Origin of the sequence: Kitasatospora sp. NPDC057595, assembly GCF_042800875.1 — a bacterium.
Taxonomy (GTDB): domain Bacteria; phylum Actinomycetota; class Actinomycetes; order Streptomycetales; family Streptomycetaceae; genus Kitasatospora.
The window spans coordinates 57,413-115,083 of record NZ_JBHVGL010000018.1 but is presented as its reverse complement, the minus strand read 5'-3'; the positions used below and the strand labels follow the sequence as shown (position 1 = coordinate 115,083).

Sequence of the window (57,671 nt, the reverse complement as noted above, 5' to 3'; positions counted from 1 at the left end):
AACCCGCTCCGGCACCGCGCCGCAGCCGCTCCCGCACCGACCGGGTGTCCGGTGGACCGGGCACCCGGTCGGCGTACGATCGAAGTGCGGCGACCTCCCGCGCGCCCCTCGTCCAGGGGGCGCGGACGCGGTGGTCGGCGCCCCCGGACGCTTCCCGGCCGCCTGCGGCGGCACCCGGCGCCGCACCCGGTCGAAGGCCGGCGGAGTACCCGACACAGGGAAGAGCGGACCATGTCACTCTCCACCACTCCGACGACCGGCCCGGACCGGGCCGGCCCCCAGACCTTCGAGACGATTCCCGTGGGCACGGGCCCGCACAGCGTGGCCGCGAGCCGCGACGGCCGGCGGGTCTACGTCACCAACTTCCTCGACGGGACGGTCACCGCCGTCGACACCCCGGCGAACACCGTCGCCCTGACCTTCCCGGCCGCCGTCGGCCCGTACGGGGTGGCCGTGGACCCGGCCGGCGATCACGTGTACGTCGCCGAGAACTCCTCCACCTTCGTCAAGGTGTTCGACGCCGCCACCGGCAAGGGGACCATCGACACCGGCATGGGTGCCCGGCCGTACGGTCTGGCCGTCACCGTCCACCCCGAGCAGTTACTGATCGCCAACGCCATCGACAACCAGGTGATGATCTCCGACCTGCTCACCAAGAGCCACGGCAGCCTGACCGGCATCGACTTCCCGGTCGCCCTGGCGGCGAGCGCGGACGGCAACCGCTTCTACGCCAGCAACTACTTCGCCGCCACGGTGTCGGTGTACGACGCGACCGAGGTCATCGAGGTCGACGGGCCCAAGCCGGCCGAGCCGCTCGCGGTGATCACGGTGGACCGCGGGCCGTACGGGCTCGCCGGCGACGTGCACGACGAACGGCTGTACGTGGCCCACTTCCCCTTCGACACGGTCTCGGTGATCGACCTCGGCAGCAACACCGTCACCCGCACCATCGCCGTGTCCGGCGGCCCGCGGGGCGTCGCCGTCAGCCCGGACGGCAGCCGCCTCTACGTCAGCAACTTCTTCGGGCGGACGCTGACGGTCGTCCCCCTCTGACCCCCTCCGGCCCATACATTCGCATGCGTGTTCGATTCTCGGCGTAGGCTGGACCCATGAGCACCACCGCCGCCGTCCACCTCCAGCCGTCGCTGTTCGACGACCCCGGCCCGGCCGGTCCCGTCCTGGGGCCGCTGACCGGCGTGCGCCGGGAGGTGCTGGGCTCGGGCGCCTGGGTGGACCTGCTGCCCGGCTGGCTGCACGGCGCCGACCGGCTGTTCGAACAGCTGGCCGCCGAGGTGCCCTGGCGGGCCGAACGGCGCGAGATGTACGAGCGCACCGTGGACGTCCCCCGGCTGCTCGCCGCCTACGGCGAAGGGGACGCGCCGCCGCACCCGGTGCTCGGCGAGGCCCGCGCGGCGCTCGGCGCGCACTACGCGCGGGAGCTGGGCGAGCCGTTCCGCACCCTCGGCCTCTGCTACTACCGGGACGGCCGGGACAGCGTGGCCTGGCACGGCGACCGGATCGGGCGCGGCGCGCGCCAGGACACCATGGTGGCGATCCTGTCCGTCGGCGAGCCCCGGCCGCTGCTGCTGCGCCCCCGGGGCGGCGGCGGACCGGTGCTGCGGCACCGGCTCGGGCACGGGGACCTGCTGGTGATGGGCGGCTCCTGCCAGCGCACCTGGGAGCACGCGGTGCCCAAGACGGCCCGCCCGGCGGGCCCCCGGATCAGTATCCAGTTCCGGCCGCGCGGCGTCTCCTGAGACCGTCGGCGCACCGACCCGGGAGGCCGCGGCATGCCGAAGGCGGGCAGGTACCACGAGGGCGTCCCCTGCTGGGTCGAGCTGGGCGCGGTGGACCTCGGACGGGCCCGGCGCTTCTACGGCGGGCTGTTCGGCTGGGAGTTCGTCGAGCTGCCCGGCTGGAGCGTCGCCACCCTGCGCGGCGCCCAGGTCGCCGGACTCACCGCCCGGCCGCCCGGCGCCGCGCAGTCCTGGACGACGTACCTGGCGGTGGCCGACGCCGCCCGGACGGCCGAGGCGGTGCCGGCGGCGGGCGGCCGCGTGCTGCGGGAGCCGTACGAGGTACCGCCCGAACAGGGCTGGGCCGCGCTCGCGGCCGACCCGGGCGGAGCGGTGTTCGGCCTGCGGCAGGGACTGCTCTGGCAGGGCGCGGGCCTGGTCGACGAGCCCGCCGCGTTCAGCTGGAGCGAGCTGCACTCCCCCGACCCGGACCGCGCCCGGGCCTTCTACCGGCGGGTCTTCGGCTACGACTACGGCCGTGAGAGCGACGGCGCCACCCTGTTCCGGGTCGACGGCCTGCCGGCCGGCGCGATCGCCCTGGGCCCCGACAGCGGCTGGTCGGTCCACTTCGGCACCGCCGACACCGACCTCGCGGTCGCCCGGGTCCGCGACCTGGGCGGAACCGTCCTGACCGCCCCCGAACCCACCCCCTACGGCCGCCGCGCCGTGGTCCGCGACGACGCCGGCGCGCCCTTCACGCTGATCGGCCTCCCGTCGGCGGAGCGGTCCCTGGCCGCCTGAACCCCGGCTGTCCGGACCCGGCTGTCCGGACCCGGGCTACCCGAGCCCCGGCTGCCCGAGCCCCCGGCGCAGCCGGGCGACGTCCTCGGCGTCCTTCGCCCGGCGCGGACGGCGCGGGTCCCAGACCGGCATCATCCGCTTGATCTCGATCTGCGCCGCCGGTGCGACGATCGGACAGACCAGAGCGCCGAGCCGCCCCGGCGGTCCGTCCAGCAGCCCGGCCGGCCAGGCCGTCCCCGCCCAGGGGCCACCGGCCACCAGCACCCGGCCGTCCGGCGCGAGGTCGACCAGCGCGAAGCCGGACTCCAGGCCGTCCCTGACGACGTCGAACTGCTGCTCCGGCGGGCTGCCCGCCAGCGGGCGGTAGCCGAGGGCGTCCAGCGCGGCGGCGAGCGCGGCGGCGTCGGCGGCCGGGACGAACCAGTCGACGTCCTCGTGGTCGCGGGTCTGCTCGCCGAGGAAGAAGTCCATCGCCCAGCCGCCCCGCAGCCACACACGTGTGCCGAGACGGCGGGCGAGGCCCACCGTCTCGGCGATCTGCGCGAGTTGCCCGTCGGCTCGCTCCCGGTCCATGGACCCCACCTCCACGGCACCGGACGCTATACCCGTCGCAGCTTCTCGTCGCGGGGTTTTCGTCAGGGCCCGGGTCTCAGTCCTTGACGGCGCCCGCCAGCCCGGAGACCAGCTTGCGCTGCACCGCGATGAAGAAGATCAGGACCGGCACGGTCATCAGCGTGGAGGCCGCCATGATGCCGCCCCAGTCGTTCTCGTCCGGCTTGAAGAACACCAGCAGGGCCGAGGGGAGGGTCTGGTTCTCGGTCGCGCTGATGATGAAGGTCTTGGCGAAGACGAAGTCGTTCCACGCCGCGATGAAGGAGAACACGCTGGTCGCGGCCAGCCCGGGGGCGACCAGCGGCAGCAGGATCGTCCACAGGATGCGGGTCCGGCTCGCGCCGTCGATCTGCGCGGCCTCCTCGATCGACACCGGCACGGCGGCGACGAAGCCCCGCATCATCCAGATCCCGAACGGCAGCGAGAACGCCAGCTGCACCAGGATCAGCGAGGCCAGGGTGTTGAGCCCGATGCCCGGCGCGTACTGGCCCGCGTCGCGGAACATGAAGAACAGCGGGATGGTCAGCGCCTCGACCGGGATCATCTGGGCGATCAGGAACATCACCATGATGGTGGTGCGGAAGCGGAACTTGAACCTGGTCACCGCGACCGCCGCGAGGAAGACCACCACCGCGGAGAGCGCCACCACCGACAGCGCGATCACCAGGCTGTTGACGAAGTACCGGCCGAAGCCGGACACGCTGAGCACCTGGCGGAAGCTCTCCAGCGTCGGGTGCGCCGTCCACGGACGGGGGTTCAGCGACTGCACCTCGCCCTTCGGCTTGAAGGCCGAGAGCACCATCCAGAAGATCGGGAAGGCGGTGACGACGGCCACCAGGAGGGCGGTGGTGTTGGCGCCCAGGCGCCAGCGGCTACGGGCGTTCACAGTTCGTTCCCCGTCCTGCGCAGCGAGCGGATGTAGAGGACGGTGGGGATCACCAGGATCAGCAGCATGATCACGCCGATGGCCGCGCCGAGCCCGTACTGGGAGGAGGCGAAGGCCTTCTGGTAGGCGTAGACGTTGAGCACCAGGTTCTGGCCGGCGATGCCGCCGCCCTCGGTCATCACGTAGATCTGGGTGAAGACCTTGAAGTCCCAGATGACCGACTGGATCACCACGATGGTCAGGATCGGCCGGAGCATCGGGGCGGTGATCCGGCGGAAGGTGGTCCAGGTGCTGGCACCGTCCAGCGCCGCCGCCTCCAGGACCTCGGTCGGGATCGCCTTGATGCCCGCGTACAGCGTCACCATGACGAACGGGAACGAGTGCCAGACCACGACGGCACCGACGATCAGGAACGCCGACCACTTGTCGTAGAACCAGTTGTACTCGTGGAAGCCGTTCAGGCCGATGCTCACCAGGGTCTTGTTGACCAGGCCGAGGTTGGTGTCGAACAGGAAGCTCCACACCGTCGAGCCGGTCATCGCCGGCGCCGCCCAGGCCGCCATCGCGGCGGTGGTCAGCACCAGACGGGGCACCCGGCCCACCTTGGTCAGCAGCACCGCGAGGGTGGCGCCGACGGCCAGGGTGGCGACCACGCAGAACGCGGCGAAGCCGATCGTCTGGCTCAGCACCGACCAGAACTGTCCGTCGCTCAGGATCTTCTGGTAGTTGCCGAAGCCGACGAAGCTGGTCGGCACCCCGCCGGAGGCCTGTGCCTGCCCGAAGTCCAGCACGGACAGCAGGCCGAGCTGGTAGATCGGGTAGGCCACCAGCGGGATCATGACGACCGCGGCCGGCAGCAGGAGCAGCAGCGGGGTTCGGCGTCGGCCGCGCGGGGGCGCGGCCGACGCCCTGCCCCGGCGCCACCCGCTCGGGGAAGGCGGCGCCGCCGGGGCGGTCGTGGTGGATGCGGACACGTACGGGACCTGCTCTCTGGATGCCCGGTGGGCCCGGGTCCGGCGGCGGGGAGCCACCGCCGGACCCGGGTTCAGCCGGCCTGGGCTGTCGACCTGGACCTGCTGGGCCTTCGCTCAGTGGGCGGCGAAGGCCGAGGTGATCTGGGTGGCGGCGTCGCCCGAGGCCTTCGCGACGTCCGCCTTGCCCGTGACGACCTGCTGGAGCATCGTCGGGATGACGGCCTGCGCGTCGATCTGCGCCCAGGCCTGGTCCAGCGGCACGAACTTGGTGCCGGCCGCGATGGTGTCGGTGAAGGGCTTGAGGAAGGCGTCCTTGGCGGCGACCTTGGTGTTGACCGACTTCAGCGTCGGCAGGTTGCCCATGGCGTCGTACATCTGCTCCTGGTACGCCGGGCTCGCCAGCAGCTCGGCGAACTCCACGGCCAGGGTGCGGTGCTTCGCCGCCTTCATCACACCGAGGTTGTTGCCGCCGGCGAACGCCGGGGCGATCGAGCCGGCCTTCTCGCCGGGCAGCGGGACGACCGCGTACTTGTCCTTGGCCGCGCCCGCGTCCACCTTGCTGCGGCTGGAGTTCGGCAGGATCGCCATCGCCGCCTTGCCGGCCGCGAAGAGGTCGACGGTCTTGCCGCCGGTGAGGTCGGCGCACTGCTGGACCGGGCAGCCGTTCTCGTTGAACAGGTCCGTGTAGCGCTTGAGGCCGGCCTGCGAGGCGGGCGAGCTGATCGCCGCCTTGAACTTGTCGCCCTCCTTGACGGCGATGTCGCCGCCCGCGTCCCAGACGAAGGGCAGCGCGCCGAAGGTGTACTTGCCGCCGACCGCGATGCCGAAGGTGTCCGGGTGCGCGGAGTGGATCTTCTCGGTGGCGGCGACCAGGTCGGCGTAGGAGGTCGGCGCGGCCAGGCCCGCCTCGGTGAACATGTCGGTGCGGTAGTACAGCGCGCGCACACCGACCCACCACGGCAGGCCGTAGGTCTTGCCGTCGAGCACGGCGGTCTTGGCGATCGCCGGGTCGAGGTCGCCCTTGTCCTTCCACTTGTCGAGGTCGGCGCCGATCTCGGCGAGACCGCCGGCCGCGACGTAGCCGGGCAGGTCGGTGTTGCCGAACTCGACCAGGTCCGGGGCGCTGTTCGGGTCGTTGAACGCGCCCTTCATCTTGGCGGCACGGGCCGAGGCGTCGGTGTCGATGTAGCTGACGTTCACGGTGACGCCCTGGTGGGAGGCCTGGAACTCGGTGACCGCCTTGCTGATCACCGCCTCCTTCGCGGCGTTGCCGGCCTCGTTGTACAGCCAGACCTGCAGCGTGCCGGTCTTGTCGTCGGCGGCCTTGTCGCCGGCCGGCACGGCGGTGCCGGGCGAGCAGGCGGCGGCAGCGAGGCAGGTGGCGGCGAGAACGGCGGCCGCGGTGGTCCGTCTGACGATGCGCATGGGTGTGGAGCCTCCCCTCCCGACAGCTGCCGCCGAGACGCGCGCCGCTGGGGACGGGCACGTCGAAGCAGGCCCTGACCGGGGCCGGTGATGGGTGCGTACGTGAACGCGTGGATGTGGGGGTGGTGCAACGCGGGTACGGCAGAGCGACCGCTCGGGTGGGCTGCGTCGCCTGCTCGATGCCAGGGACGTTAGGCGCGGGCGCTCGCGCCCAACAAGACCCGGTTCGCGAAGTTTTGCACTGCACAACGCTGTATCGAAAAAGCGGCGGCCACCCCCGAACGGGGTACGGTTCGACAACCGCTGCCGTCCGGCGGCGGAACGAGAGGGGAACGGGACCGATGACGGAACAGGAGGCCAGCTCGGCCACCTCCACCACCGCGAAACCGAAGAAGGCGGCGGGCGAGCGCAACCAGTCCTCCTCGCTGCGCCGGGCGCTGTCCGTCCTCGGCTACGTCCGCGACCACGGCGACGGGCGCGGCGTCCCGCTCGCCCAGCTCGCCGAGGCGCTCGACCTCAACAAGTCGACCGTGCTGCGGCTGACCGGCCCGCTTCTGGACGAGCACCTGCTCGACCGCGACCGGGAGACCGGCTGGTTCCGGCTCGGCCACGGCTCGCTGCGCCTCGGCCAGGCCTATCTCACCACCCTCGACCTGCGCAGCGTCGCCGCCGAGCACCTGCGCCGCCTCCAGCGCGAGGCCGGCGAGACCGTCCACCTCACCGTCTGGCAGGCACCGGGCATCGTCTACCTGGACAAGGTCGAGGACGAGACCAATGTCCGGATGGCCTCCCGGGTCGGCAGCCGGGCCCCCGCCTACTGCACCGCGACGGGGAAGGCGATCCTCGCCTGGCTCCCCGAGGAGGCCGTCACCGAGGTCGTCGCCGCCGGCCTGCGCCCGGTCACCGCCTGGACCATCTCCGACGAGACCCACCTGCGCGCCGACCTCGCCCGCATCCGCGCCCGCGGCTACTCGATCGACGACCGCGAGAACGAGCCCGAGGTCCGCTGCGTCGCCGCCCCGATCTTCGACCACACCGGCGAGGTGACCGCCGCACTCTCGGTGTCCGGCCTCACCTCCCGGATGACCGCCGCCCGCGTCCGCGCCCTCGGCCCGATCGTCGCCCAGGTCGGCCTGCGCATCTCCCGCGAACTCGGCTCCGACCGCCCGGTCCCGTGACACGCGGAAGGGCCCGGCACCTGAACGAACAGGTACCGGGCCCTTCCGACCTCGGAGCGCCAGGCCCGGATTGCACGGACTCTCCCCACTGAAAGTGGGACGTGCTCTGGTAGCACCACTGACGCCTGACGAGGAATCATCTCCCTCGCGACAGGAAGAACACTACCAGCTCGGAACACCTGCCCGAACCACGGGAAAACCCCGGGTGACATGCGAACGGGCCCGGCACCCGTGAACTCGGGTACCGGGCCCGTTCGGCCTCGGAGCGCCAGGCCCGGGTTGCACGGACTCTCCCCACTGAAAGTGGGACGTGCTCTGGTAGCACCACTGACGCCTGACGAGAGATCGTCTCTCTCGCAACAGGAGGAACACTACCAGGCCGGAGCGGATGCGCCGGACCACGAACGGTCGCCGCCGCCGAACCCCGCCGCCGTCACAGCTTCATAACGTCGTGTCAGTTGAATGGCTGTGACATTGCACATATCACATCATGCTTCCCATGAGAAAAATCATCACCTTACTGTCCACCGCCACCGCCATCGCCGTCCTCGGCGGCGCCGTCGCCGTCGGGGCCGAGCCCGGGAGCGGAGGGATCGACGCCGAGAGCGTGCTGGCCGACACCGGACAGGGAACGCTGGCATGGAGCTCCTGCGGGGACCCGGCCACGCCCGCGCTCCAGTGCGCGATGCTCGACGTACCGGTGGACTACTCCGACCCGCGCGGACGCAAGATCAAGATCAAGCTGAACCGCCTCCCGGCCACCGCGCCGAAGGAGAAGCGCCAGGGGCCGATCCTGCTCAACCCCGGCGGCCCCGGGGGCTCCGGACTCTGGATGCCCGTCTCCATCGCCGGGCAGGTCCCGGCCGACGTCGCCTCGACCTACGACTGGATCGGCTTCGACCCGCGCGGGACCAACGGCAGCGAGCCCCATGTCGTCTGCGACGCCCACTACTTCGAGGCCGAGCGCCCCGACTACCAGGTGAGCCAGGGCTCCGCGAAGGCCTGGCTGAAGAAGGCCGCCGGCTACGCCTCCGACTGCGCCGCGGAGTGGTCCTGGCTGCTCCCGCACATGACCACCGTCGACAACGCGCGCGACATGGACAGCATCCGGCGGGCGCTCGGCGAGCCGAAGATCAACTTCTACGGCGCCTCCTGGGGCACCACGCTCGGCTCGACCTACGGGCAGCTGTTCCCCTCACGGGTGCGCCGGATGGTGTACGACAGCATCGTCGGGCCCACCATCTCCTGGTACGAGCACAACAAGCTCCAGGACAAGGAGCACCAGCGCCGCTTCGACGCCTTCGCGGCCTGGACCGCCAAGGCCGACTCCGTCTACCACCTCGGCACCGACCCGGCCGACGTGAAGCGGGCCTACGACCAGGTCGAGGCCGCCCTGCGGACCGACCCGCTGGACGCCGCCCCGGCCCCCGGGAAGATCGGGCCGGCCGAGTTCGAGGACACCTTCTACGGCGGCGGCTACAACTTCCTGCGCTGGCCCCGGATGGCCACGGTGATCTCCGCGTACGTGACCCGGCACGACACCCGGCCGCTCGCCATCGCCTACAACCGCTACGCGGCGCCCAGCGGGAACGACGGCTCCTTCCCCGCGTACAACGCGGTCCAGTGCAACGAGAACGCCTGGCCCCGCGACTGGGAGTACTGGAAGAAGGACCAGGCCGAGGTCAACGCCGTCGCGCCGTTCTACACCTACAACAACATGTGGTACAACGCCGCCTGCATGTTCTGGCCGCACGAGGGCAACCGGGCCGGCCGACTGAAGATCACCGGGAAGGGCCTGCCGCCCGCCCTGCTCTTCCAGTCCACCGAGGACGGCGCCACCCCGTACGAGGGCGGGCTCGCCATGCGCGACGCACTGCCCAACGCCAAGCTCGTCGTCCAGGACGGCGGCAGCTTCCACGGGATCCTGTTCCGCGGCAACGCCTGTCTGGACGACACCTTCACCGCCTACCTCCGCGACGGCAGCCTGCCGAGCGGCAAGGGCCGGATCGCCAAGACCTGCGCCGCCGGCGCCGAACCCGACCCGGTCTACGTGACCCCGCCGCCGACCGCCAAGGCCGCCATCGGGGCCACCGGCTCACCCGACGCCGCCCCGCTGTCGCCCACCGACCCGGAGGCCGTTCTCGGCGGGCTCCGCTGACGGAGGAACGAAAAGCGGAGGGGCCCGGCACCTGAACGAACAGGTGCCGAGCCCCTCCGACTTGGAGCGCCAGGCCCGGGTCGCACGGACTCTCCCCACTGAAAGTGGGACGTGCTCTGGTAGCACCACTGACGCCTGACGAGGAATCATCTCCCTCGCGACAGGAAGAACACTACCAGGTCAGAGCACCTGCTCCGACCGCGCGGGCTCGTCGGGACGGCGGCCCTCCCGCGCACCGTCGGGCCTCGTGTACCGGACCCCGGTGGCGAGGGTGAAACCGAGCGCCTCCAGTCGCGCGGCGACGACGGCCGGGCTCGTCTTCCCCCCGCTGGCCTGCAGGACGTGCGCCAGCCCGACGGGCACCCGGGGGTCCAGCCACCGGGCGCTGGATTGCGGGTCCGGTCGAATCATCTCGACGTCCTCGGCCGTGACCGTCTCGGGAAGCGCCCCGTCCACCTCCAGCTCCAGGCCGAAACCGAGCTCCTTCAGCCGCGCCTGCACCACCGCCGGCGAACACTTCGCCCGGTGTGCCGCACGGAGCACCTGCCCGTGCGACACGACCCCACCGGACGTCGGCCGGCCCACCCGCTGGCCGATCTCCTCGTCGAGGACGGACAGGCTGAGCGGATCGGCCGAAGCCGGCACCGTGACGCCGGCGGGCAGTCGATGCCCGAGGTCGGCAAGTCGGGCCGCCACGCTCCGGGGTTCCCTGCGCAGTCGCAGGGCGGCGTCCATGACGTGCTTCAGCTGAAGCGGTTCCAGGGGGTCCAGCCAGGGCCCGGCGAAGTTGAGTCCACTGCTCAGGAGGATCAGGTCCTCGGGCTCGACGCAATCCGGAACGACCGCGCCGTCCGGCAGGGTGAGCCCGAGCTCCGTCAGACGCGCCGCGACCGCCGGCGGCGACCAGCCCAACCGCTCGGCCGCCGCCAGGACATGGCCGATGGACACCGCCACCGAGTAGCTCAGCCACGGCCCGAGCCCGTCGAGGTCCCGGCTCACGAGCACCAGGTCGTCGGCCTGTACGGCCTCGGGAACCACCGCACCGTCCGGCAGCGTCAACCCGAACCCGGCCAACCGCTCCACCACCGCCGCCGGCGCCCACCCCAACCAGCCGGCGACCATCAGCGCGTGCCCCAACCACAGCTGGCCGCCGAGGTCCGGCGCGCGCCAACTTCCGTCCTCGGTCCAGATGATCAGGTCCTCGGGCTCCACGGCCTCCGGGAGGACCACGCCTTCGGAGAGGGGGAATCCCAGCTCCGACAGGCGCGTCACCACCGCCGTCGGCGACCGTCCGAGGAGTTCCGCGGCCTTGAGGACATGGCCGGGGGTGACCCCCGTGGCGGCCGTCAGCCACGGAGCCACCGCGTCGAGGTCCCGGCTCACCAGCACCAGGTCCGCGGTCTCGACGGTCTCCGGAACCACCACACCGTCCCCCAGCGTGAACCCGAATCCGGCCAACCGCTCCACCACCGCCGCCGGCGCCCACCCCAACCGGCCGGCACACCGCAGCACGTGCTGCACGGACACCGGCCCCGAGTGCTTCAACCACGGCCAGGTGCGATCGAGCCGCTCGCTGAGGATCAGCAGGTCGTCGGGGTCCGCCTCCTCCGGCAGGGCGGCCCCGGCGGCTCCCCGCAGGCCGAACTCCGCGAGCCTCGCCAGCACGGCCGAGGTCGGACGCCCCAGCCAGGCGGCCACGTCGAGCACATGCCCGGCCGGGACGGGGACGTCACGCTCCAACCAGCGGTCCCGGGGATCGGTGTCGTCCCCGGGAGTCACGCGGCCACGAGGCGCACGGGCTGCCTGGTTGAGCAGGTAGTGGTCGGACGGACGGGCGAGGACGGCGGGCCCGTCCCCGGTCACCGCGACATCGGCGAACGTTCCGGCCGCGGCCCAGGCCAGCGCCCGCCATTCGACGACGTAGGCGGGTATGGTCCGAGGGGTTCGGAAGGCGGGCAGACCCGACGCGTCCGTCCGGACGAGGTCCGCGTCCGAGGGGAAGCAGCCGACGACGGCGCTGTCCCCCGAAGGCCCGCGCGAGGACCCCAGGGCGAAACTGCGGGCCGCCGCCTCGGCGGCCACGGCATCGGCCAGCCCCGGTAGGTGGCGCACCAGTTCGGACAACCACCCGTGGTCCAGCACCTCGGCGCCGGGCCGCAGCAGTGCCGGGATCTGCCGGTGCAGGAGCTCCGACACCCATCCGGTGTCGTACGACAGCGTCTCCCGCCGGTCGACGGTGAGCCGGGGCGTCTTCTTCCCGCTGAGATCGACAACGACTCCGAAGAGGGGCAGACCGACCCAGAGGCCGTCCGCCAGGACGCCCCCGCCGCTTCCCACCCACCAGACGTCGGGCCGGTCCGTGGCGTCGACCCGGACCTTGGGTACACGCTCCGCCTCCCGCCGGTAGGGATCCTGCGCGCCCAACGGCGCCACCGGGGAGAGCTCGTCCGGCTTCCAGTGCAGGTCGGTCTCGCCGTCCTGCGCCGTCACGGTGTACTGGGAGCGCCAGAGCAGCCGCCGCAACAGGTCGGTGCAGGAAGGCGCGGTGTCGGGATTGCGGAGGTAGAGGCGCACGATGGTTCCGGCGTCGTAGTCGCGCCCGAGGTCACGGATCCGGAACAGCGAACCCGGGCCCGCGATGTGCACCTCCAGCCGGTTCCCCGGGTGGCCCTCGCGGTCGAGCCGACAGGTGGTCACCCGGATGTCATCGGCGATCATGAAGTAGCTCAGCACCCCGATGCCGAAGCGACTGTTGGGGTGGAAGTCGATGCCCTCGGCACGCCAAGCCGCCTGCTCGTCGATGAACTCGGGGAGCTCCGCGAAACGCACGCCCGCGTGCGAGAACACCTCGCGCAGCTCACGCGTGCCCATGCCGATGCCGTTGTCGCGGCATTCGATGTACGCGCGGCCGTCCTCGTCCACCCCCTGCACGAAGCCGATCCGCCCCGACCACTTCCGGAGGTTCGGGCGCTGCTTGCGCAGGTACCGGGTCCGGGCGTCTCGGTAACGGCAGGCGTCGAGCGCGTTCTGGTACAGCTCGCGGATCGCCAGGGCCGGGTCCCCGTAGAGCTGTTCGCCCATGAGGAGCTCCTGGATCCGGTCGTCGGCGAGCCGGAACCGCAGGTCGGTCGCCTCGTAGACCGGCCTGTTCCGTGCGTCGACAGCGGCGCGGACGCGGTCGGCGGTCGCGTGCGTCGGCAGGAGCTGGAGCGGGGCGAGCTGAGGATCGTCGGCCGCCTGGGTGTCGATCGTCCGCAACAGGGCGTCCAGCGCGGCGGCCTGTTCCCGCAGGGCCAGCCCCACCGCCGGGTGGTGGCAGGCGGCGGAGAGCACCCTGGTCCGGCCGCGCTCCTCCCAGCCGGCCCCCTGGACGGTCAGGTGCAGCTCGGCCAGGTCGACCGCGTCGAGGCGGATGCCGAGGTGGTCCACCACCACGTCCGGCAGCCGCAAGGGGTCGATGGCGAGGTGGTGCGCCACCGCCAGCAGCGCGATCAACAGCTGCTCCCGCAGCTGCTGTTCCGCCGTGGTGGATCCGACCAGTTGACGCACCGGACGGACCGCGCTCGGGTCGTAGGCGGTCCGGAGCGACCGCAACAGGGTCGTGAGGGTGTCGAGTCCGAACAGCTCGTGCACCAGGCGGCGGTCGACCTCGGTCTCGACCCCCTCGGTCAACCGGTCGACCGGCCCGCACAGTTCGTCCAGGATCTCCTCGTAGTGCCCGCCCGGCTTGTGGGCCAGCCACTGGCGGAACACCCACCAGCCGATGCCGGCCGCCCCGGCGCGGTCACCGTCCCGGACGGCCTGGGCCGCCCGGCGGACCTGCCGCGACCGGCCGACGGCGAACTGCTCGTAGGCCGACCGCGGTTCGGAGGGGTTCGCGGCCGGCGCGAGGTCGCCCGGCACGACCGGCAGGGCGCGGACCGCCGCCCGGTTCGCACAGGCCACGTACAGGAAGGGCACGACCACCAGGAGCAGCGCCTCGGCCGGTGAGAGCGCCGGCTTGTCCCTGCCGAGCACCTTCGACAGCAGCCAGCCCAGCCGGACGGTCATCCGCTCCGCCAGGTCGGTGCGGAACCAGGGGTCCTCGCTCAACGCCCGCCCGTCGCGATCGGCCTCCCGGGCCAGTCCCGCGACCAGCACGGCAGCCGTCCCGCTCATCGCCTCGGCTCCCTGGCCGCCGCCGGCCAGCATCCAGGCGGGGTGCTCCCTGGCCAGCCTGACCCACGGGTGCACACCGTCCGGGCCGGTGCTGCCGCGGTCCGGGCGCTCGAACAGCACGAAGTCGTCGAGACCGGTCTCGGTCCTGATCCGGATCCGCTGCGGCGCGGCCCTGTGCGCGACGGTCAGCCGGTCCAGCTCGCGCTGGAGGGGGCCGGACAGCTCGGCCAGGGTGCGGGGACCGCCCTCGTCCGCCACCACCGCGCTGAGGGCCCGCGAGAAGAAGCTGAAGGCCGCGCCCTCGTCCGCGAAGAACTGCGCCGACTCCCCCTTCGAGCAGGCGTAGACGTAGCCGTAGTGCCGCTCGCCGATCCGTTTCACGTCCGTCTCGGACCAGCGGTGGGCGTTGGTGACGGACATCTCCTTGAGCGTGATGCCCTCCCGGCAGGCGTCGACGAAGACCACGACGTCGCCGGCGAGGCTGCGCTCGACGTAGGGGCCGAAGTCGAGGGACAGGCACTTGCCGGGGAAGTCGTGGGCGCTGGTGCGGGCTCCCTTGGGCACGAGGTAGTCCACGTCGCCGTGGTGGACTCCGTGTCCGCTGAGGCACAGCAGGAGGGTGTCCCCCTCCGCCGCGCTCTGGAAGAAGCCCTCGATCGCCGCGTCGATGCTCTCCCGGTCCGTCTCGCCGGGCTCGTGGACGGCCACGTCGTAGCCGGCCGACGTCAACGCGCCCGCCAGCTCGGCCATGTCGTCGGTGACGAAGGGCAGATCGGGGATCGCCTTGTCGCGGTACTCGGGCACGCCGATCAGCAGGGCCCGGAAGGATCCGTTCATCGTGTGCGCAGCGGGCCGCCCGGTCAGGACCCGAAGGTCAGCGTGATGGCGCCCTTCGCCGCCACCTGGGCCGAGGTGCCGACCAGGGTGATCCCTCCGCTCGCGGTGACCTCGAAGGCGATCTGGGCCTGCTTGAGCGGCATGCCGCCGTCCGGGACCCGGATCTCGCCGAGCACGGCCTGGAGACCGTCGACGGTGCGCTGGAGGTTCGCCCGGAGGACCTCGACCGGGATGCTGCGGACCGAGGCCTCGCCCGCCGCGCCGTCCCGACGACCGAACAGGCCCTTCTCTCCGACCGTGGACGACTGCCCGGTGTCGTCGATCGAGACCAGGAAGTCGAGGGTGTGCACACCCTCCCCCACCGCACCGACGGTCGTGTCCGCGTCCTTGCGCTGCTCAAACACCGAGTCCCCATCCTCATGTGAGCGTCGTCGAGTTGACACATCATAGGGGAACCCGGTCGGGCTTCGGATCGACCGTCACCCGCCCGTGTCGCCGGGGAACCGCGCGGTCGCGGCGAGGTCCGCGCCGGGCTGCGGCGCGCAGCGCGAAGGCGAGGGCGGCGGCGGTGAGGAGCAGGAGGTGGGCGGCCTCGGCGGCGGGGTCGGTGAGGGCGAGGGTGCCGTGGTGGTGTTCGACGAAGCCGTTGTGGAAGAGCCAGCCGGCGAGGCCGATCAGCGGGGCGGCCGCCGGGTGGGAGTGGCGGCCGACGGCGGCGGCGAGGGCGGTGTAGGCGGTGAGGGCCACCCAGGTGGGACGGAGTTCGCCGAGGACGGCGAGGACGGGGAGCAGCGCGGCGGAGGCGGTGAGGGCGACGGCGAGCGCCGCCGAGGGGGCGAGGCGGGCGGTCACGCCGTCACCGTCAGGCGGGTGCCGGGGTGGCGCCGCAGGGCCTCCAGTTCGCGCTGGAGCGGCGGTTTGGGGACGGCGAGGACCGCGCAGGTGGCGTGCCGCGTGCAGTAGGCGGTGATCGACGGGTGCAGGACGCGGGCGAGGGCGCCCCGCCCGCCCGCGCCGAGCACGAGCAGGTCGTCCGGCCGGTCGGCGCAGCGGACCAGGGCCTGCCCGGTCTCGCCGCGGACGGCGACGGCGCGCAGCCGGACGCCCGCCCCGGCGCCGGCGAAGGCCTGGTCGAGGGCGTCGTGCAGCCGGGTGGCGGCGGCCTCGCGGCAGGCGGTCAGCAGCGGCGGGCAGGGTGAGCGGCGGTAGCCGAACTCGCCGCCGACCGGGGTCCAGCAGTGCACGGCGAGGACCTCGGCGTCGAGGCGGCGGGCCTCGGCGACGGCGCGGTGCAGGGCGGCGAGGCTGCCGAGCGAGCCGCTGACGCCGACCACGACGCGGCCGCGGCCGTCGTCCTCGGGGCAACGGGGTGTGCCGGGGAGGTCTGTCGGCTGCTCGTCCGCCATGGTGCTGTCCGTCCTCACGGGTGGTGGCTGGTGTCGTCGGGTCCAGCCAAGCCGTGGCGGAGGGGGGCGGGCGGTTCGTTGACGCAGCTCTGACGCGCACGGGCCCGGTCCGTACGGGTTCCTGACGCGCGGTGGATTCCGGTCAGGCGGTGCCCGGCGCGGTGCCCGGCCCGTCGGCCTCCCAGAGGTCGGCGAACATCCGGTCCAGGTGCTCCTCGCCGATCGGCGGGACGGGCAGCGGGTGGGTGGCGCGGGTGCGGAAGCCGTCGAGCAGCAGGGCGAGGTAGCGGCGCCACAGGTCGGGGCGCAGGTCGGCGGCGGCGGGCAGGGCGCGGCAGAGCGGGCCGAGCATGAACAGCAGGTCCATGGTGACGACGTCGGTGCGCAGGGTTCCCTGCTCCTGCGCGCGGGCGACCAGCGTGCCGACCGTCACGGCGTTGCGGCGGCTGATCTCGATCATCCCGGGGACGGCCGGGATGGCCTGGGTGACCAGGTCGTTGATGCCCCGGTCGGCGGCGACCAGTTCGAAGATCCGCGCGAAGTAGCGTTCGATGGCGCTCCAGGCGTCCTCGGTGGCGAGCGCCTCGGCCCCGGCCTCGTCGAGCAGGTGGGCGGCGTCCGCGAAGACCTCACCGATCAGCGCCTCGCGGGTCGGGAAGTGCCGGTAGAGCGTGGCGTTGCCGACGCCCGCCTCCTTGGCGATCTGGTCGAGCGGTACGTCCAGCCCGTGCGCGGCGAAGAGGTCGCGGGCGGTGGCGAGCAGCAGGTCGCGGTTGCGCTGCGCGTCGCGCCGCAACCGCGCCGGGGGGTTCGCCCCGGTGGGGCCGCCGGTGCCGTTCGTCCTGCTCACTGCCATGCCCCGACCCTAGCAACCCGGGCAGTCCCCGCCGGGCCGGCCGGATCGGCGGCGGCGCGCCCGGCGGGACGGTGGCCGGGGGGCCACCGGTGGAAGAACAGGTGGAAGAACAGGCGGCGACGGGGTCCGGGCGAGGCGGCGGTGACCTGCGAGGACGCGGGGGATCGGTGCGCAAGGCCGACTGGACGGCCGCGGACGCCTGCCGCGCCCGGGGCCGGTGGTGGTCCGCCGCCCTGTCCTCGGGCCGAGCCGGGCCTCGACCTGTCGCCCCGAGGCTGTCGGCCTCCTCACACCCGTCGCCCAATCCGCCTCCGCGCCCTGCCGTCCGCCTAGGGTGATCTTCCTCGGCGCGGATCCGGATCGGGCGATGGGGTGGAGCAGATGAGCGTTTCCCTGACGGCACACCAGCTGATCGGGCTGCTGGTCGACCCCGGCAGCTACCGGAGCTGGGACGAACCGGGCACCGCCGAGCCCGCCGACCCCGGCTACCGGGCGAGCCTCACCCGGGCGCGGGAGCGCACCGGCGTGGACGAGGCGGTGGTCACCGGCCTCGGCCGGATCGGCGGGGAACCGGTGGCCCTGGTCGCCTCCGAGTTCGGCTTCCTCGGCGGCTCCATCGGCGTGGCCACCGCCGAACGGATCACCCGCGCCGTGGAGCGGGCCACCGCCGAACGCCTCCCGCTGGTCGCCCTCCCGGTCTCCGGCGGCACGCGGATGCAGGAGGGGTCCGCCGCCTTCCTCTGCATGCTGCGGATCACCGCCGCCGTGCAGGCCCACCGGGCCGCGGGCCTGCCGTACGTCACCTACCTGCGCAATCCCACCATGGGCGGGGTGTTCGCCTCCTGGGGCACCCTCGGGCAGCTGGTCCTCGCCGAGCCCGGCGCACGGCTCGGCTTCCTCGGCCCGCGGGTGTACGAGGAGCTGCGGGGCGTCGGGCTTCCGCCCGAGGTGCAGCGCGCCGAGACGCTCGCCGAACGCGGCCTGGTCGACGCGGTGGTGGCGCCCGAGGAACTGCGCGAGGTGCTGCGCCGCGCGCTGTCCATCCTGACCCGTCAACCGCTGCCGTCCCCTTCCCCCGCCTCTCCCCTCAGGGAGCCCGCCGAGCGCCCCGATGCCTGGCAGGCCGTCCTCAGCACCCGCCGCCCCGACCGTCCGGGCACCCGGGAGCTGCTGCGCCGCACCACCGAGGAGCTGGTCCTGCTCGACTCCCCCGGCGGCCGCGACGGCGCCCTCGTCCGCGCACTCGCCGTACTGGGCGGGCAGCCCGCCGTGGTCGTCGGCCAGGAACGCCGGGCCGGCACCCGGGAACGTCCCTTCACCGCCGCCGACCTGCGCGCCGTCCGGCGCACCGCCCGCCTCGCCGAGCAGCTCGGCCTGCCGCTCGTCACCGTGGTCGACACGGCGGGCGCCGAGCTCTCCGTCCAGGCCGAACTGGACGGCGTGGCCGTCGAGATCGCCCACTGCCTCACCACCCTGCTCTCCCTGCGGACGCCCGTGCTCGCCGTCCTGCTCGGCCAGGGCTCCGGCGGCGGCGCGCTGGCCCTGCTCCCCGCCGACCACGTCCTCGCCGCCGCCAACGCCTGGCTCGCCCCGCTCCCCCCGGAAGGCGCCTCCGCCATCGTCCACCGTGACGGTACCCACGCCCCCGACCTGGCCCGCTCCCAGGGCATCACCGCCCACGACCTGGCCGCCGTCGGCCTGGTCGACACCGTGATCGCCGAACTCCCCGACGCCGCCGACGAGCCCGCCCCCTTCTGCGCCCGCCTCGGCCACGCCGTCGCCACCACCCTGGCCACCCTCACCGCTACCCCCGAACCCACCCGCCTCACCGCCCGCACCACCCGCCACCGCCGCCTGGGCGACGTCCTCGACCTGCCCTGACGGCGACTGGGGGAGTAGGAAGTCGGCCGATCCGACTTCCCACTCCCCCGGCCCGCAGCGCCGGCACCCCCACCCGGTACCGCTCTCCCGCTGCTGGACGCCAACCCCTCCACTCCGAGGAGGGCGTCCACAGCCTCACCGGGCTGCCGCCGATGCGCGTGCCTCCAGCCGGAGGTCGATCAGGAGCCGGGATCCGCGCTCCGCCGAGAGCCGACCGGACGGAGGCCCCCCGAGGCGGACACGCCAAGTTGCTTCGCATCCACACCATTTCGCTCCGTCAAGCACATGCTCGACGGAGCGAAGTGACGTGGAGTGACGAGCAAGGGGCCCGGCGCGGCCGACCGTTGCGGCGGCGAGCCGATGTCGGATCAACCTCTCAAAACAGACACGTGGATAACTTGTGCGCATATACGACAAGTTTCAATGATTCGGTGCTTTACTCCCGTCTCAAGATCAGGTCCCCACTGCCCTGATCCCGGTGCGTACACGGAGGTCTGACGCCGTGCGTGCCGAAGCTTCCGACCTGGAGGGATGTCCGGAGTGAACTGGTCAACGCGGGAGCCAACATCCGCCGACGGGCACGGGCACGCGTCCGTGCCCCGACCTGGGGCCGTCAGGAGATGCCGACCGCGGCAGCGCGGCGCGGCGGCGTCCCTTCGAACACGGATCGCGGTCCGCGGCATATCGCCGCAGACGCCTGGGGGTGCTGAATGACCGCCACAATGCGGGGCTCGGGACGGCACCGGGCGCGGCGGCTGCGTTCGGGAGCGGTGGTCGGCGCGCTGGCGCTGACGGCGTCGACGCTCGGCCTGGCGGTCACCGCGTTGAACCCGGCACCCGCCCAGGCGGCGGTGCCGACCGTCACGTGTACAACGAACCCGAACATGTTCAACACCGGGTACAACGCGGCGACCGGCGGTGTCCTCGTCGACAACTCGAAGGACGCGAACTGGCAGGTCGCCGGGCCCTTCCCGGCGACGGCCGCGGTCTCCCCGCCGCCGGCGGGTGCGGTGTTCGCCCCGGCCAACGTGGGCAGCCTCGCCCCGACCGTCTGGGCCACCAGCCCCTACAACAACGCGCAGTGGATCTCCCAGCAGACCAAGGCGGCTCCGGACCAAGGCCCGACGAACGGTGACTGGTACTACCGCTACCAGTTCGACCTCTCCCCGTCCGTCAGTCCGTCCGCCTTCGCGCTGTCGATGAACTTCCTCGCCGACAATGCCGTGGCCGAGGTATACGTCAACGGTGTCGCCCAGTCCACCAAGACGACCGGGCTCCCGCAGGCCACGCTGACCGCTCCGCCGCCGGCCGGGCAGATGACCGGCATCTACTACTACGCGGGCTTCACGACGGCGAACGCCGCGCAGACGACGCTGAAGAACAACTGGCAGACCGGCCTGAACACGATCGACGTGCAGATCAAGTCCGGTGCGAACGCGGAGGGTTTCGACGCGCAGGTCCGGCCGAGCGTCCTGTGCCCGACCCCCTCGGTGTCACTGAAGAAGACCGCGACGGTCACCCCGGCCGCCGACCAGACGGGCGCGAAGGCCGGTGACACGATCACCTACTCGTTCGCGGTCACCAACACCGGTTCGACACCGCTCGTATCGGTGGCGGTCAATGACCCGGCCCTCGGTGTCGTGACCTGCCCGAAGCCGCCGGCGTCGGGCCTGGCTCCCGGCGCCTCGGTCACCTGCACGTCCACGACGACCCACACCGTGACCCAGGCCGACGTGGACACCGGGTCGGTGACGAACACCGCGACCGCGACCGGCACCAACGACGTCGGCATGGTCAGCCCGCCCGCCACCTCCACCGCCACCGTGCCCACCCAGGCACCGGCGCCGGCACTGTCGGTCAAGAAGTCCGCCGCCACCAGCCAACCGGACAGGCTGGTCCTCGGTGAACAGATCGCGTACAGCTTCGTGGTGACCAACACCGGCAACGTCACACTGAAGGACGTCAAGGTCACCGAGGGCACGTTCACCGGCACCGGCACCCCGCCGGTCGCCACCTGCCCCACCGCCCAGGCCGCCTCGTTGGCGCCTGGTGCGTCGATGACCTGCACGGCCACCTACACGGTGACGCAGGCGGATGTGGACGCGGGCTCGATCAAGAACAGCGCCACCGCCACCGGCAACCCGCCGACCGGACCGCCGCCGGTGTCGCCGCCGTCCGAAGTGACCGTCCCGGCGCCGAACGACCCGGCACTGACCGTGACCAAGACCGCCTCCACCGGCAAGCTGGTCGCCGGCGAGAAGATCACGTACAGCTTCCGTGTCACCAACACCGGCAACACCACGCTGAAGGACGTCAAGGTCACCGAGACCGCGTTCACCGGCAGTGGCACGCTCGACCCGGTGACGTGCCCGAGTGGCGCCGCTTCGCTCGCTCCGGGCGCCTCCGTCGTCTGCACCGCCGGGTACACCGTGACGCAGGCCGACGTGGACGCGGGTTCGGTGAAGAACACCGCCACCGCGACCGGTACCCCGCCGAGCGGCCCGCCGCCGGTCTCCCCGCCGTCCGAGGTGACGATCACCGAGCCGCCGGCTCCCGCGATGACGGTGGTCAAGTCGGCCACCAGCAGCCGGCCCGACAAGCTCGTCCTCGGTGAGCAGATCACCTACAGCTTCGCCGTCAAGAACACGGGCAACGTCACGCTGAAGGACGTCAAGGTCACCGAGGGCGCGTTCACCGGCAGCGGCACCATGTCGCCGGTCACCTGCCCGAGTGCCGAGGCCGCCTCGCTGGCCCCGGGCGCCACCGTCACCTGCACCGCCACGTACACGGTCACCCAGGCCGACGTGGACGCGGGCTCGGTCAAGAACAGCGCCACCGCCACCGGCACCCCGCCGACCGGACCGCCGCCGGTGTCGCCTCCGTCCGAGGTGACCGTCCCGGCACCGAACGACCCGAAGCTCACGGTGGTGAAGTCGGCTTCGACCGGCAAGCTCGTCGCCGGTGAGGCGATCACCTACACGTTCGGGGTGAAGAACACCGGCAACGTGACGCTGAAGGACGTGAAGGTCACCGAGGGCGCGTTCACCGGCACCGGCACGCTCTCCCCGGTCACCTGCCCCACCGCCGAGGCCGCCTCGCTGGCCCCCGGCGCGACGATGACCTGCACCGCCACCTACACCGTCACCCAGGCCGACGTCGACGCCGGCTCGGTCAAGAACAGCGCCACCGCCACCGGCACCCCGCCGACCGGACCGCCGCCGGTGTCGCCTCCGAGCGAGGTCACCATCACCGAACCCCCGGCTCCGGCACTGGCGGTGGCCAAGACCTCCTCCACCGAGAAGCTGGTGGCCGGCGAGAAGATCACCTACAGCTTCCGCGTCACCAACACCGGCAACGTCACCGTCAAGGACGTCAAGGTCACCGACGGCCCGTTCACCGGCAGCGGCAAGCTCGACCCGGTCGTCTGTCCGGCGGAGGCCGCCTCGCTCGCGCCCGGCGCCACCGTCACCTGCACCGCCGGCTACACGGTGACGCAGGCGGACGTGGACGCGGGTTCGGTGAAGAACAGCGCCACCGCGACCGGTACGCCGCCGAGCGGCCCGCCACCGGTGTCGCCTCCGGGTGAGGTCACCATCACCCAGCCCCCGGCTCCCGCGATGACGGTCGTCAAGTCCGCCACCAGCAGCCGGCCCGACAAGCTGATCGTCGGCGAGACGATCACCTACAGCTTCGTCGTCAAGAACACCGGCAACGTGACGTTGAAGGACGTCAAGGTCACCGAGGGCCCGTTCACCGGCACCGGCACGCTGTCCCCCGTCACCTGCCCCACCGCCCAGGCGGCCTCGCTGGCGCCCGGTGCGGAGATGACCTGCACCGCCACCTACACCGTCACCCAGGCCGACGTCGACGCCGGCTCCGTCAAGAACAGCGCCACCACCACCGGCGTCCCGCCGACCGGACCGCCGCCCGTCTCGCCCCCGGGTGAGGTGACCGTCCCCGGGCCGTCGGAGCCGGCGCTGACCGTGGCCAAGACCGCGACCAGCAGCCGGCCCGACAAGCTGATCGTCGGCGAGACGGTCGCTTACAAGTTCGCGGTGAAGAACACCGGCAACGTCACCCTCAAGGACGTCAAGGTCACCGAGGGCGAGTTCACCGGCACGGGCACACCGCCGGCCATCACCTGCCCCGCCACCGAGGCCGCCTCGCTGGCTCCGGGCGCGACGATGACCTGCACCGCCGCCTACACCGTCACCCAGGCCGACGTGGACCGCGGCTTCGTCCGGAACAGCGCGACCGCGACCGGCGTCCCGCCGACCGGGCCGCCGCCGGTCTCCCCGCCCAGCGAGGTGACCGTCCCGGCGCCGAACGAGCCGGCACTGACCGTGGCCAAGACCGCCACCAGCAGCCGGCCCGACAAGCTGATCGTCGGCGAGACGATCACCTACAGCTTCGTCGTCAAGAACACCGGCAACGTCACCCTCAAGGACATCACGCTCAACGAGGGCGAGTTCACCGGCACCGGCGAGCTGTCGCCGCTCGCCTGCCCCACCGCCGAGGCCGCCTCGCTGGCCCCCGGCGTGACGATGACCTGCACCGCCACCTACACCGTCACCCAGGCCGACGTGGACGCGGGCTCCATCAGAAACAGCGCCACCGCGACCGGCGTCCCGCCGACCGGCCCGCCGCCGGTCTCCCCGCCCAGCGAGGTGACCGTCCCGGCGCCGAACGACCCGAAGCTGACCGTGCTGAAGTCGGCCTCGACCGGCAACCTCGTCACCGGTGAGCAGATCACGTACAGCTTCGCGGTGAAGAACACCGGCAACGTCACGCTGAAGGACGTCAAGGTCACCGAGGGCGCGTTCACCGGCGCCGGCACGCTCTCCCCCGTCACCTGCCCCAGCGGCGCCGCTTCGCTCGCGCCCGGCGCCACCGTCACCTGCACCGCCACCTACACGGTCACGCAGGCCGACGTGGACGCGGGTTCGGTGAAGAACAGCGCGACCGCGACCGGTACGCCGCCGAGCGGCCCGCCGCCGGTGTCGCCGCCGTCCGAGGTCACGGTGACCACGCAGGACCAGCCCGGTCTGTCCGTGGTGAAGTCGGCCTCGACCGGCACGCTGGTCGCGGGTGAGGAGGTCGTCTACAAGTTCGAGGTGAAGAACACCGGCAATGTCACGCTGAAGGACGTCAAGGTCACCGAGGGCGCGTTCACCGGCAGCGGCACGCTGTCGCCCGTCACCTGCCCGAGCGGGGCCGCCTCGCTCGCGCCGGGCGCGACCGTCACCTGCACCGCCACCTACACGGTCACGCAGGCCGACGTGGACGCCGGCTCCATCAAGAACACCGCCACCGGTACCGGCACCCCGCCGCGCGGCGAGCCGCCGGTCTCCCCGCCCACCGGGACGACCATCACGACGACCGACCAGCCCGGCCTGTCCGTGGTCAAGACCGGCCACAGCAGCAAGCCGAACGAGCTCGTGGTCGGCGAGCAGGTCCGGTACGACTTCACGGTCACCAACACCGGCAACGTCACGCTCAAGGACGTGAAGGTCACCGAGGGCGAGTTCACCGGCACCGGCACGCTCTCCCCGGTCACCTGCCCCACCGCCGAGGCCGCCTCCCTGGCCCCCGGCGCGTCGACGACCTGCACCGCCACCTACACCGTCACCCAGGCCGACGTCGACGCCGGCTCCATCAAGAACACCGCCACCGCCACCGGCACCCCGCCGCGCGGCGAGCCGCCCGTCTCCCCGCCGTCCGAGACGATCGTCCCGGCGCCGGAGAAGCCCGCGCTGGCGGTCGTGAAGACCTCCTCGACCGGCACGCTCGTCGCCGGCGAGCAGGTCACCTACAAGTTCGCCGTCACCAACACCGGCAACGTGACGCTGAAGGACGTCAAGGTCACCGAGGGCCAGTTCACCGGCCACGGCAAGCTCGACCCCATCACCTGCCCCAAGGAGGCCGCCACCCTCGCCCCCGGCGCGACGGTGCTGTGCACCACCACCTACACCGTCACCCAGGCCGACGTGGACGCGGGCACGGTCAAGAACAGCGCCACCGCCACCGGCACCCCGCCCAAGGGCCGGCCGCCGGTGTCGCCGCCGTCCGAGACGACCATCACGACGGACGACCAGCCCGGCCTGTCCGTGGTCAAGTCCGCCTCCACCGGTCAGGAGGACAAGCTCGTCGCCGGCCAGAAGATCACCTACAGCTTCGCGGTGCGCAACACCGGCAACGTGACGCTCAAGGACGTCAAGATCACCGAAGGCGACTTCACCGGCCACGGCAAGCTCGACCCGATCACCTGCCCCAAGGAGGCCGCCACCCTCGCCCCCGGCACCACCGTCACCTGCACCGCCGGCTACACGGTCACCCAGGCCGACGTCGACGCCGGCTCGGTGAAGAACACCGCGACCGCGACCGGCACCCCGCCGCGCGGCGAGCCGCCGGTGTCGCCCCCGTCCGAGGTGGAGCTGCCGCAGGCGCCGAAGCCCGCGCTCGCGGTGGTCAAGTCCGCCGAGACCGAGAAGCCCGGCAGGCTGGTCGCCGGTGAGAAGGTCACGTACCGGTTCGCCGTCACCAACACCGGCAACGTCACCGTCAAGGACGTCAAGGTGACCGAGGGCGAGTTCACCGGCACCGGCAAGCTCTCCCCCGTCACCTGCCCGAAGGAGGCCACTTCCCTGGCGCCCGGCGCCACCACCACCTGCACCGCCACCTACACGGTCACGCAGGCCGACGTCGACGCCGGCACGATCCGCAACACGGCCACCGCCACCGGCACCCCGCCCAAGGGCGAGCCGCCGGTGTCGCCCCCGTCCGAGATCACCGTCCCCTCCGACGGTCGGGGCGCGCTCGGCCTCACCAAGACCGCCGAGGTCACCGACGTCAACGGCAACGGCAGGACCGACACCGGCGACCGCATCGACTGGAAGCTCACCGTCGCCAACCAGGGCGCCGCCACCGTCACCGGCATCAGGGTCGACGACCCCACCGCCGGCGAGGTGACCTGCCCGAGGAGCAGCCTGGCCCCCGGCGAGACGATGCTGTGCACCACCAAGCCGCACACCATCACCGCGCAGGACGCCCAGCACGGCAAGGTCGTCAACACGGCCACCGCCACCGGCAACGGCGTCACCTCCCCCGAGGCCACCGCCACCGTCAAGGTCGAGCCCGACCCGGTCACACCCGGCAAGCCCGCCGAACCCGGCCCCACCGGCCTCCTCGCCCGCACCGGCGCCGCCGTCCTCACCACCGCCGGCATCGCGGGCGTGCTGCTGATCATCGGCGGACTCGCCCTCGCCCTCACCAGGCGCCGCCGCAACAACTGAAGCGGCGCGACCGGTGACAGCCGGAGAACCGATCGGTTCTTGTAACCGGATCGCCTGAGAGTGCCCCGCCGGGTGTCACGGAATCCATCCGTGACACCCGGCGGGGCACTGCCGTGAGGAGTTCCCCCCACCCGAAGTCCCCGTTCGGGCACCCCCGTTGTGGTGCCGGTCTCAGATCAACCGCGACTCGGCGTGGTGGCGCCGGTGGCGGTGGGTGACGGGCGGGGGTGCCGGGCGGTGAGTGCGCTCACAAGGATTCCCTCGGCACGACGGACGGTAGTGCTCGGGCCGATACCCGGCCGGGGGTGAAAGCGTCGCAGGTCAGGGGCCTCGGCGGGGGGCCTTCGAATCGACGGAGCGCGGGATCGCTACGACGGGGCGTCGTAGTGGAGGGGTCTTGGCAGCGGGCAAACCCGTCTGGCAACAATTGGTCTCGTCGCCAGCCGCACTCGGTACCTGTCCCACCGGAGTGCGGCTCTTCACAACGACTGTCCGGCGTACGCCCCGCGACCGTTTCGGCCCCTGTCCGGCCACGGTCCGGGCGGGGCGAACGCCGGCCCAACCTGATTGAGGTCTTGTTCTTCATGCCCGCTTTCAAGCTTCGTATGCGTTCCTCCGCCGCCGTTCTCGCCGGTGCCGCCGCCGTGACCGCCCTGGGTGCCGGCCTGGTGCCCGCCGCCGCGTCCGCCGCGACCCCGTCGCCGCAGACCATCGCCGCGCAGATCGTCCCGGCGAACCAGCTCAACTCGTTCAGCCAGATCATCGCCCACGAGTCCAGCTGGAACGTGACCGCGACCAACCCGTCCTCGGGCGCGTACGGCCTGGCGCAGGCGCTGCCGGGTTCCAAGATGGCCTCGCACGGCTCCGACTGGAAGACCAGCGCCACCACCCAGATCCGCTGGGCGCTGGACTACATGAACGAGCGCTACGGCAGCCCGAACAACGCCTGGGCGTTCTGGCAGACCCACCACTGGTACTAAGCCGAGCTTCACCGGACCATCTGTCCCCCCTCACCCCGGGGTCGGACAGGGATCACCGGGGTGACCCACGGCCCGGCCGCGCGCAATCCGCGCGGCCGGGCCTTCGGGCGTTCCCGGGCCGGTCGGTGCCGGTCGGGGCCGGGAGGCTCGGACATCCGGGCCGGAAGGCTCGAATATCGAGGCCGGGGGGCTCGGATATATTCGGGCCGAGACGAAGTCCCGCCACCGCTCGGGCCCCGCCCGGCCCCGCCCGAGGAGCACCCGGTGCCCAAGTCCCCCCGCACCCCGGCGACCGCCACCACCCAGACCGTGGCGCAGGTCAACCAGACCGTGCTGCTGGAGGTGCTGCGCCGGCACGGGTCGCTGTCCCGGCAGCGGCTGGCGGCCGAGAGCGGGCTGTCGACGGCGACCGTGCACCGGCTGGTCGAGGTGCTGCGGGCGGCGGGCCAGGTGGTGGTGGAGGCCGAGCGCGCGCCGTCCAGCGGGGGCCGCCCGCCGCAGCTGATCCGGTACAACGCCGGGGCGCAGACCGTCCTCGCGGTGGCGATGCGTCCGCGCCGGATCGTCGGGGTGGTCGCCGACCTGCACGGCAGCGTGCTGCACGAGGCCGAGCACCACTGGGCGGCGGGCCTCGGGCCGGAGCGCGTCCGCGAGCCGTCCGCCGAGGACCTCACCGGACCGCTGCTGGCGCTGGTCGACGGGCTGCGGGCGTGGGCCACCCGGCACGCGGGCGCGCCGCGCGCGCTGGTGGTCGGGGTGCCCGGGGTGGTCCGGGACCGGACCGGGCTGGTGGAGTTCGCCCCGGCGCTGGACTGGCCCGGGCTGCGGCTGCGCGCGCTGCTGCACGAGCGGCTGGGCGTCCCGGTGGCGGTCGAGAGCAATGTGGACCTGGTCGCACTGGCCGTGCAGCACGGCGAGGCGGGCGCCGGGGTGAGCGACCTCGCCGCGGTGGTGGTGGGGATCGAGGTCGGCGCCGGCATCGTGCTGGACGGCCGGCTGCACCGGGGCCGGCTGGGGTCGGCGGGGGCGCTGGGGTACCTGATGGGCGACCGCCGGGCGCTGGACCGTCCGCTGGGCCGCACCGGCGACACCCAGGCCCGGATCGGCGACCACGCCGTCGACCGGCGGATCGCCGAGGCCGGGCTGACCGTCTCGGGGACGTCGGCCGAGCGGGTCGCCGAGCTGTTCCGGCTGGCACGGGAGGGCGTGCCGGCGGCGGGGCGGCTGGTCGACGAGTTCACCGACGACCTGGCCCTGCTGGTGGCCAATCTGACGAGTGTGCTCGGCCCCGAGCTCGTCGCGCTGGGCGGGCGGCTGCTCTGGGAGAGCGGCGGCGAGATGCTGCCCGCGATCGAGTCCCGGCTGCAGGGGCGGGTGCCGGTGCTGCCGCGGCTGATGATGGTGCACTCGACCACCACCGAGCTGGTGGGCGCCGCCGCGGCGGCCGTCCGGCTGGCCGACGGGGCCACCTTCATCACGCGCTGAGCCGCCCCGGGCGCACAACCTCCGGAGCGCAGGTCGGCCACAGGTCCGCCCGACTATTTCTCAATGTGATAGAAACTCCTCGTGGCCCATCGACCCAAGGAGATCCGGATGTTCGCGGCCGCCTTCGCCATGGACCCGGTCCGCTTCCCCGATGTCTACGGCCCCGAGGCGCGCGCCCGGGTGCTGGCACGCGCGGACGTCGTCGAGGACCTGGCCGAACCGGGCGGGGTCTGGGGCCCCGAGCGGCTCGACGCGGCGCCGGACGCGCTGCGCGAGGTCGAGGTGCTGCTCACCGGGTGGGGCGGCCCCGTGCTCGACGCGGCGGCGCTGGAGCGGATGCCCCGGCTGGCCCTGGTGCTGTACGCGGCCGGGTCGGTGCGGCGGATCATCACCGAGGAGTTCTGGGCGGCCGGCATCCCGATCGTCACCGCCGCCCACGCCAACGCCGTACCGGTCGCCGAGTTCACCGTCGCGCAGATCGTCTACGCGCTCAAGGACGGCTGGCGGCACGTGCTCGCCGCCCGCGCCGCCCGAGCGCCCGTCCGGTCCGGCCGGGCCCCCGGCGCGTACGGGGCCACCGTCGGCGTGCTGTCGCTCGGGGAGACCGGGCGGCTGGTCTGCGAGCGGCTGCGCGGCTACGACCTGCGGGTGATCGCCCACGATCCGTACACCGCACCGCCGCCGGGGGTGCGGGCGGTCGGCCTGGACGAACTCTTCGCCACCGCCGACGTGGTGAGCGTCCACACCCCGCTCGTCCCGGAGACCCGGGGACTCGTCGGCCGGCGCCTGCTCGCCTCGATGAAGCCCGGCGCCACCCTGGTCAACACCGCGCGCGGCGCCGTCCTCGACGAGCCGGCCCTGCTCGACGTGCTCGCCGAACGGCCCGACCTGTTCGCGGTCCTGGACGTCACCGATCCCGAACCACCGCTGCCCGGCTCGCCGTTGTTCACCCTGCCGAACGTCGTGGTCACCCCGCACCTGGCCGGCAGCCAGGGCCTGGAGCGGCGGCGCCTCGGCGACCTGGTGGTCGGCGAGTTCGAGCGGTGGGCCCACGGCGAACCGCTCCGCCACGCCCTGGAGCGCGGCGCCTACGAACGGATGGCCTGACCCGTGTCGAGCCACCTGCCCGACGTGCTGGTCGTCCTGACGGACCAGCAGACCGCCGACGCGATGGGCGCCGCCGGGAACCCGCACCTGAGCACCCCGCACATGGACGCGCTGGCCGCCGCCGGCACCCTCTACCGGCAGGCGTACTGCGCCCAGCCGCTGTGCGCGCCCTCCCGGGCCAGCCTGCTCACCGGACAGCTGCCCAGCGCGCTCGGCGTCACCGGCAACGAGGCCGCCGCGCCCGACGGCACCGCGCCGGAGCCGCTGCTGGGCCGGGTGTTCGCCGAGGCCGGCTACGACTGCGCCTACGGCGGCAAGTGGCACCTGCCCGAACTCGACCTGCCCGAGGGCCGCGGCTTCCGCCGCCTCCACCCGGCCGGTGACGACGCCGCACTCGCCCGCGCCGCGGCCGCCTTCCTCCGCACGCCGCACCCCCGCCCGTTCCTGCTGGTGCTCTCGTTCCTGGAGCCGCACGGCATCTGCGAATGGGCGCGCGGCCAGCAGCCGAAGACCGGCCCGCTGCCCGCCCCGCCGCCCGTCGCGCAGTGCCCGCCGCTGCCCGCCAACTTCCCGCCCGCACCGTACGAGGCACGGCTCCCCCGGCTCGCCCAGCGCGCCTGGGCGCACACCCACCCCACCGCCGAGTGGCGCGAGGACGACTGGCGGCGCTACCGGCAGGCGTACTACGCGCTGGTCGAGCGGGTGGACGCGAACCTCGGCGCGGTGCTGGCCGCCCTGCGCGAACACGAGCGGACGACCGGCCGGCAGACCGTCGTGGTGTTCACCTCCGACCACGGCGACGGCACCGGCGCGCACGGGTGGAACCAGAAGTGGGCGTTGTTCGAGGAGTCGGTGCGGGTGCCATTCCTGGTCAGCGGGCCCGGCGGCACGCCCGGCGAGGTCAGCGACCGGCTGGTCTCCACCGGACCGGACCTGCTGCCCACCCTCTGCGACCTCGCCGGGATCCCCGTGCCGCCCGGCCTGCCCGGGCGCAGCGTGCGGGCGCCGGAGCCCCGGGAGAGCGTGGTGGTGGAGACCCGCTGGGAGCTGCCCGGGTTCAACAACGCGCTCGGCCGGATGATCCGGGACGAGCGGCACAAGTACGTCTGCTACGCCTGGGGGGACCACCGGGAGCAGCTGTTCGACCTCACCGAGGATCGGGGCGAGATGGTCAACCTGGCGGTGGACGCCCGGCATTCGGCGCTGCTGGACCGCTTCCGCGCGCTGCTCGCCGGGCACTGTGCCCGAACCGGCGACCCGTTCGCACGCTTCGTGCCGGTCACCGAGGAGAGTTGACGACCCGTCAGTCGGATTCGGGGTCCAGGCCGAGCAGTTCGCGGGTACGGCGGTACTTGGCGGCGAGGCGTTCGGCGGTGGCCGGGTCCAGGCTCGCCAGCCGGTCCGGCGCGGAGTTGTGCGCGAGGTCGGCCTGCTTGACGACGAGGGCGCCGGGGGTGGCCAGGATGCGCGCGGTGTACTCCTCCAGCGGCTCGCCGGGCCGTTTGGTGAGCGCGTCCACGATCGCCTTGGTGGTGTCGCCGAGGGCGGCACCGGCCAGCCACTCACGCGTCAGCGCGTCGTCCTCGACGGCGTCGTGCAGCCAGCCGGCCGCGATCTGCTCCTCGCTGCCGCCGCGCTCGGCGACGCCGTGGGCGACCGCCGCCAGGTGCTCGGTGTAGGGACGGCCGTTCTTGTCGGTCTGCCCCGCGTGCGCGTTCCGGGCGATCCGCTCGACCTCGGCCAGGCTCAGGTACTCCACGCCGCCATGGTAGGCGCAGGGCCCGCCGGGCCGCGCGGGGGCCCGCCCGTGGCGGCCGTGCGCCCGGCTGATTGACTTCCGGCGTCCCGCCCACCAGGCCCCGCCGGGCCCCGCCGGGCCCCGCCCGCGACCGCACCGAGGGAGTCATGCCCAGCCTGCACCCGCTGCTGTCCGGTTTCGCCCCGATCTGGGCGCTGACCGGCGTCGGCTACCTGCTCGGCCGCAGCCGCCTGCTCGGCGAGCACGCGGAGCAGGTGCTGAATCGTTTCGTCTTCCATGCGGCCATGCCAGCGGCACTGTTCCTGATGATCGCCCGCACGCCGCTGGACCGGTTCGCCAATCCGTCGATGGCGGCGTTCGTCGCGGGCACGGTGGTCGCGGGCGGGCTCGGGCTGCTCGCCTCGCAGCGGCTGTTCGGGCGCGGAGTGCCGGAGCGGGCGCTCGGCGCGATGGCCGCCGGCTACGTCAACTCGGCCAACCTGGGCATCCCGGTGGCGGTGCAGGTGCTCGGCGACGCCTCCTTCGTGGGCCCGGTGGTGCTGTTCCAGATCCTGGTGGTCACCCCGGTGGTGCTGACCGTCCTCGACTCGCGGCGCGCCGGACTGCGGGCCGCGCTCACGCTGCCGCTGCGCAACCCGATCCTGCTGGCCGTGGGGCTCGGCGCCGCGGTGTCGGCGACCGGGTGGCACCCGCCCGCCGAGCTGAGCCGTTCCTGCGAACTGCTCGGCGGCGCGGCCGTGCCGACCGCCCTGGTGGCGCTCGGCCTCTCGCTCTGCCACCCGCCCGCCGTCACCGGCGCCTCCCGCTACCTGGAGGTCGGGACGGCGGTCGCGCTCAAGACCGTCGTCCAGCCGCTGACGGCCTGGGCGGTCGGCGCGCTGGTGCTCGGCCTGCCGGCGCACCAGCTGCTCACCGTGGTGCTGTTCTCCGCCCTGCCGACCGCTCAGAACGCGTTCACCTACGCACGCGAGTACGGCCACGGAGCCGCCTTCGCCCGGGACTCGGTGCTCGCCTCGACGCTGGTCTCGATGGCCACCCTGTCCCTGGTCGCCTGGGCCCTCGGCCCGGGCTGAGACAACCGGCCGGAGAGGGCGGGCCGAACGGACGGGACCGGTCCGGGCGCACCGGCCCGGGAAAACCGGTCGCGCCCGAACCTCCGCCGGACTAGAAAGGGCGGATGACCGACGCGCGCCCGACCTTCCGCCCGATCATCCGCCCGCTGGAGGCCCACGAGTTCGACGGCTGGGCCCGGGTCCTCACCAACACCTACGGGGAGGACACGGACGGGGCGGAACTCGCCGCCGAGCGCGCCGTCCTCGACCTCGACCGCTCCCTCGCCGCGTTCGACGAGGACGGCGAACCGGTCGGCGGAGCCGCCGCGCACATCCGCCGGCTCACCGTGCCCGGCGCCGAACTTCCCGTCGCCGGCGTCACCTGGGTCGGCGTCTCCCCCACCCACCGCCGCCGGGGTGTCCTCACCGCCCTGATGCGCCGCCAGCTCGACGACCTGCGCGCACGCGGCACCGAGCCGATCGCCGCCCTGCGCGCCTCGGAGGCCGGCATCTACGGCCGCTTCGGCTACGGCCCGGCCACCCGGGGCGCGCTGTTCCACGCCGACAAGCGCCTCCTGCGGCTGCGCCCCGGCACCGACCTCGGCACGGGAACCGTCCGGCTCCTGGACGCCGGGCGGGCCCGGCCGCTGGTCGCCGCCGTCTACGACCGGGTGCGCCGCGAGCGGGCCGGCTGGCCGGACCGCACCGAGCCGTTCTGGGACGCCCGGCTCCGGGACGACGCGGGCTCGCGCGGCGGCGCCACCGCCCTGCGTCACGCCGTCCACCGCGCGGCCGACGGCACCCCCGACGGTTATGCGCTGTACCGGCTCAAGGACGACGGCGAGAACAGCGCCGTCCGGGTCGTCGAGGTGACCGCCGCGACGGTCCCGGCGTACGCGGCGCTCTGGGACCACCTCATCGGGATCGACCTCTTCTTCCGGCTGGAGTACGAGGGCGCGCCCGACGAACCGCTGGTGCACCTGCTCACCGACCCGCGCGTCGCCCGGGTCAGTACCGTGGACCGGCTCTGGGTCCGGCTGGTGGACGTCGGCCGCGCGCTCGCCGCCCGCCGGTACGCCACGCCGCTGGACGTCGTGCTCGACGTCCGGGACGACTTCTGCCCGTGGAACGCCGGGCACCACCGGCTGGTGGCCGACGGCGACACGGTCTCGTGCGAGCCCACCACCGCTCCGGCCGACCTGCGGCTGTCCGCGGCCGAGCTCGGCGCGGCCTACCTCGGCGGCACCACACTGGTCTCGCTCGCCGCCGCCGGCCGGGTGACGGAGTTGCGCCCGGGGGCGCTGGACGCCTGCAGCACGGCGTTCCGGGGAGCGCGCGAGCCGTTCTGCCCGGCCGGGAAGGCCTTCCCGGCCTACTGAGCGCGACGGCGCCCGCCCCGGGCTCCGACCGGGGGCGGGCACCGTGCGATTCACCGGTCCCGGACGGCGATCAGCTCGCGGCCGCGCAGCGTGTACAGCACGCCGGCATCGTCGGCCGCGACCCGGGCTCCGCTGTACCACTCGGCGTCCACCTGGACGAGCACGGTGGCGGCCAGCGTCACGGGGTCCAGGCGGAAGAGCGTCTTCTCGCTGATCCCGTACAGCCGGCCGCGGGCCACCAGCAGCCGCGGGTTGGCCGAGGTGATCGCCCGCAGGTCGGAGCGGACGTCGATCACCGGGGCGCGGCCCGGCCGGGCGGTCCGCAGGTCCGCGGCGAAGGCCTGCCCGTTCACCGTGATGCCGAACAGCCGGTGCCCGTGCACCTCCAGGCTGCTGATGCCCGAGCCGAAGTCGGTGGTGGTCCGCCACAGTTCGCGCCCGGCCACCGGGTCCCAGGCGGCCAGGTCGCCGCGCGGGCCGGCGGTCTTGGCGTTGTCGCCGCCGAGGAACGCCTGTCCGTGCCCGGCTGCCACGGCGCGCACCAGCTGCTCCGGGCCGAGCGGGTCGACGTGCACGGTCGGCTGCCCGCTGCCGGGGCGGTAGGTGACGAACGAGCCGCCGCCGGTGGTGTCGGCCTGCACGCCGAGCAGCAGCAGGCGGTGCTCGTCGTCCCAGCGCACGGTCTGCGGGCGGTTCTGCTCCTGCGGCAGCCTCGCCTCCTGGACCGGCACCTCGTCGGCCCACGGCCGGTACCGCCAGATCCCCTGCGAGGAGTAGACGCCCAGGTAGAGGGTGCCGTCGTCGAGGACCACGGTGTCCTTGGCCTCGCCGGGGACGGGGAGCTTCCGCACCGTCCCGGCGTTCAGGTCGTGCAGCGCGACCGAGCCGTTGCCGCCGACGTACACCCGGCCGTACCGGGCGGCCACCGACATGCCGAGCTGCGCCTCGGCGGGCGCACCGGCGGCCACCAGGTCGGTGGTGGTCACGGCGCCGGTGCTGGTGGAGAGGGTCCAGGCGGTGCCGCCCTCGGTGACACCGGCCAGGGTGTCACCGATCCGGCCCAGGCCCCAGGAGTTGCCGTCGGGCACGGGCACCGCGAAGGCCTCCGGAGCGTCCGCGCCGAGCCGGTAGCGCCAGACGGTGCCGTGCTCGGTGGAGGTGAACCAGACGGTGTCGCCGAGGCGTTGGAAGTTGGTGACGCTCTTGGTGCCCGGCACCGGGAAGGAGCGCAGCACGGCATGGGTGGCCGGGTCCAGCAGGGCGACGTGGGCGGGCCTGCCCTCGGTCGAGACGGCGAGCAGGTCGTCGCCGAGGGCGGTGATCTGGCGCACGATGGTGTCGGCCGCGAGCTCGGGCGGGGTGATGTCGGCGACCCGGCCGGTGGCCCGCTCGACCGCGAACAGCGAGGCCAGGGTGGCCCCGCCGCCGCCCGCGAGGTTGCTGCCGACGCCCAGGTAGGCGTGGGTCGCGGTGGCCTCGACGGCCCGGCCCTGGGTGGCGCCCGGCGCGGGCGAGGCGACCTCGGAAAGCACACCGGTCGCGGGGTCGTAGGCGTACAGCCCGGGGCCGGCCGCCCGGCCCTTCTGCCGGCCGGTGGCGAACAGCACGCCGTCGGGGGCGACCGCGACGTCCCGCACGTCCGCGCCGGGCACGGTGGCGAGGCCGCGCACGCTGCCGTCGGCCGGGTCGAAGCGGTAGAGGTTGGCGGCCTTCGGCGCGTCCGTGACCCCGAGGTACAGCACGCCGGCGTGAGCGGCCGAGCCCTGCACGAAGTTGCCGGTCGGCAGGACGGCGGTGCCGGTGACGCGGCCGGTCGGCACGTGGTAACCGACCACCTTGGCCGGGGCCAGGTTGCGCGAGCCGATCCAGAGCGTCTCACCGATCAGGGTGGCGCTCATCAGCGGGAAGTCGGCGTTGCCCGGGCCGAGTCCGGTCACCTCGGGGGTGCCGGACGGGCGGCGCGGCGCGGCCTGGGCGGGCCCGGCGCCGAGCGCGCCGGCCGCCGTCAGGGCGGTCACGGAGGCCGCGCCGCGCAGGAGCTGGCGGCGGGACGGTCGAGCGGACGGCGTCATGGGGTTCCTCGGAGGAGTCGGATCGGGTTCAGTGCCGCCCGGCGGCGGCGAGCAGCCCGCGGGTGTACGGATGCTCGGGGGCGGTGAACAGCCGCTCGGTGGGGGCCTGTTCGACCACCCTGCCGTGCCGCATCACCAGCACCTCGTCGCAGAGGTGGCGGACCAGCGCGAGGTCGTGCGAGATGAACACCAGGCCGACGCCGGTGCGGTGGCGCAGGTCGAGCAGCAGGTTGAGGATCTGCGCCTGCACCGAGACGTCCAGCGCGGAGGTGGGCTCGTCGGCCACCAGCACCTCCGGCCCGACGGCGAGCGCCCGGGCGACGGCCACCCGCTGACGCTGGCCGCCGGACAGCCGGTGCGGCAGCGCGTCCAGCAACTCGGCGGGCAGGCCCACGAGTTCGACCAGTTCCTCGATGCGCCCGAGTGGCAGCCCGTGGGCGAGCAGCGGCTCGGCGAGCGCCTCGCGCACGGTCATCCGCGGGCTGAGCGAGGCGTACGGGTCCTGGAAGACGAACTGGACCCGGCGGCGCAGCGCGCGTTCCTCCGCCGCGGTGGCCCCCTCCCAGGACCGGCCGCCGACCCGGACGGTGCCGGAGCTCGGGCGCAGCAGCCCGAGCAGGGCGCGGGCCAGTGTCGACTTGCCGGAGCCGGACTCGCCGATCACCCCGACGGCCCGGCCCGCCGCGGCGGTCAGGCCGACGCCGTCGAGCGCGGGCGCGCCTCGGCGGCGGCGTCCGTAGCGGACGGTGAGGTTCTCGGCGACCAGCACCGGTTCGGCGGCGGGCTCCGGTTCGGCGGCGGGCACGGCCTTCGTGGACACAGCGGGCTCCGCGAGCGCCTCGGGCGCCTCGGGCGCCTCGGGGGCGGCCGGGGCCGCCTCCCCCGGCGCCACCGGCACGTGGCAGGCGTACCCGCGCTCCCCGCCCGTCCCCGACTCCGCCGCCCATCCGGGCGCCTCCTGCCCGCACCGCTCCACCGCGGCGGCGCAGCGCGGCGCGAACGCGCAGCCCGGCAGCGGCTCCCCGGCGGCGGGCGGGCGGCCGCCGATCACGGCGAGCGGCAGCCCGCGCGGGCCGTCCAGCCGGGGCACGGCGGCCAGCAGTCCGGCCGTGTAGCGGTGTCGCGGCTCCGCCAACAGCCGCTCGACCGGGGCACGTTCGGCGATCCGCCCGGCGTACATGACCTGGACGGTGTCGCAGCTTCGGGCGACCACGCCGAGGTCGTGGGTGATCAGCAGGACGGCGGTACCGGTCTCGTCGCGGAGCCGGACCAGCAGGTCGAGGATGCCCGCCTGGGTGGTCGGGTCGAGGGCGGTGGTGGGTTCGTCGGCGATCAGCAGGTCGGGCCGGTTGACCATCGCCATGGCGATCAGCACGCGCTGGCGCATGCCGCCGGAGAACTCGTGCGGGCGGTCGCGGTAGCGGCGGGCCGGCTCGGGGATGCCGACCAGGTCGAGGAGTTCGAGCGCACGGGCGCGGGCGTCGGTCCGGCTCGCGCCGTGCACCAGGGCGGCCTCGGCGAGCTGGCGGCCGATCGGCATCCGGGGGTTGAGGTAGGCGAGCGGGTCCTGGAAGACCATGCCGATCCGCCGGCCCCGGACGGCGCGGACGGCGGGTCCGGGGAGGGTGAGCAGGTCGGTGCCGTCCAGGCGGACGGTGCCGGCGGTGGTCCGGCAGCCGGGCGGCAGCATCCGGTTGACGGCGAGCGCGGTGAGCGTCTTGCCGGATCCGGACTCGCCGACCAGGCCGAGGATCTCGCCCGGGCGGATGGTGAAGTCGACGCCGTGGACCACCTGGTGAGGTCCGGCCTCGACGCGCAGCCCGGCCACCTCCAGTAGCGGCGATGCGGTCGTCGGAGGCGTCGGAGGCGTCGGAGGCGTCGGAGTCGTCGCGGCCGCAGGGGCCGTCGGGGTGTTCGTCGTCGGCGCGGTCACCGCAGCTTCTCCCGGTTGAACGAGTCGGCGAGCAGGGTCAGTCCGAAGACCAGCAGGCCCAGCAGCAGCACCGGCGCGAGGGCGTAACCCGGGTGCAGGAAGAGGTACTTGCTACCGGTGTTGATCATCGTGCCGAGCGAGGGGGTGGGCGGCTGGATGCCGAAGCCGAGCACGCTCAGGCCGCCCTCGATCTTGGCGGCGTGCGCCATCGCCACGGCCAGCAGCGCGGTGGCGGCGTCGGTGACGTTGGGCAGCACGTACCGGCGCAGCGTGCGCGCCCTCGGCACGCCGAGCACCCGGGCGGCCACCACGTGGTCGCGGGCGAGCTGGGCGAGCAGGGCGGCCCGGGCCTGCCGGCCGAAGACGGGCAGCGCGCTCAGCACGACGGTCACCACGACGCTGCCGAGGCCGGGACGCACGATCAGCGCGATCGCCAGCCCCAGCAGCAGCCCGTGGAAGCCGAGCAGCAGGTCGAACAGGCGCTGGACGACCTCGCCGAGCAGCCGGTTCAGGCCGCCGAGCAGCCCGAGCAGGGTGCCGAGCACGGCGGCGACGGGGACGGCCAGCAGACAGACCAGCAGCTCGATCCGGACCCCGTACAGCGCGCGGGCCAGCAGGTCGCGGCCGACCTCGTCGGTGCCGAGCGGGTGGGACCAGGACGGTCCGGCCAGCGCCTCGCGGCCCTGCTGGTAGGGGTCGGCGGGGAGCAGCAGCGGGCCGAGCAGCCCGAGCAGCACCACCAGGGCGACCAGCACCGCGCCGGTCCGCCCGCGCCGGTCGCGCAGCACGGCGGGCACGGCGGAGGGCAGCGCGCGGCGACCGATCGCGGCGAGAACGGACGTGGTGCTCATCGGGCCTCCCCGGCGCCGGCGCGGGCGATCCGCGGGTCCAGTCGGCCGACCAGCAACTCGGAGCCGAGCTGCACGGTGACGGCCACCGCGACCGCGAGCATGATCAGGGTCTGCGCGACCGGGTAGTCCCGCTGGTTGATCGCGTCGAGCAGCAGCTGTCCGAGGCCGTGCCGCGCGAACAGCTGCTCGGCGACGACGGCGCCGCCGAGCAGCTCCCCCAGGTTGAGCCCGAACTCGACGCAGAACGGCGCGAGGCTGTTGGGGAGCACGTGCCGCAGCAGGATCCGCCGGGGCGGGGCGCCCTTGGCGATCGCGGTGAGCACGAACTCCTCCTGCCGGGTGCGCCGCAGCTCGGTGGCGAGCAGCCGGGCGAGCACCACCGAGCCGGGCAGGGCCAGGGCGACGGCGGGCAGCGCCAGGTACTGCACGGACAGGTCCGGCGCGGTGAGGAGGTCCCGCTCGCCGCCGGCCGGCAGGACGCGCAGCAGCACGGCGAAGACGAAGACGAACAGCACCGCCGTGACGTACACCGGCAGGGCGAGCACGGCGGTGGTGAGCGGGTCGAGCGCCCGGGCCAGCCGGCCGCGCCGCTCGGCGGCCAGCGCGGCGCCCAGCAGCAGGCCGAGGACGAGCATCAGCAGGCCCGCGGCGATGGCGAGTTGGACGGTGGATCCGAGGCTCTGGCCGATCATCCGGGTGACCGGTTCGCGGTAGTGGAAGGAGAGTCCGGGGTCGCCGCGGAGCAGCCCGCCGAGCCAGGTGGCGTACTGGACGGGCAGCGGCCGGTCCACGCCGAGCTGGCGGCCGAGGTGGTCGCGCTGCTCCTGGTCGGCCTCGGCGCCGAGCGCGGCGGAGACCGGGTCGCCGGGGGCCAGGCGGAGCAGCAGGAAGACGGCCACCGAGGCGAGCCAGAGGGTGGCCAGGGCTCCGGCGGCCTTTCTGGTCCAGTACGGCACGGGGTTCTCCGGGGGTGGGCGGGGCGGCGTGCGGGGGTCACCGTCCCCGGGCGGTGGGGGTCGTCCGGGGACGGCGGTCGGCGGTCGACTGTCGGCGGTCGCGGTCGCGGTCGGCGGTCGGTGCCGGGGAAAGGCCTAGGCGTCCCGGCGGGTGTCGGTCAGCTTCAGGTAGCCCAGCGCGCTGGTGGACACGTCCCGCACCGAGGAGGCGAAGGCGTAGGTCTCCCAGGCGTGCGCGAGGGTGATGTGGAAGGACTGCGCGAGCAGGTACTCGGACAGCTCGTGGTTGACGTCGGCCCGGGCCCGCTCGTCGGCGGCGGCGAAGGCGCGGGCCTGGAGGTCGGCGTAGGCCGGGTCGGTGACGTGCGAGGTGTTCCGGCCGACCTGCAGCGGCCCGGAGACGGTGATGCCGCTGAGCGGGGAGACGCTGACCATGCCGTGGTTGGCCACGAACAGGCCCTCCAGGGTGCCCTGCTGGATCTTCGGCTGGAGGGCCGCGTTGTCCAGCAGCTGCACGTCGACGCCGAAGCCGGCCTGCTCCAGGTCGTACTTGACCAGTTCGACCAGCGAGCTGAACACCGGCGAGTTGGCGGCGGTGAGCGGCACCCTGACGCCCTCCGCGCCGGCCTCGCGCAGCAGCCCGCGCGCCTTCTCCGGGTCGTGCTTGTAGCGGGTGACCTGGTCCGGGGTGACACCGGGGGTGGTGGACGGCCAGGGCAGGCTGCTCGCCTCGGCGTGGCCGCCGTAGACCTGGTCGACGATCCGCTCGCGGTCCACCGCGTGCTGCAGCGCCTGGCGGACCCGGAGGTCGTCGAAGGGCTTGGAGGTGACGACCACGCCGAGGAAGGCCTGCTGGTAGGAGGCCTTGGCGGACTGCACGGTGAAGCCGGGGTTGCCCGCCAGCACCTTGAGGTCGCGCCCGGGGACCGCCCCGATCAGGTGCCCCTGCCCGGACTGCAGGGCGGACAGCGCGGCCTGACTGCTCGTCACCGATCGGACGGTGATCCGCTCGAAGCGCGGGCGCCCGCTCTGCCAGTAGCGCTCGTTGCGGACGAGGTCGAGCTGGTTGCCGCCCTTGAACGACTGCCAGGTGAAGGGTCCGGTGCCGTTGACGGTGTCGCTCGCCCGGCCCTCGACGTAGGTGCGCGCGTCCACCACCGGGTTGAAGGCGAGCGCGTCGAACAGGTTGCTGGTGGGCTTGGCGAGGGTGAGGGTGACCTCGTTCCGCCCGCTCGCCCTGACGTCGGCGAGGCGTTCCAGCAGCGGCTTGACCTGGGAGGTCTTGGTGGCGCCGACCAGCGAGAAGACGACGTCGTCGGCCTCCAGCGCCCGCCCGTCGTGGAAGGTGACGTCCTCGCGCAGCTTGAGCACCAGCTTCAGCCGGTCGGCGCTCCACTCCCAGGAGGTGGCCAGCCAGGGCACCGGCTGGAGGGTCGCCGGGTCGAGGTCGACCAGCCGGTCCAGGACGAGGTTGACGAACGCCGGGGTGTCCGGGCCGCGGTGGAGCAGCTGGGTGGGGTCCGGCGCGCTGCCGTAGACGATCTGCAGGTCGGGCGCGGACGCCGCGGCACTGGCGCCGGGGGCGGCGCCCGCGTCCGGGTCGGTGGCCGAGCGGCAGCCCGCCGCCAGCAGGGCCGCTCCGGCGCTCAGGCCGAGGAAGCCTCTTCGGGGCAGGCCGTGGTGACGGGCCGCTTCGCTCATGGTGCTGCTACCTCTTGGTGGTTGGGGGTTCTGCGGGAGGCGGGCCGGGCGGCCGGCTCAGTACTGGGTGACGACCACGCTGTCGCTGTAGAGCACCACGTCGGGCCCGCCGGTCGGGTACGGAATGCCCTTGGCCGGGTTCCAGTTGGCCCGGTAGATCCCGGTCTTGAAGTACGGGGCCTGGTTCTGGTGGTAGTTGTTGAGCCCGCTGTGCGCGCCGACCTGCACGCCGTCGCGGTACACCGTGATCGAGCCGGGCGTGCTGTCGGTGGACCAGGTCACGTCGAACGCCCACTGGTTCCAGTGCCCGAACTGGACGGTGCCGAGCGGGATCACCGCCTCGGCGACGGTGGCCGGGTCGGTGAGCCAGTGCACCTTGAGGCGCCAGCTGCCGTCCTTGACGGTGAGGGCGATCGGCGGCTTGGTGTCGCTGCCGTCGGCGAGCGGGTAGCCGTGCCACTGGGCGACGATCGTCTCGGTGGAGGTCTGCACCCAGTCGGCGGGCAGGTAGTCGGCGAGGGCGAAGCGGTAGCTGCCCCAGCCGAGGGCGTTCACGGCCACCTCGGAGCGGTAGGACACACCGTCGTTGGGGACGCTGAAGCGGGCGGCGAGGCCGGAGCCGCCGGCGGGCGCGCCGGTGACGGTGATGGTGCCGTTGCCGTCGATGCGCTGGCGGGTCCAGTGGGAGACGGTGCCGGACTCGAAGTCGTCGGCGAACACGGTGCCGGCCGTGGTGGCGGCCGTCGTGGCGGCGGCGGTGCCGTTCGCGACGGCCGCCGGGGCGGCGAGGGTGCCGGTCAGCAGGGCGGCGGCCAGCACGGTGCCGGCCGCGCGGCGCGCGGAGGTGAGGGCGGACATGGGGTACTCCTCGATCGGTACGGGTCGGTGGAACGGCGGGCGGTGACCGGGGCGGCCGGCCGACGACGGTGGGCAGGCGTCAGCCGGCCCGTCGACAGGAGGCCACCGGTCCGCCGGCCCCCGCGCGGCCCACCCAGACCGGGCTGGACCAGGCCCACTGGTCGTTCAGCTGCCGGACCCGTACGTGGTAGAAGTCGCCGTCCCCGCCCGGCCGTTCGTCGACCAGATCGAGATCGGCGGCGAGCTCGCGGCCGGGCACCGCCCGGTCGAAGCGGTAGGCGCCCGAGACGAAGCCGCCGATGAAGCCGGTCCGCGGCCCTTCCCGCAACTCGCCGACGCTGTAGGAGGTCTCGACGCCGTTGACGAGCGCCGTCAGCCTGGTCCGGTCGTCGCCGGAGACGGCCAGCGAGAAGCCCTGGGTGGCGTCGGTCGCGGTGTTCGGGTTGCCCTCGGTGACGGTCCGCAGCCGCACCTCGCCCGGCCCGGTGCGCCACCAGTCGTGCGGCCGGTAGCTCGCGGGCTCCGCCTCCGCCGGGGCCACCGTCTCCGAGCCGCGCAACCGGGGCTGGACGTCGAGCAGTTCACCGCCCTCGACGCGCAGGACGACGTCCCAGTCCACGGCCGCCTCGCGCCGGCCCCAGCCGACGGCGAAGCCGAGCGTGCCGTCGAAGCCCTTCCCCCCGCCCGCGGCCGCGAGGATCTCGGGCCGGGAGAGACGGTGGATCGGCACGCCGTTGCGGACCACCTCGACGTGGTCGAGGGCGTCCCGGCCGCGCACGGTGACCTGGATCCGGCGGCGGTCGGCGGACGGCGCCTCGCCGCCCATCGGCACGCCGTTGACCGAGGTGGCGAGCAGGATGCGGTCACCGGTGATCGCGTAGGTGCGGCGCGCCTGGACGGCGTCCCAGACCGCCGTCCGGGTCAACTCGGGCGCCCAGACGGCGAGTCGGCCGTGACCGTGACTGCCGGGGAAGGCGCTGTGGTGGTCGGTGGAGCCGATCAGCCCGAACCGGTGGCCGAGCCGCAGCCCGTGCACGGCGGTGCCGGTGGTGTCGCGCGGCCCCATGGTGTGCAGGTAGTTTCGCGGCGCCTCGTCGGACTCGGCGCAGCCGTGCATCGACATCACCTCGACCACCGGGGCGAACTCCTCGGTGTACGCGTCCCAGTTGATGCCGCGCCGTCCGGTGCCGTAGCCGATGTGGTGCGGGAGCGCCCAGGTCCGCACGCCCTCGGCGGCGAGCGTTCGCAGCCGGGCGCGCAGCCCGTCCAGGTCGGCGGCGCGGATGATCTCGCCGCGCGGGCCGTCGAAGTACACGCAGTGGTCGCCGTACGCGAGGCTGTGCCACTCGAAGGACTGGAAGGTGACGAAGCGCCCGTCCTGGTGGGCGGCGGCGGTGACCTCCTGGACGTGCTCCCAGCGGTCGGCGAGGCGGGCGAAGCCCTCGGTGTGGTAGTCGACCAGGCCGGCCAGCTCGGGAGTGCGCTCGGGCAGATCGGGCCACCAGCCGTGGCCGGTGACGCTGGCGAAGTCGAGCTGGAGGCGGGCGTTGGCGTAGGCGTCCTCGATGGAACCGTGGCCGTAGCTGATCCCGCAGTGGTTGTGGAGGTCGCCGACGTAGAGGCCGAGACCGCCGTAGCCGGGTGCGTCGGTGGTGGGGGCTGTCATCGGTTCGGGGCTTCCTCTGTTTGATCGACTCTGAGAAGAAGTCTTTCCCGATCTTCGAGGGAGGGTCAAGGCCGGGCCGAGCGGCGTCGTCCGATCGCCACAGGGGGAAACATGTGATTCACAGAGCCATCCCACGTGACAGGCCGCTTGCGATGCAGGCCGGCCCATCTCCATCGCCCGGAAGAGGCTCCGCCACTTTCTATCGATCTGATAGAAAGTGGCGGACATCCCGCCACCGCCCCGTGAGGACGACACCCCGACGATGCCGATCACCACCCTGCCCACCGCACCCGACCTCTCCGGCTCCGCACTGGTCCGCGCGCCCGAACACCCCGAGCCCGGCTACTGGGCGGGCTGCCCGAGCGTGCGCTACGAGCCCGACCGCGACCGCTTCCTGCTCACCTACCGCGAGCGCCGCCCGCGCGGCACCGAGACTTCGGCCGCCGACCAGGACCGGGGCTGGCGCTGCGCCGTGGCCGAGAGCCGGGACGGCGTGGAGTTCCGCGACCTCTGGTCCGTGGAGCGCGCCGAGCTCGGCTCGCCCTCCATGGAGCGCTTCGCCCTGCTCCGGCGCGACGACGACTACCTGCTCCACCTCAGCTACGTCGACCCCGTCGACCGGCGCTGGCGGATCGACGCGCTGCGCGCCGACACCCCCGAGTCCTTCGACCTCGCCACCCGCACCCCGGTCCTCACCGCCGCCGGCACCGGCACCGAGGGCGTCAAGGACCCGTACCTGCTCGAACACGACGGCGGCGTCCGGCTGTTCGCGACCGTCTCGCGGTCCCGCGACTTCACCGCCGGGGAACGCGCCCGCGCCCACGCCACCGCCGACATCCACACCACCGGCCTGACCGTCCAGCCCACCGCACTCGCCGGCTCCCCCGACGGCCTGCGGTTCACCGCCCCGCCCGGCCGGGCCGCCGAGGTCCTCGACGTCGGCCCGGCCGGCGCCTGGGACGCCTACGAGTCACGGATCACCGCCGTGCTGCCCGACGGCTCCGGCGGCTGGCTCGCGCTCTACGACGGCTCGGCCGACGCGGACGGCAACTACGAGGAGCGGTGCGGGCTCGCCGCCTCCGCCGATCTGCGCCACTGGCAGCGCCTGACGCCCGACGGCCCGTGGCTGGACGTCCGCTACGCCGACGTGGTGGCCGCCCGGGGCCGCTGGTACCTGTACTACGAGTGGACCCGCCCGGACGGCGCCCACGAGCTGCGGGTCGCCGTCCTCGACGAGTTCGCCGGCCTGCGCCCCTAGGGTGCTCCAGGGTCCGCCTTCAAGCCCCAGGACCTCGCGGGTCGCGGGCTGCCGACGAGGCCCCCGTCGACGACGAAGTCGGCGTCCGTGATGCTCGCCGCGCCGGGACCGGCCAGGAAGACCACGAGGCCCGCGATCTCCGGCGGACGGGTGAAGCGGCCGGTCACCGACCGGGCCCCGGCGCCGCGGACCGCGCCGCCGGGGCCGACGCCACGGGACCGTCCGACCGCGGCGGCGACACCGTCCGCGCCCCGCTCACTCCGCCCGGGCCGCGGCCACCACCTCGGTCATCGCCGTCAGGAACCGCCGCGCCACCGCGAGTTCCGCGTCCCCGAACGCCCCCATCGCGGCGACCAGATCGGCGATCAGTCCGCCGAAGAAACCCTGGCCGAGCTCGACCGCGCGCTCCTCCACCAGCAGCCGCACCTTGCGACGGTCCCCCGGATCGCGCTCGCGCCGGATCAGCCCGAGCCGCTCCAGCCGGTCGACCAGCCCGGTCGTCCCGGCCGAGTTCAGCCCCAGCGCCTCGCCGAGCCGCCCCGGCGTGACCACCGTCCCGGCCCGCGCGGCGTCCAGCAGGTGGACCAGCGCCCGCAGATCGGTCGGGTGCAGGCCGTTCCGAGCGGCGAACTCGGCTCCGAACAGGTCGAGTTCGACGGTCAGCCCGCGCAGCAGATGGACCAGCTGCATCGGTGTCCGCTCCGGCTCCACCTCTTCTCCTTCCCTCCGGGGTCCCCTGGACGTATTCTCTCGCTGAGCGAGATACATGCTCACCGAGCGAGCACCTCGAACCCCGAGTGCCTCGAACCCTGGGGGAAGACTATGTCCGTACGCCCTGCCGCCCGCCCCGACCCCTCCCCCGCCGTTCCCCTCGGCACCCGCCTCGCCACGTTCCTCGCCGCCTACGACGAAGCCCTCGCCCGCTGGCCGCTCCCGGTCGAGACGCTCACCGTCCCCACCCCGTACGGCGCCACCCGGGTCAATGCCTGCGGCCCGCACGACGGCCACCCGCTCGTCCTGGTGCACGGCGGCGGCGCCACCGCCACCTGCTGGTCCGCCACCGCCACCGCCCTCGCCGGGGCCGGCCACCGGGTGCTCGCCGTCGACCTCGTCGGCGACCCGGGCCGCAGCACCCTCGACCGCCCCCGCCTCCGCGGCCTCCCCGAGCTGCTCGGCTGGCTCGACGCCGTGCTCGACGGGCTGGGCGTGCCCGCCGCCGACCTGGTCGGCCACTCCTACGGCGGGTGGATCGCCCTGCGGTACGCCCTGCACGCCCCCGCCCGGGTCCGGCGGCTCGCCCTGCTCGACCCCACCCAGTGCTTCACCGGCTTCCGGCCCCATTACCTGCTGCGCGTCCTGCCGCTCCTCCTGGCACCGCGCACCGCCGCCAAGGCCCGCTCCTACCTCGACTGGGAGAGCGGCGGCACCGGGCTCGACCCGGCCTGGCGCGAGCTCTACGCCCTCGGCTTCGCGGACTTCCCCGCCGCCCGCCCGGTCACCGGCCCCCGCCCGAGCGCGGCCGAACTGCGCACGCTGACGGCCCCCACCCTCGTCCTGCTCGCCGAACGCAGCCGCACCCACCACGCCCACACGGTGGCCGCCCACACCCGCCGGACCCTGCCCGACGCGACCGTCACCGTCGTGCCCGGCGCCTCCCACCACACGCTGCTGACGGCCCACCCCGACGAGCTGAACCGCCACCTCACCGCCTTCCTGGCCCCCGATCACCCCTGACCGTCCACCCCTGCTACGACAGCTCGTGGCACGGCGGCGTCCACGAGGGCCACGACGACCACATCCGGCGGCTCCCCGGCCGAGGCAGAGCAACCCGCCGGCCCCGCACTCCCCTTCCGGAGGGTGCGGGGCCGCAACCCCGACAGGCGCCCTAGCGGCCCGCCAGCCCGGCGATCAGTGCGCCGAGGGCCACCTCCAGATCGCCGCAGCGCTCGCCCACGCCCACGAAGCCCACCTCCGCCAGCACCCGGCCCAGCGCGGGCAGGCGCTCGCGATCCGCGGACTCGATGACGGTCCGCCGCTGACTCGGCTCGCGGGGCGGGCTGACGGGATGTTCGGAGAGCAACTCGCCGAGGACCAGCTGCCAGCAGGCGCGGAACGCGGTCAGCGCCCGCTCGGGCGACAGCCCGGCGGCCATGAGGTCGGCGAGACAGGCGTCGTTGAACGCCAGCGCGTTCCGGGCGACGAGCTCGCCCCGGACCAGCACCGTCACCACCCAGGCGTGGCCGGCCAGGTAGTCATGGGCGTCGAGCAGTCGGCGCAGCAGCCGCTCCTGCGGCCCCGCACCCGGGACATCGACCGGCATGCCCTCCGCGATCTGCTCCAGGACGGCGATCAGCAGCGCGTCCCGGTCGGCCACGTGCCGGTACAGCGAAGCGGGCGCCGTGCCGAGCTCGGTGGCGACGGCCCGCATGGTGAGCGCGTCGATGCCGTCGCGCTCGATCACCCGGCGTCCGGCGGCGACCACCCCGGCCGTGGTCAGCCCCGGGCGGGGCCGCTTGCGGCCGTACTTGCCGCGCTCGGCCTCCGGCTGCTCCGGGGCGGCCGGCCCAGCCGCCTCGCCTGCCTCGTCCGTCTCGTTCGCCTCGTCCGTCTCGTCCGTCCCGTTCGCCTCGTCCTCGCCGACGCCCGGCCGGTTGCTCCGTTCTGACACGCCGCCATCCTGCCATGCTTGCACCAAACCGCCTCCGACCTGGACACTTGCACCACTTAATAGGCAAGGCTTACCTTACGCGAACAACGTTCGCATCGGAGGTCGCCATGCCCGAGTCCGCGCCGCCCCGTACCACCGCCGCCACCGCCGCCCCACCCGGGTCCAGCGCTCCCCGACCGACCGCCCGGCCCACCGCCGCCCGCGCCGGCCTGGTCCTGGTCACCGTCTCCGTCTGCCAGCTGATGGTCACCCTCGACGCCAGCATCGTGAACATCGCGCTCCCCGCCATGGGCGAGTCCCTGGGCTTCGCCGACAGCGCCCTGCCCTGGGTGGTCAACGCCTACGCGCTGGCCTTCGGCGGACTGCTGCTGCTCGGCGGCCGGACCGCCGACCTCGTCGGACACCGCCGCGCGGTCCTCTCCGGCCTGGTGCTGTTCGGCCTCGCCTCGGTGCTCGGCGGGTTCGCGCAGACCCCCGCCCAGCTGGTCGCGGCGCGGGCCGGCCAGGGCGTGGCAGCCGCCGTCCTGGCCCCGATCGGGCTGACGCTGATCATGGTGACCTTCGCCGAGGGTGCCGCCAGGGCGCGCGCCGTCGGCATCTGGTCGATGGTGACGGCGGGCGGCAGCGCGCTGGGCGTCCTGCTCGGCGGAGTGCTGACGGACCTGCTCGACTGGCGCTGGGTGTTCTTCGTCAACGTGCCGATCGTGCTCGCCGGCCTCGTGCTGGCTCTCCGTTCGGTGCCCGCCGTCCGACCGCCGCTCGCCGGCCGCCCGGACGTGCTCGGCGCCATCCTCGGCACCGGTGCGATGACCGCCCTGGTCTACGGCCTGATGGAGACCGACCGCCACCCGTGGGGTTCGGCCCGGACGCTCGGCACGCTCGCCGCCGCCGTCCTGCTCGGACTCCTCTTCCTGTGCTGGGAGGCGCGCATCGCCCGGATGCCGATCGTCCGGCTGGGCGTACTGCGGGCCCGGACGGCCTGGGTGTCGAGCCTGCTGGTCACGCTGCTCGGCGCGGGCATGCTGGTCGGCTTCTACTTCTGCTCGCTGTTCCTGCAGAACGTCCTCGGCTACGGCCCGCTGGCGGCCGGCGCCGCGTTCCTGCCGTTCTGCGCCGGGACGGCGGCGGGCAGTATGGTCGCGGGACGCCTCACCGCCCGCTTCGGCGGCCGGGCCACCCTCACCGGCGCGCTTGTGCTCACCGCGCTGGGGATGCTCTGGTTCGGCGGGCTCGGCCTGGACTCCGACTATCCGACCGGCTTTGTCGGACCGTCGATCGTGACCAGCGTGGGCGTCGGCGTCTGCATGGTCGCCAACACCGCGATGGGCACCTCCGGCGTCGATCCCCGCGAGGCCGGACTGGTCAGCGGGCTGCTCAACGCCGGCCGCCAGTGCGGGGGCAGCATCGGACTCGCCGTCCTGTCGACCGTCGCGGTCGCCGCCACCCGCCGGGCCGCCGCGGACGGGCACACCGCGCGGGCCGCCCTCGCCGCCGGCTACGACCACGCCTTCGTGGTCACCGCCGGGGTCCTCGGTGCGGCCGCCCTGCTCGCGCTGTTCTTCGTTCCGTCCCGCCGGCGGACGCCGGTCCGTCAGTAGATCAGGTATCCCGGCCGGTGCCCCTCGTCCTCGATCTCACCGTCGGCCTGGGCCTTCAGCTTTCGGGACAGCGCCTCCAGCGCGCGTGAGGCCGCGACCTCCTCGCCGATCCGGGCGAGCGGTCGGTCGTCCACGCTGCGGGTCGACTCCCCGCGCGCGGTGAGGCCCGGGGCCCGGGCGCCGGTCAGCCTCGCCTGGCATCCGGTGTGGACGCCGTCCTCCTCGAAGCTCAGCTCCACATCCCACTGGTTGTGCATGCCACACCTCCTGGCGCCGGTCCCCGTCGCACCTGCTCGGGCCGGTACGGGCGGTGCCCGCGACGGGCCGCTCACACCAGCGTGCGCCCCCCGGCCCGACGGCGGCAACCGGGCACCCGGCCACCCCGTACGCCGCCGCTCCGTACTCCGCCACGCCGTCCGCCGCCGTGACGGAGCACGACCCGCCGGGCGGCGCGGCAACGCAGGTCGGCGCCCCACCCCGGCGGTAGGCTGGCCGCAACGCGCGCCGATGCCGCGGGACACCCCGCTCCGGATCGCCCGGCCGCACGGGCGGACCCGTCCGAGCAGCCACCCGTCCGAGGAGCCACCCCGGAGCGGAGCCGCCCCGGAAACCGGGCGGTGGTGCGGTGCGGTCAACAACCCTCGGGTGGTCCCTCCGTGGCGGTCTTCGTCCTGGCTCTGAGCGCCGCCTGCTTCCTGGGCCTCGGATTCGTCCTCCAGCAGCACGCGGCGCAGCGGGCCCCGCGTGCCGATCTGCTGCACTGGCGGCTGCTGCTCGACCTGTTGCGGATGCCGGAGTGGCTGCTCGGCACCGCCTTCATGGTCACCGGGCTGATCCTCTCCGCGCTCGCCCTCAACAAGGGCGAGGTCTCGCTCGTCGAACCGCTGCTCGCCACCAACCTCATCTTCGCGATGGCGCTCGCCCGGGTGCTGACCCGCCAGACGCTCGGGCGCTCCGGCTGGGCCGGGGTACTGCTGCTCGCGCTCGGCGTGACGGCGTTCATCGTGGCCGGCCGCCCCACCGGCGGCGGCGCTCCGGCGAGCGAACTGCGGCACTGGCTGGTGGTCGGCACCGTGGTCGGGCTGACGCTGCTCCTGATCTCCACGGCCCGCCGGCTGCCGCTGTTCGAGGAGGCGACGGTGCTCGCCCTGGCCGCCGGCCTGCTCTACGGGCTGCAGGACGCGCTCACCCGCACCACCACCCAGCGGCTCGACCACCAGGGCCTGGACGCCGTGCTGCGCAGTTGGCAGCCGTACGCGGTGGTGGCGGCCGGGGTGGTCGGGCTGCTGCTGGTGCAGAGCGCCTTCGAGGCCGCGCCGCTGCGGATGTCCCTGCCCGCGCTGACCGCCGCCCAGCCGATCACCGGGATCGCCTGCGCGGTCGGGTTCCTCGGCGACCGGCTCCGGGTCACCCCCGGTGCGCTGGCCTGGCAGGCGGCCGGCCTGGTGGCCATCGTCATCGGCGTAGTGGTCATCGGCCGCCACCCGGCCCTGCCCGGCACCGTCGGCGACACCCTGGAGTCCATCGGCGAAAGCCCGGACGACGCCGTGGACGACACGGCGCAGACCCCGGACGACGCCGTGGACGACACGACGCAGACCCCGCCCACCGGCCGGCCTGCCGCCCCGCCCTCCGATCGGCCCACCGACCCGCCCGACCCCGACTGACCGACCGCGGGAGCCCCCATGTGCTGGAGTGCCCGGGCGGACCTCGCCGTCGGCGGTGCGGTGACGGCCGTCGGTGTGCTCTGCCTGGTCCGCGTCCGGCGTTCCGGCCGGTCCGGACGCCTGCCGCTCGCCGCGCTCCCGCTGGTGCTCGGCGTGCACCAGCTGATCGAGGCCGCCGTCTGGTTCGGCGCCGACGGCGACCTGCCCGCCGCCCCGGCCACCTGGGCCCGGACCGCCTGGGCGGTGATCGCCCTGCCCCTGCTCCCCCTCCTGGTACCCATCGGCGTCCGCCGCGCGGCGCTCGACGCCGACCCCTCGCGACGGCGGCTGCTCACGGCGCTGGTCCTGCTCGGTCTGCTGGTCGCCGTGCCACTGGCCCACGCCGTCGCCACCCACCCGATCGACGCCACCGCCCACGCCCACACCCTCGACTACCGCATCGGCGTCCCCCATCCCGCCCTCCTCCTGGTCGGCTACCTCCTCGCCACCGTCGGCGCCCTGCTTGTCAGCGGCGACCGCCGGCTGCGCCGCCTCGGCATCCTCACCGGCGCCGGCGCTGTCGCCTGCGCCCTCCTCTGGCGACTGGCCTTCATCTCCACCTGGTGCGCCCTCGCCGCCCTCGCCTCCGTCCTCCTCCTCCAGTGGACGTCCGCCCCCGACGCCACCCACCCCCGGCGGGGAGCCGTCAGCCCACCGGGCGGCCCCGCCACTCCAGGGGAGTGACCTCGATGGCCCGGTCGGGGTCACCGTCCCACTCGGTGCGAAGGCCTCACGGGCGGGGCCCGTCTCCAGCGACGACCAGGCCGGACCACCGTCCCCTCCGGCCTCCCGACGGCTGACCGCCGTCGTCCGGAAGTACCGGTCAGCGGCACTCTCGCGGTACTCCAGCGTGTACTCACCACCGTCCTCGTGCCAGATCCGGGCGAGCGCCTCCGGCAGGTCGACGCCGTCTGGAGGACCAGGAACCGGTCACCGTCCACCACCGATCCACCAGGCCGCAGACCTCCCGCCGCGCCGGCGCGACCCTGCCGCAGTGTGCTGAGGCCCCGCCCGACCGTCACCTCCGTCAGTCCGCCGGGACCGGCGCCGCCGTGTTCGCCGGGGCGGGTTGCTTCTCTTTCGGGGCGCTGCTCGTGGTGGCGGCCCGGGTACGGCCACGGGTGCGGTCCATCTCGCGCCACTCCGGTCGCAGGCCGGACAGGGTGGTGATGACGAAGTAGAGGCCGCCGCACACGAGCAGCACGGGTATGAGCCCCACCGTCGTCACGGTGGCGCCGGCCAGGAGGCCGCCGAGCGGGATCCCGGCCCAGGCGAGGGAGTCGCTGAGGGCGTTGACCCGCCCCAGCAAGTGGCGCGGCACCCGCTCGAAGAAGACGGCGCCGAGGATCGGGTTGAGGAATCCGGATCCGAAACCGCTCACCACGAAGACGGCGACCACCACGCTCATCGGCACGTCCAGGGCCAGGACGACGAACCGTGGGGCCCCGCAGAGCAGGAAGCCGACGAAGAACACGGTGCGGCGCCGAAGCCGGTGGGCGACGGCCGCAGCGATCAGGCTGCCGGCCACCGCCGCGACCCCCCAGGCCGTCCCGGTCAGGCCGATCGCGGCGGGGCCGCCGCCCGACTCCCTGGCCCAGACCGGGACCAGCACCGCCAGGAACGCCGCGTCCAGGAGGTTGGTCAGTGCGATCGTCAGGATGATCGTCAGCAGCAGCGGTTCACGCCGCAGGAACGCGAAGCCCTCCCGGAAGAGCTGCCAGTATCCGGCGGCCGGCCCGTCCTCCGCGGCCTCGGCCGGGGCCGGGGCCGGGACGGCGGCCCGGCCGGTCCCGCGCGGCAGCGCGACGGCGATGGCGAGCGAGCCCAGCGCGAAGCCGAGCGCATTGGCCGTCAGACCGGCCATCGGACCGAGCAGCGCGACCAGCGCGCCGCCGACGGCCGGGCCCAGTGTGGTGGCCAGCCGCTCGACCACGCCCGCCAGGCCGGTGGCCCGCTCCAGCGGGACGCGGGCCCGGTCGGCCGCCTCGGGAACCATGACCTCCTTGGCGAGGTCCCCCGGGCCACGGGCGGCGCCGATCACCGCGACCATGACCAGCAGCAGCCAGAACGGGAGCAGCCCCAGGCCGTGCAGCAGGGGCACCAGGCCGGCGGCGACGGCGCTCACCGCGTCCGTGGTCCAGGAGACGACCCGTGGCCCGAGCCGGTCGATCACCGGGCCGGTGAACGCCTTGACCAGCACGTACGGCGCCAGTTCGACGAACGCGACCACGCCGGTCATCGTGGCGCTGCCGGTGGTGGCGAGCACGAACCACGGCAGGGCGATGGCCGACACCCGGGTGCCGGTCAGCGAGATCGCCATCGCCGTCAGCACCCCGGCCAGCGGCCGCAGGCTGCGCGGCGCGGCCTCCGGGGCGGCGCCCGCGGAGGGAACCGTGTGCCGCGCGGTCATGATCGCCCCTCCGCCCCGCCCGAGTCCGCGCCGCTCTGCGGCTCCGGCAGCACCTGGACGACCACGGCGACCCGGTCCGTGCCCTCGGGCACGGGCTTCCCCGGGGTGATCCGGCGGTAGCGGGCGACCACCGCCGACAGGTCTCCGGCCAGGGCCCGGGCCTCCTCCGGGGTCAGCTGGAGCACCATGTCGCTGAGGTCCAGCGCGTTCCGCCACTCGACCGGCATGGTCTCGTAGGCGTTGAGCGCCGTCTGCGCGGTCATGGTGTGCGCCGCCACGATCGAGCGCAGATAGCCGAGCGCCGCCTCCGGCTCCTGCTCCGCGAGTTCGGTGTCGGTCCACCACGTCACCTGGTGGACCGACTTCCACCAGCGCTCACGGGCGTTGCCCCGCTCGGTGTCCTCGGCGACGAAACCGGCGGCCGCCAGCTGGCGCAGGTGGTAGCTGGTCGCGCCGGAGTTCAGCCCCAGTTGCTCCGCCAGCCTGGTGGCGGTGGACGGGCCGTTCTTGCGCAGCAGCCCGATCAGCTGCACGCGCACGGGATGGGCCAGGGCACGCAGGCCCTTGGCGTCGATCACGACATCGGTCTGCGGATCCGGGCCGTGCGGCCACCTGCGGTCATCGGTCATGGCAGCACCATAGAACCGCAAAGAACTCTTCGCAAAGGTTTTTTGCGAAGAACTCTTTGCGGATTCGAACGGGGCGCCGGCCGACCACCGGGTCCGCGCGGGCCGCCGTCAGTCCCGCGCGACCGTCAGCACCACCACCACCGTGAGCCCGCCACCGGGCGTCTGCTCCACCTCCAGCCGGCCCCCGGCCGACCTGACCAGGCCCGATATCGACGGACCCACCCGCTCGGACCCGCCCTCCGGTCCACCCGCACGCCCACCGCCCGCACCGCCGCCCGCACCACCGGGACCGCCGCCGTACGCCCTGCCGAACAGCCAGCGCCGCGCCTCCGGCGGTTCCGACGAGCCCCGGTCGACCACCCGCAGTTCGACCCGGGCCGGCTCCGCCGCCCACGGATCCGATCCACCGACGACCTCCGCGAACTCCGCCCGGCCCCGGCCACCCGACCCGCCCGGCCCGCCCGAAGCCCCCCGGCCAGCGGGCCGGCCGGCCGGTCCCGGCAGTGCGTCGGCCCGCACCAGCACCCGTGTGCCCGGCGGGTTGCGGCGGATCGCGTGGTCCACCAGCCCGGCCAGCGCCGCCTCCAGCCGCACCGAGTCGGCGACCACCACCGGCAGCCCCACCGGCACCCTCGCGGTCACCGCCGACGCCCGCCCGCCGCCCCGCAGCACCCGCCCCACCAGCTCGGCCGGCTGCACGTGCCGCGCGTCCGGCACGCACCCACCGGCCCGGTCCGTCCAGCGCAACCGCTCCAGCTCCGGCCGCGACAGCGGCTGCGGCCCGGCCATCCCACCAGGCCCGGACCGCCCCTGACCACCGGCGACCACGGTGGCGACCGCGCCGCCGAGCGCACCCGCCCGACCGCCCGGTTCCGGCCGCCCGCCGGCGCCGACCCCCTTGAGCAGCCGAGCGCCCGCCAGCGCCCCGGACCGCCCGAGCGGACCGAGCCCGCCCAGCGCCCGGGCGCCCGACGCGACGTAGCCCCAGAGCTTCCCGCCTGCCATCGTCCTGCCCCTCGTCCCGCGCGGACCGGATCCACCGCCTCCACGGCGGCCCGGTGCGGGCCGTCTCCCCGGCCCTGGGCCAAGCCTGCGTCCCCGCCGCCCGGGTGACAATCCGGCTCTCGGGCCCCTGGGGGCACTACCACCCCTCCGACCAGCGGGGCCGTCCCCCGCCGACCGTCGGGAGCACCACACCGGCGCGCGCCCTGCGTCGTGCGCCCCCAAAACCGCCGCCCGCCGGTGTCCCCCGCGGCCACCCACCCCGCCGCCCGGCCACCGCCGCATCGTCGCCCGCGGAGCCCGGCCGGCTCCGCCCGACCTGCTCCGCCCGGCCCGCCCGGCCCGCCCAGCCCGCCCAGCCCGCTCGGCCCGGCGAACCTAGACTGACCCCATGGCCCGGCTCAACGACAAGGTCAGGGAGCTGCTCCAGGAGTACGCCGACCTGATCTCGATCACCGGTGGCGACGGCTTCCGTGCCCGCGCCTACGAGAAGGCCGCCCGGGCGGTCGGCGGCCACCCCGATGACATCGACGGCCTGGACGTCAAGGGACTCCAGCAGATCCCGGGCGTCGGCAGGTCCACCGCCGAGAAGATCGCCGAGTACCTCGCCGACGAGCGGATCGAGGCCCTGGAGTCGCTCCGGGCCAAGATCCCGGCCGGCGTCCGCGCCATGATGTCCGTTCCCGGCGTCGGCCCGAAACGCGCCCTCGCCCTCTACCGCGACCTCGGCATCGCCTCCGTCGACGAGCTCGCCGAGGCGATCCGCGCCGACCGGCTGAGCGAGGTGCCCGGCCTGGGCGAGCGCAGCGGCGAGAAGATCCTGCACGGCATCGAGCTGATGCGCCAGTCCGGCGGCCGCACCCTGCTGGACACCGCGACCGCCCTGGCCGACCAGCTCGTCGCGGCGCTGCGGGCCGTCCCCGGGTGCACCCGCTGCGCGTACGCGGGCTCGCTGCGCCGGATGCGCGAGACGGTCGGCGACATCGACGTGCTGGCCACCGCCGAGGACTCGGCGCCCCTGATGGCCGCGCTCACCGGCCTCCCCCACGTGGCCGAGGTGATCGGCACCGGGCCGACCAAGACCTCGGTGCGCACCACCGAGGGCATCCAGGTGGACCTGCGGGTGGTGCCCGAGGAGGACTGGGGCGCGGCGCTGGTGTACTTCACCGGCTCGAAGGCGCACAACATCAAGCTCCGGACGATGGCGGTCCGGGCCGGGCTGAAGCTCTCCGAGTACGGGCTGTTCGAGGCCGAGGACGGCGCCAAGATCGTCTCGGCGAGCGAGGACGAGGTGTACGCGGCACTCGGTCTGCCGTGGATCGCGCCACCGCTGCGCGAGGACCGGGGCGAGATCGAGGCCGCCCTGCGCGGCGAGCTGCCGGAGCTGGTGACCGAGGCGGACCTGCGCGGCGACCTGCACACCCACACCGACCTCACCGACGGCCTGGCCACCCTGGAGGAGATGATCGACACCGCGGCCGCCCGCGGCTACGCCTACTTCGCGGTCACCGACCACGCCCCCGACCTGGTGATGCAGCGGATGACCGACGAGAAGATGCTCGCCCAGCGCGAGCGGCTGCGCGAACTGGCCGGCCGCCACCGCCGGATGCGGCTGCTGCACGGCACCGAGCTGAACATCGGACCGGACGGCACCGTGGACTGGCCGGCCGGGTTCCTGGCCGGGTTCGACGTCTGCGTGGCCTCGGTCCACTCGCACTTCGGCGCGGACCGCGACACCCAGACCCGCCGGCTGATCCGGGCCTGCGAGAACCCGCACGTGCACGTCATCGGCCATCTCACCACCCGGCGGATCGGCCGGCGCGGGCCGATCGACGTCGACCTGGACGCCGTCTTCGCGGCCGCCGCCCGGACCGGTACCGCCATCGAGATCAACAGCTCGCCGCAGCGCCTCGACCTGCGCGACGAGGACGTGCTCCGGGCCAAGCGCCACGGTGTGAGGTTCACGATCGACAGCGACGCGCACGCCACCCCGCACCTCGCCTACCCCCGGTACGGGATCGGCACGGCGCAGCGCGCCTGGCTGACCGCCGAGGACGTCATCAACGCCTGGCCGTGGCAGCGCCTGAAGCGGTTCCTGCGCAAGGACGCACTCCGCGGCTGACCCTTCCGCACGATTCCGGCACATTGGGATGATTCAGGAGAAAACTTCCCGGAACCCCTGGTGCATCCGCCGTCCCGGGCGCATCATGGTAGTGGACCTGCGGGGTCGTCGAGGAAGTTCGACCGCAGGAGGCAGTGGCGACAGATCGAGACGGATCAGGGTCTGCCGCTGGTACCTCGGTCGACGATCGAACCATATGGCCGGAGGACATCACGTCCGGAGGCCAGCCTCCACCTCGCAGGTTCCGCGCGTCCCGCCGCCGACCACTGACCGCCGACC

Annotated in this window: 42 protein-coding genes; 19 read left to right on the top strand and 23 right to left on the bottom strand. The window is 73.9% G+C overall.

Features of this window, described 5'->3' with window-relative positions; translation table 11 throughout:
- Nucleotides 1-231: 231 nt before the first annotated feature.
- The 3 genes from ACFU9E_RS25315 to ACFU9E_RS25305 are packed head-to-tail and all read left to right on the top strand — an operon-like array spanning nt 232 to nt 2,537.
- Nucleotides 232-1,053, top strand: coding sequence for a YncE family protein (locus ACFU9E_RS25315; protein WP_380684523.1), 822 nt, complete (start codon nt 232-234; stop codon nt 1,051-1,053).
- 56 nt (nt 1,054-1,109) lie between these two features.
- A complete protein-coding gene (locus tag ACFU9E_RS25310) occupies nt 1,110-1,757 on the top strand; it encodes an alpha-ketoglutarate-dependent dioxygenase AlkB (protein ID WP_380684522.1) in 648 nt (215 codons plus the stop codon).
- Nucleotides 1,758-1,790: 33 nt separating this feature from the next.
- Nucleotides 1,791-2,537, top strand: coding sequence for a VOC family protein (locus ACFU9E_RS25305; RefSeq protein WP_380684521.1), 747 nt, complete (start codon nt 1,791-1,793; stop codon nt 2,535-2,537).
- Nucleotides 2,538-2,573: 36 nt separating this feature from the next.
- On the opposite strand, the gene ACFU9E_RS25300 is transcribed toward ACFU9E_RS25305, so the two are convergent.
- The 4 genes from ACFU9E_RS25300 to ACFU9E_RS25285 form a co-directional block, all read right to left on the bottom strand.
- Nucleotides 2,574-3,110, bottom strand: coding sequence for a nucleotidyltransferase domain-containing protein (locus tag ACFU9E_RS25300; protein ID WP_380684520.1), 537 nt, complete (start codon nt 3,108-3,110; stop codon nt 2,574-2,576).
- Nucleotides 3,111-3,186: 76 nt separating this feature from the next.
- The gene (locus ACFU9E_RS25295; RefSeq protein ID WP_355374084.1) at nt 3,187-4,035 is read right to left on the bottom strand and encodes a carbohydrate ABC transporter permease; all 849 of its coding nucleotides are present in this window, start codon (nt 4,033-4,035) and stop codon (nt 3,187-3,189) included.
- Nucleotides 4,032-5,009: a carbohydrate ABC transporter permease gene (locus ACFU9E_RS25290; RefSeq protein ID WP_380715353.1), complete on the bottom strand. Its 978-nt coding sequence runs from the start codon at nt 5,007-5,009 to the stop codon at nt 4,032-4,034. Before ACFU9E_RS25290 ends, ACFU9E_RS25295 begins: the two co-directional genes overlap by 4 nt.
- 114 nt (nt 5,010-5,123) lie before the next feature.
- Nucleotides 5,124-6,434, bottom strand: a complete 1,311-nt coding sequence (locus ACFU9E_RS25285; RefSeq protein WP_380688662.1) for an extracellular solute-binding protein — start codon at nt 6,432-6,434, stop codon at nt 5,124-5,126.
- A gap of 341 nt (nt 6,435-6,775) precedes the next feature.
- On the opposite strand from ACFU9E_RS25285, the gene ACFU9E_RS25280 reads away from it, so the two are divergent.
- Nucleotides 6,776-7,612, top strand: a complete 837-nt coding sequence (locus tag ACFU9E_RS25280; protein WP_355368848.1) for an IclR family transcriptional regulator — start codon at nt 6,776-6,778, stop codon at nt 7,610-7,612.
- A gap of 499 nt (nt 7,613-8,111) precedes the next feature.
- Nucleotides 8,112-9,770, top strand: a complete 1,659-nt coding sequence (locus ACFU9E_RS25275; RefSeq protein ID WP_380688659.1) for an alpha/beta hydrolase — start codon at nt 8,112-8,114, stop codon at nt 9,768-9,770.
- 180 nt (nt 9,771-9,950) lie between these two features.
- On the opposite strand, the gene ACFU9E_RS25270 is transcribed toward ACFU9E_RS25275, so the two are convergent.
- The 5 genes from ACFU9E_RS25270 to ACFU9E_RS25250 form a co-directional block, all read right to left on the bottom strand.
- The gene (locus ACFU9E_RS25270) at nt 9,951-14,765 is read right to left on the bottom strand and encodes a caspase family protein (RefSeq protein ID WP_380683566.1); all 4,815 of its coding nucleotides are present in this window, start codon (nt 14,763-14,765) and stop codon (nt 9,951-9,953) included.
- A gap of 23 nt (nt 14,766-14,788) precedes the next feature.
- On the bottom strand, nt 14,789-15,169 hold the full coding sequence (locus ACFU9E_RS25265; RefSeq protein ID WP_380683565.1) for a hypothetical protein: 381 nt from the start codon (nt 15,167-15,169) through the stop codon (nt 14,789-14,791).
- Nucleotides 15,170-15,209: 40 nt separating this feature from the next.
- Nucleotides 15,210-15,617, bottom strand: coding sequence for a hypothetical protein (locus ACFU9E_RS25260; protein WP_380683564.1), 408 nt, complete (start codon nt 15,615-15,617; stop codon nt 15,210-15,212).
- A complete protein-coding gene (locus ACFU9E_RS25255) occupies nt 15,614-16,189 on the bottom strand; it encodes a universal stress protein (protein WP_380683563.1) in 576 nt (191 codons plus the stop codon). Before ACFU9E_RS25255 ends, ACFU9E_RS25260 begins: the two co-directional genes overlap by 4 nt.
- Before the next feature lie 124 nt (nt 16,190-16,313).
- Nucleotides 16,314-17,027 carry a TetR/AcrR family transcriptional regulator gene (locus ACFU9E_RS25250; protein WP_380683562.1) on the bottom strand — a complete coding sequence of 238 codons (714 nt, stop codon included), beginning with the start codon at nt 17,025-17,027 and terminating at the stop codon, nt 16,314-16,316.
- 381 nt (nt 17,028-17,408) lie between these two features.
- Here ACFU9E_RS25250 and ACFU9E_RS25245 point away from each other — a divergent pair, with 381 nt between their 5' ends.
- From ACFU9E_RS25245 to ACFU9E_RS25220, 6 genes are all read left to right on the top strand, one after another.
- Complete coding sequence (locus tag ACFU9E_RS25245) at nt 17,409-18,908, top strand: carboxyl transferase domain-containing protein (protein WP_380683561.1); 1,500 nt, start codon at nt 17,409-17,411, stop codon at nt 18,906-18,908.
- A gap of 710 nt (nt 18,909-19,618) precedes the next feature.
- On the top strand, nt 19,619-26,200 hold the full coding sequence (locus ACFU9E_RS25240; protein WP_380683559.1) for a hypothetical protein: 6,582 nt from the start codon (nt 19,619-19,621) through the stop codon (nt 26,198-26,200).
- A gap of 605 nt (nt 26,201-26,805) precedes the next feature.
- Nucleotides 26,806-27,180: a transglycosylase SLT domain-containing protein gene (locus ACFU9E_RS25235; RefSeq protein WP_380715351.1), complete on the top strand. Its 375-nt coding sequence runs from the start codon at nt 26,806-26,808 to the stop codon at nt 27,178-27,180.
- 264 nt (nt 27,181-27,444) lie between these two features.
- Nucleotides 27,445-28,665 (top strand): ROK family transcriptional regulator, encoded by a 1,221-nt coding sequence (locus tag ACFU9E_RS25230; protein ID WP_380681234.1) that lies wholly within the window; start codon nt 27,445-27,447, stop codon nt 28,663-28,665.
- An 81-nt stretch (nt 28,666-28,746) separates the two neighbouring features.
- Complete coding sequence (locus ACFU9E_RS25225; protein ID WP_380681232.1) at nt 28,747-29,772, top strand: hydroxyacid dehydrogenase; 1,026 nt, start codon at nt 28,747-28,749, stop codon at nt 29,770-29,772.
- Nucleotides 29,773-29,775: 3 nt separating this feature from the next.
- Entirely contained in the window at nt 29,776-31,068 is a 1,293-nt protein-coding gene (locus tag ACFU9E_RS25220; protein ID WP_380681230.1) for a sulfatase, read from the top strand.
- Nucleotides 31,069-31,075: 7 nt separating this feature from the next.
- On the opposite strand, the gene ACFU9E_RS25215 is transcribed toward ACFU9E_RS25220, so the two are convergent.
- Entirely contained in the window at nt 31,076-31,531 is a 456-nt protein-coding gene (locus ACFU9E_RS25215) for an HD domain-containing protein (RefSeq protein ID WP_380681227.1), read from the bottom strand.
- A gap of 146 nt (nt 31,532-31,677) precedes the next feature.
- Here ACFU9E_RS25215 and ACFU9E_RS25210 point away from each other — a divergent pair, with 146 nt between their 5' ends.
- Both ACFU9E_RS25210 and ACFU9E_RS25205 read left to right on the top strand, forming a co-directional pair.
- Nucleotides 31,678-32,604, top strand: coding sequence for an AEC family transporter (locus tag ACFU9E_RS25210; protein ID WP_380681224.1), 927 nt, complete (start codon nt 31,678-31,680; stop codon nt 32,602-32,604).
- 104 nt (nt 32,605-32,708) lie between these two features.
- Entirely contained in the window at nt 32,709-33,962 is a 1,254-nt protein-coding gene (locus ACFU9E_RS25205) for a GNAT family N-acetyltransferase (RefSeq protein WP_380681221.1), read from the top strand.
- A gap of 50 nt (nt 33,963-34,012) precedes the next feature.
- On the opposite strand, the gene ACFU9E_RS25200 is transcribed toward ACFU9E_RS25205, so the two are convergent.
- The 7 genes from ACFU9E_RS25200 to ACFU9E_RS25170 form a co-directional block, all read right to left on the bottom strand.
- Nucleotides 34,013-36,034: a hypothetical protein gene (locus ACFU9E_RS25200; RefSeq protein ID WP_380681218.1), complete on the bottom strand. Its 2,022-nt coding sequence runs from the start codon at nt 36,032-36,034 to the stop codon at nt 34,013-34,015.
- Nucleotides 36,035-36,062: 28 nt separating this feature from the next.
- Nucleotides 36,063-37,862: a dipeptide ABC transporter ATP-binding protein gene (locus ACFU9E_RS25195; RefSeq protein ID WP_380681215.1), complete on the bottom strand. Its 1,800-nt coding sequence runs from the start codon at nt 37,860-37,862 to the stop codon at nt 36,063-36,065.
- Between the two features lie 101 nt (nt 37,863-37,963).
- On the bottom strand, nt 37,964-38,818 hold the full coding sequence (locus ACFU9E_RS25190; protein WP_380681212.1) for an ABC transporter permease: 855 nt from the start codon (nt 38,816-38,818) through the stop codon (nt 37,964-37,966).
- A complete protein-coding gene (locus tag ACFU9E_RS25185; RefSeq protein ID WP_380681209.1) occupies nt 38,815-39,774 on the bottom strand; it encodes an ABC transporter permease in 960 nt (319 codons plus the stop codon). The genes ACFU9E_RS25190 and ACFU9E_RS25185 overlap by 4 nt, the downstream gene beginning before the upstream one ends.
- A gap of 135 nt (nt 39,775-39,909) precedes the next feature.
- Complete coding sequence (locus ACFU9E_RS25180; RefSeq protein WP_380681206.1) at nt 39,910-41,475, bottom strand: ABC transporter substrate-binding protein; 1,566 nt, start codon at nt 41,473-41,475, stop codon at nt 39,910-39,912.
- 57 nt (nt 41,476-41,532) lie between these two features.
- Nucleotides 41,533-42,333, bottom strand: a complete 801-nt coding sequence (locus ACFU9E_RS25175) for a polysaccharide lyase (RefSeq protein ID WP_380681203.1) — start codon at nt 42,331-42,333, stop codon at nt 41,533-41,535.
- A gap of 79 nt (nt 42,334-42,412) precedes the next feature.
- Complete coding sequence (locus tag ACFU9E_RS25170; protein ID WP_380681200.1) at nt 42,413-43,999, bottom strand: DUF3604 domain-containing protein; 1,587 nt, start codon at nt 43,997-43,999, stop codon at nt 42,413-42,415.
- A gap of 262 nt (nt 44,000-44,261) precedes the next feature.
- Here ACFU9E_RS25170 and ACFU9E_RS25165 point away from each other — a divergent pair, with 262 nt between their 5' ends.
- Complete coding sequence (locus ACFU9E_RS25165; protein WP_380681197.1) at nt 44,262-45,257, top strand: hypothetical protein; 996 nt, start codon at nt 44,262-44,264, stop codon at nt 45,255-45,257.
- A gap of 255 nt (nt 45,258-45,512) precedes the next feature.
- Here ACFU9E_RS25165 and ACFU9E_RS25160 read toward each other — a convergent pair whose 3' ends face one another.
- Nucleotides 45,513-45,947, bottom strand: a complete 435-nt coding sequence (locus tag ACFU9E_RS25160) for a MarR family winged helix-turn-helix transcriptional regulator (protein WP_380681240.1) — start codon at nt 45,945-45,947, stop codon at nt 45,513-45,515.
- Nucleotides 45,948-46,079: 132 nt separating this feature from the next.
- Here ACFU9E_RS25160 and ACFU9E_RS25155 point away from each other — a divergent pair, with 132 nt between their 5' ends.
- Nucleotides 46,080-46,991: an alpha/beta fold hydrolase gene (locus tag ACFU9E_RS25155; RefSeq protein WP_380681194.1), complete on the top strand. Its 912-nt coding sequence runs from the start codon at nt 46,080-46,082 to the stop codon at nt 46,989-46,991.
- Between the two features lie 151 nt (nt 46,992-47,142).
- Here the strand turns inward: ACFU9E_RS25155 and ACFU9E_RS25150 are convergent, their stop codons facing one another.
- Nucleotides 47,143-47,925, bottom strand: a complete 783-nt coding sequence (locus ACFU9E_RS25150) for a TetR/AcrR family transcriptional regulator (protein WP_380681191.1) — start codon at nt 47,923-47,925, stop codon at nt 47,143-47,145.
- Between the two features lie 107 nt (nt 47,926-48,032).
- On the opposite strand from ACFU9E_RS25150, the gene ACFU9E_RS25145 reads away from it, so the two are divergent.
- On the top strand, nt 48,033-49,523 hold the full coding sequence (locus tag ACFU9E_RS25145; protein ID WP_380681188.1) for an MFS transporter: 1,491 nt from the start codon (nt 48,033-48,035) through the stop codon (nt 49,521-49,523).
- On the opposite strand, the gene ACFU9E_RS25140 is transcribed toward ACFU9E_RS25145, so the two are convergent.
- Complete coding sequence (locus ACFU9E_RS25140) at nt 49,517-49,780, bottom strand: dsRBD fold-containing protein (RefSeq protein WP_355368922.1); 264 nt, start codon at nt 49,778-49,780, stop codon at nt 49,517-49,519. The genes ACFU9E_RS25145 and ACFU9E_RS25140 overlap by 7 nt on opposite strands.
- Before the next feature lie 399 nt (nt 49,781-50,179).
- Here ACFU9E_RS25140 and ACFU9E_RS25135 point away from each other — a divergent pair, with 399 nt between their 5' ends.
- Together ACFU9E_RS25135 and ACFU9E_RS25130 are read left to right on the top strand one after the other, a co-directional pair.
- Nucleotides 50,180-51,190 (top strand): DMT family transporter, encoded by a 1,011-nt coding sequence (locus tag ACFU9E_RS25135; RefSeq protein WP_380681184.1) that lies wholly within the window; start codon nt 50,180-50,182, stop codon nt 51,188-51,190.
- Between the two features lie 18 nt (nt 51,191-51,208).
- The gene (locus ACFU9E_RS25130) at nt 51,209-51,913 is read left to right on the top strand and encodes a DUF6629 family protein (RefSeq protein WP_380681181.1); all 705 of its coding nucleotides are present in this window, start codon (nt 51,209-51,211) and stop codon (nt 51,911-51,913) included.
- A gap of 343 nt (nt 51,914-52,256) precedes the next feature.
- Here the strand turns inward: ACFU9E_RS25130 and ACFU9E_RS25125 are convergent, their stop codons facing one another.
- The 3 genes from ACFU9E_RS25125 to ACFU9E_RS25115 all read right to left on the bottom strand — a co-directional run bounded on the left by ACFU9E_RS25125 (nt 52,257) and on the right by ACFU9E_RS25115 (nt 55,273).
- A complete protein-coding gene (locus ACFU9E_RS25125; RefSeq protein ID WP_380681178.1) occupies nt 52,257-53,639 on the bottom strand; it encodes an MFS transporter in 1,383 nt (460 codons plus the stop codon).
- A complete protein-coding gene (locus tag ACFU9E_RS25120; RefSeq protein WP_380681175.1) occupies nt 53,636-54,268 on the bottom strand; it encodes an ArsR/SmtB family transcription factor in 633 nt (210 codons plus the stop codon). Before ACFU9E_RS25120 ends, ACFU9E_RS25125 begins: the two co-directional genes overlap by 4 nt.
- Before the next feature lie 108 nt (nt 54,269-54,376).
- Entirely contained in the window at nt 54,377-55,273 is an 897-nt protein-coding gene (locus ACFU9E_RS25115; RefSeq protein ID WP_380681172.1) for a hypothetical protein, read from the bottom strand.
- A gap of 388 nt (nt 55,274-55,661) precedes the next feature.
- Here ACFU9E_RS25115 and polX point away from each other — a divergent pair, with 388 nt between their 5' ends.
- Nucleotides 55,662-57,392 carry a DNA polymerase/3'-5' exonuclease PolX gene (gene polX, locus ACFU9E_RS25110; protein ID WP_380681169.1) on the top strand — a complete coding sequence of 577 codons (1,731 nt, stop codon included), beginning with the start codon at nt 55,662-55,664 and terminating at the stop codon, nt 57,390-57,392.
- The last annotated feature ends 279 nt before the right edge of the window (nt 57,393-57,671 follow it).

Coding starts and splice junctions, on each gene's coding strand:
- ACFU9E_RS25275 (WP_380688659.1), top strand. CDS start 8,112: ATGAGAAAAATCATCACCTTACTGTCCACCGCCACCGCCATCGCCGTC.
- ACFU9E_RS25155 (WP_380681194.1), top strand. CDS start 46,080: ATGTCCGTACGCCCTGCCGCCCGCCCCGACCCCTCCCCCGCCGTTCCC.
- ACFU9E_RS25200 (WP_380681218.1), bottom strand. CDS start 36,034: ATGACGCCGTCCGCTCGACCGTCCCGCCGCCAGCTCCTGCGCGGCGCG.
- ACFU9E_RS25300 (WP_380684520.1), bottom strand. CDS start 3,110: ATGGACCGGGAGCGAGCCGACGGGCAACTCGCGCAGATCGCCGAGACG.
- ACFU9E_RS25160 (WP_380681240.1), bottom strand. CDS start 45,947: ATGCAGCTGGTCCATCTGCTGCGCGGGCTGACCGTCGAACTCGACCTG.
- polX (WP_380681169.1), top strand. CDS start 55,662: ATGGCCCGGCTCAACGACAAGGTCAGGGAGCTGCTCCAGGAGTACGCC.
- ACFU9E_RS25130 (WP_380681181.1), top strand. CDS start 51,209: ATGTGCTGGAGTGCCCGGGCGGACCTCGCCGTCGGCGGTGCGGTGACG.
- ACFU9E_RS25175 (WP_380681203.1), bottom strand. CDS start 42,333: ATGTCCGCCCTCACCTCCGCGCGCCGCGCGGCCGGCACCGTGCTGGCC.
- ACFU9E_RS25125 (WP_380681178.1), bottom strand. CDS start 53,639: ATGACCGCGCGGCACACGGTTCCCTCCGCGGGCGCCGCCCCGGAGGCC.
- ACFU9E_RS25280 (WP_355368848.1), top strand. CDS start 6,776: ATGACGGAACAGGAGGCCAGCTCGGCCACCTCCACCACCGCGAAACCG.
- ACFU9E_RS25180 (WP_380681206.1), bottom strand. CDS start 41,475: ATGAGCGAAGCGGCCCGTCACCACGGCCTGCCCCGAAGAGGCTTCCTC.
- ACFU9E_RS25170 (WP_380681200.1), bottom strand. CDS start 43,999: ATGACAGCCCCCACCACCGACGCACCCGGCTACGGCGGTCTCGGCCTC.
- ACFU9E_RS25140 (WP_355368922.1), bottom strand. CDS start 49,780: ATGCACAACCAGTGGGATGTGGAGCTGAGCTTCGAGGAGGACGGCGTC.
- ACFU9E_RS25235 (WP_380715351.1), top strand. CDS start 26,806: ATGCGTTCCTCCGCCGCCGTTCTCGCCGGTGCCGCCGCCGTGACCGCC.
- ACFU9E_RS25250 (WP_380683562.1), bottom strand. CDS start 17,027: ATGGCAGTGAGCAGGACGAACGGCACCGGCGGCCCCACCGGGGCGAAC.
- ACFU9E_RS25310 (WP_380684522.1), top strand. CDS start 1,110: ATGAGCACCACCGCCGCCGTCCACCTCCAGCCGTCGCTGTTCGACGAC.
- ACFU9E_RS25240 (WP_380683559.1), top strand. CDS start 19,619: ATGACCGCCACAATGCGGGGCTCGGGACGGCACCGGGCGCGGCGGCTG.
- ACFU9E_RS25115 (WP_380681172.1), bottom strand. CDS start 55,273: ATGGCAGGCGGGAAGCTCTGGGGCTACGTCGCGTCGGGCGCCCGGGCG.
- ACFU9E_RS25205 (WP_380681221.1), top strand. CDS start 32,709: ATGACCGACGCGCGCCCGACCTTCCGCCCGATCATCCGCCCGCTGGAG.
- ACFU9E_RS25270 (WP_380683566.1), bottom strand. CDS start 14,765: ATGAACGGATCCTTCCGGGCCCTGCTGATCGGCGTGCCCGAGTACCGC.
- ACFU9E_RS25165 (WP_380681197.1), top strand. CDS start 44,262: ATGCCGATCACCACCCTGCCCACCGCACCCGACCTCTCCGGCTCCGCA.
- ACFU9E_RS25210 (WP_380681224.1), top strand. CDS start 31,678: ATGCCCAGCCTGCACCCGCTGCTGTCCGGTTTCGCCCCGATCTGGGCG.
- ACFU9E_RS25305 (WP_380684521.1), top strand. CDS start 1,791: ATGCCGAAGGCGGGCAGGTACCACGAGGGCGTCCCCTGCTGGGTCGAG.
- ACFU9E_RS25120 (WP_380681175.1), bottom strand. CDS start 54,268: ATGACCGATGACCGCAGGTGGCCGCACGGCCCGGATCCGCAGACCGAT.
- ACFU9E_RS25245 (WP_380683561.1), top strand. CDS start 17,409: ATGAGCGTTTCCCTGACGGCACACCAGCTGATCGGGCTGCTGGTCGAC.
- ACFU9E_RS25190 (WP_380681212.1), bottom strand. CDS start 38,818: ATGAGCACCACGTCCGTTCTCGCCGCGATCGGTCGCCGCGCGCTGCCC.
- ACFU9E_RS25285 (WP_380688662.1), bottom strand. CDS start 6,434: ATGCGCATCGTCAGACGGACCACCGCGGCCGCCGTTCTCGCCGCCACC.
- ACFU9E_RS25315 (WP_380684523.1), top strand. CDS start 232: ATGTCACTCTCCACCACTCCGACGACCGGCCCGGACCGGGCCGGCCCC.
- ACFU9E_RS25145 (WP_380681188.1), top strand. CDS start 48,033: ATGCCCGAGTCCGCGCCGCCCCGTACCACCGCCGCCACCGCCGCCCCA.